Raw genomic sequence first — 57,671 nt, 5'->3', positions numbered from 1 at the left:
TAGAAATACATTTAATCTCTTTTTTTTGAAGTTCGTGCAACGTTGCTTTAAGGTTATCTACTTCTATTGCTAAACTACCTAAAACATTTTCAGGCAATTCTTGTGTCTTGTTAGACATTAATATACAACCCCCTTCCGGTAAGTGATATCTATATCCATTTGCTTCTCTGATTAAGCCTAAATTGGTATAAAATTTTTCAGCGCGCATAAAATCATTAACAATCAATGATGTAAAAGCAACATATCTAAACATAATAATGATCTCGTTGATAGAACTTAGATGGTATGGGTGTCACACCTCGCAAGCTATGGCAGTGTTAACAAAGTAAATTAAAGACCTTAAGACAAGCGATAGCGAAGAAAGAAAAGAAGGTGATATCGAGTTTATCAAAGCGTAAAGCGAGTCTTTTTTGTTCTTTTATGCTGAAGAAGAAACGTTCAATCGCAGAGCGTGTTTTGTATTTTTCTTTATCATTAGGTTGAATGCCGGTGCAAACAGCCCCTTTTCGTCGGGGTATCACAGGGCTCTTTCCACTATCCCGGATTAATTTTCTGACATCAAAAAAGTCAACTCCCTTATCAGCGATGATGTAGCTCACCTTCCTCCCATTTCCCTTTATCCACAGCTCAGTAAAGGCTTTCATATCGGAGCGCTGTCCTTCAGATAGACAGGCACTCCGGAGAAAGCGGCCTGAAAGACCCACGTGAATTTGAGTGCTCACGCCTTTTCGGCCGCGCCCTATCGATTGAGGTCCCTTTTTTTAAGGCTTCCTGAGCCGTGTCGGTGGATGGCGACCGTCGTACTGTCTACCCATGTACAGTCCATTTTGATTTTCTTTTTTTGTTGTAAACGATAAAGCAAGTTCCAGAACAAGCCATTTTCACTCCATCTTTTAAAGCGCATATAAATCGTATGCCAATGACCGTATAAATCAGGTACATCACGCCAAGGGATACCCGTTCTCAATACGTACAAAACAGCTGAAAAAAACTGATAATGACTGATGCTTGCAGGTCTACCTGGACGTTTATCATATTTTATAATATGAGGTTCGATTATTTTTATAAAATCACACTCTTTGAGCGGATAGTGCCTGTTTTTCATTTCTTTATCCCCCTAAAAAACAGAGAATATCTTAACATTAACTTTGTTAACAGTGCCATAAAGGTTACTGACAGATGTAGAACTGAAGTACTGTTAAGCGTTAGCAAGCTCGGCAGACGTCAACCAGATTTGGTCCTTGTGAGAGAGGGTTTTTAGAGCGGTATTGCGAAATATTAAAGTAGTCATATACACTCAATTTCTTTCTCTATTTCATTGAGAAATGCGGGCACGGCCTGTTCAATTTCTTCGTTCAACACGGGGTCAACATGAACTCGGACTTGAAAGTAGGCGAGCTCAGGCGGGAAGCGAGGGTCAAGGAGTTCCAGGTGTGCCCAAGCATTCGGGCATTTGATTTCCAGCAATCCCTCTGGATTGACCAGCCCGTCCGGACTGGCGGCAAAATCAGGGAGGGTCGGATGGGGTATCAGTCCCACTTCTTTCACTTCGTTCCCGGAATACAGGCGGTACAGGTCTCGGGCCTCAGGCTCTAACTCCGTGCCTCTTCTCATGGCCGCCGTGACAAACCCCTCTTCCCGTTGCCCGGTCAGACGTTCGCAAATCAGCTCGGCCTGATATCGTGCCCGCGAGGCGGCAACCCCCGCTCTGGTTTTGGCCATCAAGTCTCCTAACCGGCTGGCCGTGACTTTGCCACATCGCGCCTGGAACCAGTCAGGGGTTCTTTGTTGCATCATCTCTACCTCCGTGGTTAAAAAGGGATGGCGTCGTTAAAAGAAGGCGTATGGAGGGGGAGTAAGGTTCTCTCATCTTTGTCTTTCAGGGACGCCAATCGGTTATCGACATCACGAGCCGTTTGCCCGTCGAGTTTTTCCCTGAGGGTTTGACGGGTCTGGGCGAAAAAGGGCAGGACAATTTCCAGGCGGTAGGTCTCTTTGCCATCTGCCCTGGTTTTCAGGGTTTTCTGCAACATCAGGCCCACTTTTTTGCCGATGAACTCAGACACCGGGCCGCCTGGATGCGTGGGAGGATGGAGTTGCCTCATCCCCATACATCCCATCAGGGCATGAATGAGATGAAGGCCATAAGGATTGGCCGTCCCGTCTTTTTTTTCATGGTACAAATGAAGATATTGCGCTTTACGCCCCTCCTCCGTTTCAATCGACAGTTCTATCGATTTAGCCCCGCTGGGCTGCACACGGAACCGGGCGTCTGTTATCGTCACCACATACGACCCTGAGTCGGTGATAAAACCGCTTTGGCCCGCCGCTAACGCCTGTTGGGGATTGTAAATAAAGGGATTCAAGGTCATGCAAGAGCTCCTGTGGTGTGTTGGGAAGGGGTGAGCTGGTAATAATCACATAAAGCGGCATCGACGAAGGACAAGTCGTTGTCAATCTCTGCGCGGTCAAACAGACCCATGGGGGATTTGACGGTATCACAGCCGTTATTCTGGGTACTCAAAAGGTATCGACCGTCTTTGACACAGGTCCGCAGCACGGTGGTGAACATCCCCTCGAGCGTGATTTTTTCATCCAGTAATTTCCCCACAGTTTTCATCTTGATTTTGCCGGAACCCGTTTCTTCCGTGTGAGATAAAAAATACACGCGCAGGTCAGGGGGCGTGTGATGTATCGTGTGGTGAAGGATGTCCCAGGTATGATGCGCAATCTCGGTGAATTTCTCGTACGATTTTTCCTCTCCCCGCCGCATAAACTCGTTGGCCATGATGTATTGAAAATCATCGACGACGGCGATGCGTTTTCCGTAGGAATAGGCTCTGGCCAACGCCATCTTCACCGGCTGCCAGAGGTCACTGACATAAATACTGCTGTGAGGGTCTTTGACCTCCCAGGGTCTCCAGGCTTTCGCCGGAAAGGGCAGCGGTTTTTGAATAGACTGAATCAATAAACAGGTTTTGGGATTGAGGTGTCGCAGACTGGCTGTTTTCCCAGTCCCGGATTCTCCTAAAATCAAGCTGACCGTGCCCATGAGGGTCTCCTGTGAGAGGATGAGGGTGAGGTGAAGTCAATGCTTTTGCTGTCACAAAAAGCCCGCGCCATCTCCCGATAGCCTGATTCGGTGTTGGGGAAACAGTGCCGTTGTTCCGCCAAATCAATCAACAGAAAGGGGCCTAAAATGCAAAATTTCATGGTGTCCCCTTTTGTTTTAGGATATGCAATAAGTGAAGAAACCAGGCAATCAAGGGGTGATAAGGGGGCTTTTTCTTCTGTCCAGGCCGATGTTGATGTTTTTTCATAGGATGCTCCTGTAAATAAAAGGCGAGAGAAGCCCGCCTGATGAAAGGGGGAAAATGAAACGAAATGTTAAATTTTGCAGATTGAGCCGTAGATGGGTTACACTGGTCTTAATAAAGGAGGTTCCCCTATGGCTCAGGTGGCGTTTGATACATTACAGGCAACAGAAGATCTGGAAACGGTCGGTATGTCGAGAGAACATGCGCGGGCAATATCGCTCATTGTGCGTAGGTCTCATGAAGTGGCTGATGTGGCCACCAAGGCCGATATTGCGGACGTAAAGCGTGATATCGCCGATGTCCGTAAAGATATGGATACCCGATTTGAGAAAGTCGATGCTCAATTTGCTGATATTCGTAAAGATATGGATACCCGGTTTGAGAAAGTCGATGTTCAGTTTGCCGATATCCGTAAAGATATGGATAACAAACTAGAGAAACTGGGTTTAAGTTTAACGATCAAAATGGGCGGAATGATAGGCTTTTTAGTGGTGTCTATCGGCCTGATGTTGAAGTATCTTCGTTAAGTCTTTAACGATGACTTTTCGCCCGAAACAACCACACCCTGTAGAGCATTCGGTTATCTGAGCTGTATTCGCGTGTGGGGCGATGTAAAAGCACTTTAGGTACGCTTAAAACAGGCCCCCTTTTTCGCTCTTCCCTCCACTGTGCTTCCAATCTCTGCCTTTCTTCTCGACGCCGGACGGGTCCGTCTGAGTTTGCATCTTTTTTTTGCATTCATACGCATTCTCCTGTCAATGAGTTTGGGTGATGAGGGGGTCTTCACTAATGTTGCCATATGGTCGTCATCTCATCCCGAAATTCACTGAGTGAGGGTGTACACCTTCTCGGCATACCGTTGAGTTTTTAAAGAGCGTTCGCCTTGCGGGGTCAAGCTTTCTACGAAGCATTCCGGACTTCATAATCGTCGGACAGAGACTCCGTAGATTTTCCCTGTCTGTTTCGCAGTGTTGTTTTTGGTTTAAAAATAATAGCAAATAGGATTTGCTAAAGCGTAATACTAAAAGCTATAAAGTATTTGTAATGATTTTTTATAAAACATGAAGTTTTATAAATGGCCTAATAAAACTATTAATTTTTATGATGTTGATTTTTTAAAATCAAAAATTTCAAATCAAAACTAACGTGATGCAATGGAGAAAATAATGACTCTTTATTTTCAATTTTAGGAGCGCAACATGATTTGTGTTTGGCGTAGGGTCAAAGAAGGTGTTTATAACGAATACACCATTCCTGCACAGAAGATTAAGGACTATCGTCTTAAATCACGAAAAAGAAAAACAGCAACCCCAATAAGTTCACCGATTCAGACAAATCAAACAAAGGAACTTTTTTGTCATCAACAGATAATAATCCAGGCCCGTTACTGGGTAAAAATCGATAAACGGAAATCATATCCGAAATCATAGCGACCACCAGGTCGCTTGCTCTTGGCTTAACCGCCGTATCCACAATTACTATGGAACCAACCGGAGCTTCTTTGCAACCACTATTACGATCAAGAATATAAGCACGCCAGGTAGAAACCGACTTTCCTTCAGGAAGGTTCACGATATTTTCTGTTTCCCCTTCTTTATTCCAAACACGTACTTCGTTAGATGAATCAGAAGGAGAAATAAAAGAGGAAATACTTTCTCCTTCCATTTCCCCTACACCCCGCGCAAGCCAATCAGGATTCACTTTTAACGCATGAGCAATGTCTACAATTTTTTTAGAACCTTTTGAGGTGCCTTTAGTTAATTTAAAAATAGTAGACTGAGAAACTCTTGATGCCTTGGCGAGGGTACCCTGACTGAAGTTTCTGGATTGCATGGCAAAATTCAGACACTGGGCAAGTGTACTTTTCATGAAAGATAATTCATAGCCAAGAGTATTACTCGTCAAATTTGTTTTGCTATTGCATATATCAATACTAATTATTATTGTTAGTCACCGTTCAATACTATTACGATAATCCTGATGAATAAGGCTATTAAAAAAGCAATAAAAATTGTACGCGGTCAAAAAAAACTCGCAGATTTATGTGGAGTCAAACAACCCACAGTATGGCGATGGCTTCATGGTGGAGGAATAACTTTTCGTTATCTGAAGTCGATTGTTGAATCCAGTGGTGGAGAAATCAAGCCCCATGAATTGAATAAAGATTTTGAAAAATATCTATTTATTAACATGATTTTTTCACAATGCAGAGCAAAAAGTAACCCAAAGGACACATTGATGATGATGGAAAAACGGGAATTAATTAACCAAATGCTGAAACACATTCAAGGAGGCAAATCGGTGGCCGCCGCTTATTTAGGGATGAATGAGCCGAAATTTAATAACCGCCTCTATGAACATAAGGGCTCACGGTTTTTTGATATCGATGAAGTTGAGTGCCCTTCAAACGCTCAGTCAAAGCTCAATGCCCATATTTAAACTCTCCCTCCCCCTATCTTAACTCTTTAAGACAGCTATTCGGGTTATCACCTGATGTTTTTATGGCCTTTATTCTGGTGAAATAAAAAATCAACAGTTTTTGATATTTATCTCTAACTCAAGGGAGACAACATTACACAACGGTGAATTTGCTCAATGCGTTGTATTATTCTGACGGGGTATCTCATACCCGTTGTATTTGAAAATAAAACACAAGCTCAATTACTTTGTACTAAGCCAAATTGTTCATTAAAGCGACTCAGCATCTTATTGAACTTAAAAAACTCAGAGCTAGTAGCAGCAGTAACATACTATAAATTTACTAGGGAATTATAATGTTAAAAATTATAAATTTTTTATTTAACAAATCTGATTCATGCAATTTATTAAAAAAAGATCGGGCTAATTGTGATGTCCTTCCATATAAAGTCAGCAATACAACAGATAAAAAAATAATACTGTTAAAAAAACGTGATGCAGATCAGTGCGATGAAAGTTATGTCACAGCTCAGGTTCTTTAAGATCATGGAATTCATGATTATGAAAATTTTGTAGCTGTCAGAGTACAGGATGACATTTATACTGATTTTGAAAAAAAACAAATTCAAGGGCATCAGGAAGTTCAGGCAAAAGTGTCAGACTGTTATCATCGAAAGCCTTTTTTGAAAGGCATTTTTAGAGGAACTGAGAAATCTGCTTGTTTAATTGCAAAAGAGGAAGCTAGATATGCTTTAAATGTAATGATTATGACAAAACAGGCTTTTAATGAAGAGCGCTCAAATCCTTTAAACTTGCAAAAGAGATATGCACACACAAACGCCCATTCTTGGGTAGTATGCCCTCTAAAAACACTAATCGATCAAGGCTGTTAAGTCTATCCTGATACGTCATCACATCTAAGGCCCGGCGATGGTCACCCTTTTATTATCACTCTTCCGAAAACAACTAAAACGAATGTTGAGATTTATCCAATAAACGAAGAATCCAGCTCTAAGCCCAATAAAGTAGTTTTAAATTCTCCTAAAGAGACTAATACTAATAGAATGTTTTCTTCTAAGCGACAAGAAAACGAGGCTCTATCATCTTCTCATTCTACGAACTTGAATTGTGATCTTGAAAAAATTAAAAAGGTAGATTACAGACGATGTGACGTTTTTAAGATTAAGCAAACGAACCATAAGAATACTTCCGAAAAAATTTGGGTACAGGAAACAGGATATATCAATAATTTGCAAAATACAGGTGAACCAGCTCTTCTGATTCATCATTTAAATGCTCTATTCTCTATAGAAGAAAAAGGGATACCTCTTAATGTTAACGATTTTTTTGAGTTTATGAGAAATGAGTACCCCAATTTGATGAAGGAAATTGAAACAGATAAGAAACCACTACACCTTATAGCGTGTTAAATGAAAGACAGTATCGCTCAGGAGATTGCAAATACGTTAAATAGAACGGTAATAATCTATGGTGATCCTGAAAAAAATTAAAAACTTCCTTAAAATCTATTATGGATTCCTATTATACTTTTAGCAACTTGTATAAAAAAGAATCTCAATTTTTTAACGAAACTCAAGTTATTGATAAAAAAGGCGTAGTAAAAATTAAGCGTTCTATTGCCAAAGCTGGAGCAATTTTCCCAAAAGAAAATGAGTTAGAAAAAAAGTTAAAGAGTCCTGAATACCAAAAGCTTGTCCAAGACAGATGGAATAGGACTTATATGTTACAAAAAAAAAGCGAAAGTGCCACGACAGCTTATTCTGCCTCATTCTCACATAACAATACAGAGAGTACTTTTACCTCTTTTCAGAATAGCCCCTCCTAATCAAATTTTTTCAGAGCAAAAATCAGCACTTGGTGCTAATGCTAAAGATATACGTCCTTTTATTTTAGATCAGTTAGTCAAAACCAAAGATATTGGTGATTTTTTGGAAATGACAAAAAAAATGCTCGACACTGTTGCCCCTGAAGAATTCAAACGTATTTTTTCTGAACCAGCTGTTGTCAAACAGTGTCGGTATTTTTGGGACAAATCTAGTTTGGCTATGGGCGATAAAGCGAAAATACTGAAACTTCCATCAGAAATATCTCAGGGTGCCGAGTCTTCTCAAGTTGAAAATATGGTTATTGGTTTGAAAAATAAAATACAGGAAGCAATACAAACTTTGGGAGAAGTTAAAACACGGGATAAAGCATCTCAGAAGATATTAGATGCTCAAAGAAAGGCAGAACAAAAACATGATACAGAAATGAAGAAAAGGCAAATCGAACGAGAGATTGAATCTCAACAAAACCTTCTGGCGTTTTCTCAAGATAATCACATAAGAAGGCTACAATCTCAGGAAACGAAAATTCAGCAAGATTTTCAGACGCAACAAGAAAAAAAATAGAGAGCACGAAATATCATGAAAAACGGGAGCAGGAAGCAAAACAATTGAGTCAAGAATGGTGCACAATGCCATTCAAAATGAGCATCAGTCTCATAAAGATAAGTTAGCCTTAGAGCAGGCTTCTAAAAAGCGCTCAGAAGATGAGCAGAAATCAAATAACAGGGACAAAAGTCACCCAGAGTTAAAAGATTCTAACAGAAATTCGTCAAGTTCACAGGATGAACCTGGCAAAAACAGCCTATTAAATGGCGCTCACGGAAATCACTTAGAAGCTTCATTAGAACAAAACAGCAGTATAAAGCCATTGTCATCTAATGATGAGATTAGGAATTTATTGCGGCAGGCTAAGGTGACTAAGGGAGAAGATGATAATCTTCATCTTGAACTAGATGTTAAAATACCTCATAAAAACAACGATACGAATGATAATGCCACTTTGAGTCTTGATGTGTCTATGGGACAGACAAAGACCGTTTTTTATAAAAATGACGCCCCTCCCACTTTTGGGTCTAGAGTGCCTGAAACTCAAACACAGGACCGTACATCAGCAACGCTTGTGGGTTTGCATACAAGCACTCTTGGTGTTGGAATACATATAGAAAATTCCTCTGGCTCAATTAAGTCAGCCTTACCTCGCGATTCGTTCGATAATTTCGAGCTTCAAAACCATGATTCTGGTCAGACAACGTTTATTAGTACAGGAAGTTTTCCTAATAATAATAAATCAGCCCCTAAATCTATAAAAAATTGATTTAAAACTAGTTTTCACGGCAATTTCTGTTTGAACTGGCCTGGAAATCAGGTTATGTCAATTCGGCTGCCAGGTCATGAACTACATAGAGACTCCACTATAGAAGCCTTTCCAACACTTGAAATATTCGGAAAACCCTAGCTAGCTTGTTATGCTGGCAGGGAGCCAAAAAATGAAGGATAAAAAAAGCAATCAAAAGGAAAGGATACGAGCTCTATTTTAAGCAAAATCACAGGTCATAATAAAAATTAAATTATTGTTAAATTACACTAAAAATATCGTATTTTGTTCAGTTTTAGTGTCTTTTATTATCTATTTTTAACATAAAAACCAATTACAAAAAATTGCACAAATAAACCTTATTTGACGTTTATTTTAATTCAAATGAATAAAATATTCTGAATTCAAAATAATCTAAGGTAAAAAATTATGGCAATAGCTAAAACTAATAATATGTTGGATATTATTAATAATAAAAATTCACTAAAATCTAATAAAATTCAATTAAATTCAAGCCTGCTTAAACCTATGTCTGTATCAAACTCGCCTGAAAATTTGTCAAAAAATGTACTAAATAGTGAATTGAATGTTTCACTAAAGGATGAAGCTCACATAGATGACGGCAAAAAATTGAATATTGATAAAATCACAAAATTATGCCAAGAACAAAAGGTCGGTATTGTGCCAGAGCATCTCATAGAATTGCAAATTTTGGCGCAAAAGAAAAATTGTATTATCTCTATTCGTCCTGTTGATTTGATGGCAACAGATCTGATAAGGGATGGTCATCCGACTAAAGGGTTTAAGATAAAAGGGAAAAGCGCAAACTGGGGGCCACAAACAGCTTTTATTTGTGTCAATCAAGCATTAAGTAAGCTGGCAGATCAGCCACAAAAGACGCTCAATAAATTTAATACGGCGGTACAAGAGTGTTTAGATCAAAAAAATGCTAAGGAAGTAGATTTAAAGATAACAAAAAATCGGATTGAATTACTTGAAAAAGAAGGCATTGTCTACGAAGTAGAAAAAAATGATTCGGGGGCTATTACTAAATTAAAAGCCAAAACATCAGAAAACGTAGAGCATGAATTTACACTAAATCCTTGCGATGAAGGGTCTGAATTATACTTGGTCAATTACAATGGAGCACCGGTTAAAGTACTGAGTTCAGTGGGGAACAATGAAAAACCACTGACAGCTGATTATGATATTTTGATGATTGCCCCTTCAATAGAGGATTTCGGTTCTAAGGATAATTTAGCTGTGCCGGATGTTGCAAGAACAATTGTTGATCACAGAATGGCGATTTACAATAATAAAAAAACAAATAAGACGGAAACTTCTTCACTAGAGAAGTATTTAGATTCGACTAATCCAATAAAAATCAAAAAACGTCATCCGGATAAGATTAAAGAAACTGTCAATAGTACAATCAATAAATTATTTAGTAAGCTTAAGCCTGATTTTAATAGCTTCAATGCAAGAGAAGACAAAGACATTGGTAATGCTACGCCACGTATGAGTGAGATGATCGATGAAATTAATATGTGTCTGGTTGGTGCAAGAGGTGAGAAGGTTGTGCACCATAGCAGCGATACAGGTAACCCTGTAAGTGATCCAACAGCAAATTTCCCTGCTACATTTGCACTACCTAAAAGTATGGGGAGGTTTGATGAAATCTGTGTTATAAAAGACCAAAATGAGTTAAAAGATATGGTGCAGCTGTTAAAAGATGAGGGCTATCATGTGCCATTAAATCCACTTTGGGAAGAAGATGTAACAAACATACCTGCTTCATATTTTACAGCCGCTAAAAAAGTTTTTTTATCTAATTAAAGAAAACATAAAATAAGAATATAGAGCTAAATCACTTAAAAATGATTATAATCAATAAAATTATTGATATAATTTAAATTTAATCAAAATAAAATTATTTAGCCATATCGTCTCGGCGATGGGCTAAGTTCATTATTAAATTCTCTCAAATGCCATTTTTATCCCCTCAATGATAACCTGTTTTCTTTCATTACCTGACGACTCTATCTAAAGTGTCCGGAAATATTAAACCATTAAATTCTTTACAAAAAATAGAAATTTGAATTTTATAGTCATATCATTTTAATAACATTGATGTTTTAACGCCACTCTAAATTCAGGAAAATAATCACATGCCTTCTTTTGATATTGTGTCTGAAATTGATACACAAGAAGTTCGTAATGCGGTTGAAAACGCTACCCGTGATCTGTCCACTCGTTGGGATTTTCGTCATGTCACCGCTCGTTTTGAATTTGATGAAAAACAAAAAAGCATCAAAGTGACCAGTGAATCTGATTTTCAAGTGAAACAGATGCTTGAAATCATCTCTGAAAAACTCGCAAAAAGAGGGATTGAAGGCGGGGCTTTGGATATTTCCGCAGAGATTTTGCACAGTGGAAAAACCTATAGCCTGGATGCCAAATTGAAACAAGGGATTGAGTCTTTAAAAGCCAAAAAATTAGTGAAGCTCATTAAAGACAGTAAATTAAAAGTGCAAGCTCAAATTCAGGGTGAACAGGTAAGGGTGACAGGTAAATCGCGCAACGATCTGCAAGCGGTAATGGCTTTAATTCGCACTGGAGATCTGGGTCAACCTTTTCAATTTAATAATTTTCGAGATTAGGCCTGGTGATAAGTTTCACTTAAAGCCTTTTTCACGTTTAATAAAATTATAGGCAGCTTGAATTTTTTGCGTTTTTTCTTTGGCTATTTCCATCATCTCAGGAGGTAGCCCTTTTGCTATCAATTTATCAGGATGATTTTCACTCATCAGTTTTCGGTAGGCGCGTTTAATAGTAGCACTGTTGTCATTGACGTTCACACCAAGCACTTTACAGGCATCGGATAATGTCGGTGCTTGCCCGTTTTGTGAGCTGCGCCCAGAAGAAGAATAGGTTGCATGCTGATACCAGTTTTTGTGCCCAAATTGGCTGCCACTTTCCATCATATTGAGAAATTGATGAAACTGTCTTTGAGAAATGCCCAGCTCCTCGGAAATAACATACAGCACTTGACGCTCATTAGGGTGGAGAATGCCATCAGAAAAAGCGGCTTGAAATTGAATTTCCAAAAACATTTTAATTAAATCGACCCGCCCTAAGCAGATGCCCCGTAATTGCTGTAATTTTTTTCTTAAAGGAAAATCATTTTCTTTGCCTTCACGAAATGCAGCCTGAGCGGCGGCCCGTGCTTCACCATGTAATTGCATTCTATCCATCAATGTTGTCGCGAGCTGAATATCGGTTTCAGTGACGCGTCCTTTGGATTTTGTGATATGCCCCATGACTTGGAAAGTGGTGCAAAAAAATAGAGATTGTCGATTTTTTTGATCAGAAAAAAAATGTTGATTTCTGGTTCTTAACCTGAGATCTACAATATTTCCAATAAAAAAACCTAATAATACACCCCAGAAACCAAGGCCAGATAAAAATCCCAACAAAGCCCCAAACCATTTTCCCCAATACAGCATATGCTCCTCAATTCATTTTTCGCTTATTCAAAACACACTATTGTATTAGTCAAAAAGATGACTCATAAACTTAAAGAAAGGGGGTGATCCTAATAATAGCGTTTAATGGAAAAAAATAAGCAGTAATATTTTTTAATGTGGCATATAAGGCTTTTAAAGCGCGTTACAGACTATCATGAATTCAAATTAGTACCAAATAGAGCAAGATAGAAACAAAAAAGTAAACGGTGATCCTAAAACAACTTTGAGTTAAAATCAGTGATAGATAAAAGAACTCAATCGCTCCAGAATTTTTGGCGATTTTTTAAATATAATCGTACTGTGAGCGGCACAAAACATAAAATGCGCGTCTGTTTTACAGTGCATATAAATTAGAATAATGACTCTTTAAAAAAACAATATGAGGTATTGATGAATGACACAGATCCCTATGACGCTACGTGGCGCAGAGAAATTACGCGAAGAACTTCAGCATCTAAAGAGTGTCCTTCGCCCTCAGATCATCGCAGCTATCGCAGAGGCTCGTGAGCATGGTGATTTAAAAGAGAATGCGGAATACCATGCAGCTCGTGAGCAACAAGGATTTTGTGAGGGCCGTATTCAGGAAATTGAATCAAAATTATCTCACGCTCAAATTATTGATGTTACTAAAATAGCCAACAAAGGTATCGTTATTTTCGGCGCAACAGTGACCGTATTGAATACTCATTCAGAAGAAAAAAAAATCTATCAAATTGTGGGTGATGATGAAGCGAATTTCAAAAAAGATCTTATTTCTGTTAACTCCCCCATCGCGCGAGGTTTAATTGCTAAAAAAATCAGTGATGTTGCGGTGATTCACACCCCGGGCGGTGAGGTCGAATACGAAATTCTTGATGTTAAATATTGTTAGTATGCATGCATTAACGATTTTAAAACCCTCAAATCCCCTTTTTGATAAATAGCGCCAATAGAGCACAGTCCATGAATATTTTTTATATTACTATTTTGACTCATGGAAGCACTGATAATCGATTTAAATGAAATGAATGTTTAGAGAAAAAATGTCCAGTAAAAAGCGTTCAGCCAGTTCCCGCCGCTGGTTACAAGAACATTTTAATGATAAATATGTGATTGAGGCTCAGAAAAAAAAATTACGATCACGCGCTTGGTTTAAACTTGATGAAATTGACAATACCGATAAAATTTTCAAAAGAGGTATGTTTGTTCTCGATTTAGGCGCTGCACCTGGAGGCTGGTCACAATATGTGGTCAATAAAGTGGGTCTTAAAGGCAAAGTGATTGCCCTTGATTTACTCCCCATGGATTCAATCTTGGGAGTAGAGTTTTTGCAGGGTGATTTTCGAGAGAAATCTATATTAAAACGCCTTTTAAATTGTATTGGAGATAAAAAAATAGATGTTGTTATCTCTGATATGGCCCCCAATATGACAGGAATATCCTCAGTAGATATACCAAAATCGATGCATCTCGCCGAGTTAGCCTTCGACATATCTCGTGATATACTCATACCCGGCGGGAGTTTTTTGGTCAAAGTGTTTCAGGGAGAGGGGTTTGAACAATATTTAAGGGAAATGCGTTCTCTCTTTAAAAAAGTTAAAGTACGTAAACCAGATGCTTCACGAATAAGATCACGTGAAGTTTACATTGTAGCGACAGGTCTAAAATGATCATAACCTGGCGCTTCTTGTTGATAGATTGTAAATATGAGGTTAATTCCTTGAGTGATATGGCAAAAAATTTGGTTCTTTGGTTAGTGATTGCAGTTATTTTAATGTCAATATTCCAAAGTTTTGGTCCCGGTGAATCAAAATCCCCAACAGTTGATTATTCCACTTTTATATCTGATCTGACTCATGATCAGGTTCTTGGTGTCCGTATTAATGGTCGAGAAATTGACGTTAATAAAAAAGATAACACGAAATATATTACCTTTATCCCGATTAATGATCCTAAACTTTTAGATACTTTGCTGACTAAAAACGTCAAGGTCATTGCTCAACCGCCCGAAGAAACCAGTTTACTGACTTCTATTTTTATTTCTTGGTTTCCGATGTTATTGCTGATTGGTGTTTGGATATTTTTCATGCGCCAAATGCAGGGTGGGGGAGGAAAAGGGGCGATGTCTTTTGGTAAAAGTAAAGCCAGAATGCTGAGTGAAGATCAGGTTAAGACCTCTTTTGCAGATGTGGCAGGTTGTGATGAAGCCAAAGAAGAAGTCAGCGAATTGGTTCAATACTTACGTGAGCCTGGGCGTTTCCAAAAATTGGGCGGAAAAATTCCAACCGGTATTTTGTTGGTAGGCCCTCCGGGAACAGGTAAAACTCTGCTGGCAAAAGCCATCGCAGGGGAAGCAAATGTTCCTTTTTTCAGTATTTCAGGATCTGATTTCGTCGAAATGTTTGTAGGTGTTGGGGCGTCTCGTGTTCGTGACATGTTTGAGAAAGCGAAGAAAGCCTCACCCTGTATCATTTTTATTGATGAAATTGATGCTGTGGGTCGTCAGCGTGGTGCCGGCTTAGGTGGTGGGCATGATGAACGTGAACAAACCTTAAATCAAATGTTAGTCGAAATGGATGGCTTCGAAGGTAACGAAGGCGTCATCGTGATTGCTGCAACCAATAGACCCGATGTGCTTGATCCCGCTTTGTTACGTCCAGGTCGTTTTGATAGACAGGTGGTGGTTGGTTTACCAGATGTTCGTGGACGTGAGCAAATTTTAAAAGTTCATATGCGGCGTGTCCCTCTTGATATTGATGTGAATGCCTCTGTTATTGCACGAGGAACGCCTGGTTTTTCTGGCGCGGACTTAGCCAATTTAGTGAATGAAGCGGCCTTATTTGCGGCACGTTTTAAAAAACGTGTGGTTTGTATGAGCGAGTTTGAAAAAGCCAAAGACAAAATTATGATGGGTGCTGAGCGTCGTTCTATGGTCATGACGGAAGAACAAAAAGAAGCGACGGCTTATCATGAGGCAGGACATGCGATCATAGGCCGCTTGGTTCCAGAGCATGATCCGGTTCATAAAGTCACCATTATTCCTCGGGGTAGAGCATTAGGCGTGACATTTTTTCTTCCAGAAGGCGATGCCATCAGTGCAAGTCGTCAGAAACTGGAAAGTCAAATTTCCACCCTTTACGGTGGCCGTCTCGCTGAAGAAATTATCTATGGTACAGAGCAGGTATCCACCGGTGCTTCTAATGACATTAAAGTTGCCACTTCCATTGCACGGAACATGGTCACTCAGTGGGGTTTTTCGGAAAAGTTAGGACCTTTACTATATTCAGAAGAAGATGGAGAAGTCTTCATCGGGCGCTCAGTAGGAAAAAGTAAGCATATTTCCGATAAAACGGCCTGTATTATTGACGAAGAAATCAAATCACTCATTGAACGTAACTATAATCGTGCTCGTGAATTATTGATGGCAAATCTGGATATATTGCATTCTATGAAAGATGCTTTGATGAAATATGAAACCATTGATGCTCCACAAATTGACGATCTTATGAATCGTACGACGGTACGTATACCTGCAGGTTGGGACGATAATATTGACACCTCTTCTGAAAATGACGATTCTTCAAAATCTGAAGAAAAACCAGATCCCCCTCTCTTTTCAGATAAAAAGAATACAGACGGGTCTAATGTGGGCTAAAACAAAGAAATTTTTCCACGAAATATGTCATGATCTTAAACATTCAATTCATCTTATATTTTATATCCCATGTTGTCGTAAAAACTCGTTCTTTAATGGACGAGTATCATTTTCATCCAAAGCCTCTTGCGATGTGGGAGATGACACTTTGCTCTGACCTAACCAAAATAGCTTTGCATTTCGTCGTTATTCCCTTTTGCCGATCAAATGACATATTCATTTAAAGGTTTAAAAATATGGATTTTTCTATTGGAAAACACAGATTGGATCTGTTATGCCCAAAAGTGATGGGGATTTTAAATATTACGCCTGATTCATTTTCGGATGGCGGATCTTATTATAGTTTTGAACAAGCCTCACAACATGCAGAAAAAATGATATCTGCAGGGGCAGATATCATTGATATAGGAGGAGAGTCAACCCGACCTGGGGCAATTCCAGTCACTGAGCAAGAAGAGCTTGATAGAGTGATACCTTTTTTAGAATATTTAGCAAAACGCTTTAACACCCTGCTTTCCGTAGATACATCAAAACCCGCTGTGATGCTTGAAGCTAAAAAAGCGGGGGCTCATATGATCAACGATGTTTTTGCACTCAGAAAGCCAGGTGCTTTAGAAGCCGCAGCAGAAACAGAGTTACCTATTTGTCTCATGCACATGCAAGGTCATCCCGAAAATATGCAACAATCCCCTCGTTATGAGGATGTGCTATCTGAGGTCAATGCTTTTTTTGAAGAGAATATTGAACGCTGTCTTTCGGTGGGCATCCCAAAAAATAAATTGTTGATCGACCCAGGTTTTGGCTTTGGTAAAAGTTTAACTCATAATTATCAATTACTTGCAAATTTAGAAAAATTTCAGCATTTTCATTTACCGATGCTGGTTGGGATGTCAAGAAAATCCATGATTGACGGACGGCCTGGTATTCTTCCAAAAGAAAAAGTGATTGGCAGCATTGCTTGTGCCGTCATTGCAGCGATGAAAGGAGCACATATCATTAGGGTACATGATGTTAAAGAAACAGTTGAAGCCCTACATATTGTGAATCGAACGAAAACTCAAATAATAAAAAACGAGTAAAAAATAATGCATCATCGCAAATATTTTGGTACGGATGGCATTCGGGGAAAGGTAGGAGATATGCCGATCACCCCTGATTTTTTCTTAAAATTAGGTTGGGCAGCAGGCAAAATTTTAGCCCGTCAAGATTCGCGTAAAATTATCATCGGCAAGGACACACGTATTTCTGGTTACATGTTGGAATCTGCTTTAGAAGCAGGGTTAGCCGCCGCGGGGTTTTCTGCTCTATTAACAGGCCCGATGCCCACACCTGCCATTGCTTACTTGACTCGCACTTTTCGAGCGGAGGCAGGCATTGTCATTTCAGCCTCTCATAATCCTTTCTATGATAATGGGATTAAATTTTTTGATATTAATGGCAGCAAGCTCTCTGATAGCCTGGAAGAAGCCATTGAAGCACAACTAGAAAAGCCCCTCACCTGTGTTGAATCTGCTCAATTAGGCAAAGCCCGCCGAATTGTCGACGCGGCAGGCCGTTACATTGAATTTTGTAAAGGCACTTTTCCAAGCGAATTCAATTTAAAAAATTTTAAAATAGTGGTCGATTGTTCAAATGGGGCTACTTATCACATTGCGCCGAGTGTGCTTAAAGAGCTAGGTGCAACGGTGATTTCTATTGCTTGTGAACCAAATGGGTTAAATATTAACAAAGAATGTGGTGCCACCAATATCGGCATGTTACAAAAAAGCGTGCTAGCAGAACAGGCTGATCTAGGAATAGCACTAGATGGAGACGGTGATCGGCTGATCATGGTGGATCACCTGGGTAACAAAGTGGATGGTGATCAAATAGTTTATCTTATTGCTAAAGAAGCCTGTCGTCAGCAGCAATTAAAAGGGGGTGTTGTTGGAACGCTCATGAGTAACATGGGGTTAGAACTTGCTCTTCAAAGATTGAAAATTCCTTTCATCAGAGCCAAGGTCGGTGATCGCTACGTTTTAGAAAAAATGCAAAAACACGGTTATCGTATTGGAGCTGAAAATTCAGGCCATATCATTTTATTGGATAAAACCACCACAGGAGACGGTATGATAGCGGCTTTGCAAGTGTTTAAAGTGATCATTCAAAATCAAATGACCTTGCATGAGCTTTGTAGTGAAATAAAGTTATTGCCACAAGTATTGGTTAATTTTTCTTTTTCTGGCAACAAAAATGTTTTGCAATCTGATGCAATAGCCTCTTTGGTCAAAAAAGTGGAATCTACCTTGGCAGGAAGGGGCCGAATCTTATTACGTACATCAGGCACTGAGCCTGTGATCCGCGTAATGATTGAAGCTGATCAAGAGGAGCATTTCATAAAAACATTAGCTGAAGAAGTGGCTGAGAAAATAAAAAAGAGTTTGTACTAAATTGAACAGGATAAAAGTGTTGTGTGGGGTTAATTGATTGTAGAGTCGAGATTTTTAAGAGCGCGCTTGTTTTCTCTAAAAAACTTAAGGTTTGTTATATTGCGTTAAATGTACCGGTTCTGAGAAAACATGACTGATTCCTTTTGTTAAAGGTGAAATAAGATAGGACATAATCGAGTGTTTTCCTGTCACCACTCTGGCATCAACCGCCATACCAGGTTTTAACCAATCCATGTCTTCATTTTTGACATTAAAACTAATGATGACTTTGTAATAACGCTGCACACTCCCATTTGTGTTCTCCTCGTAAGAATCCGGGCTGATTTTTTCAATGCTGGCTTGATAAAATTTCCCCTTGGCTTTCACCAGAGACAAGATATCCACCAGCGCCTGTTCACCTACATAGAGTTGATCACGATATTTAGGATTCACTTTTATCTCTGCTTGCATGGTATTGACCGAAGGTTTGATCTCGAATAACAGATCTGCCGCCTGGATAACCCCCCCTTGAGTTGAAGCGCTTTTATTAATTTTATAAATCACCCCATTGACCGGAGCTCGAACATTTTCTTCCTCTATTTGTTGCTCAAAAATTTTTAACGGCGTGCTCATCAAATTCAGCTCTTGCTGATCTTTTGACAGTTGACGGGATAATGACAGCCGTAATTCGTTATCCAGGGCTCGAATTTCATTTTTCACTAAATGACTGTCATTTTTTTTTAAAATAATGTTATTTTCCGTCTCGTCCATCTCTGATTTTAACTTAATAAATGCCTGCTTTTTATTCAGATAATTCGTATACGACGTGATCCCTTTTTTTACCAAAGGGTGCAATATATCCACCTCTTCACCCAGAAGTGCAACCTGTTCTTTTTTCCCTTTCAGTTGCATTTTCATCCCCGTAATTTCAGATTCAAGCGAACCCAGCTTGAGCGTTTTCGTATGAATTTGACTTTTCACTAATTCAATATTCGCTGACAACTCTTTATTTTTTATTAAGCTGATGTCTTGCCACGCAGAAAAATCTTCTACCGCATTCTTATTTAAAAGCGACGTCAGCTCCTCAATGTCTTTCACTAAAAATGCTTTCTGGGCTTTTAATCGTTCATATTCCTTTCTTAAATCGAGGTTGATCACTTTAGCAAGGAGAGCGCCCCTTTTAACGCTTTCCCCTTCTGAAACATAGATTTTCTCAATCACGCCGCCTTTTGATAAGGAAATAAATTGAGTGTTATCACGGTTCGTTATCATGCCTTGGCCATGAATCACCGAATTTACTTTGATAATAGAAGCGGCGATGATAATGATCAGGCTCATTATCATCATCATCATCAGGGTGTCAGTTTGTTTCCTGTTCATTTATCTATTTTTCCGCTTGAGGAGTTTGGCTCACCCCTAAGTAATTCGTTAATTGAGACATCAACCCTAATTGTCTTGATTTCGCCTGTCGCTGAGAGTATTCACTCTCAATCATGTTGATAAAAGACTGAAAATATTCCCCTCTGCTAGAAATCAGGTCTAACAAGGTTTTTTGACCCAGATCAAACTCTTTTTCATAAAGAGTCGACAGTTGAAGCGCATTTTCATAAGAACGTTGATTCACGACATAAGTTTCTTTTGCAGCGGCGTATTGAGAAATCATATTATTGATTTCAAATTGCGCTTTGAGTAAAAACTCTTCGATGCGTAATTTAGATTGAGTATAAGCCGAGGAAACTTTTAAATCTTGTGCGCTATTTTTAAATCCATTAAAAAGATTGAGGCTGACATTAAGTTTCACTCGGCCTTCATTTTTATAAGTATTACGATCTGTATTGCCAAGCGGATGGTTATCCACATATTCTGCGCTCAGATCGACGGCGGGAAAGTAAGAAGAATGCGCCCCGTTCATTTCTTCCAGTGCCGCATTTTGTGATTGAAGCAAAATATGATAATCGTGGTTAAACAGCTTTATTTTTTGCATCATTTTGGCTCGATCACTGATGAAAGCATACCGTTCAAGCAAGATATGAGGCTGACCTACCTGTTCAGAAGAGAGGCTCCTTAGGCCCGTCATATTTTTAAGTTTAAACATTTCTGAATCTAGCATCGATTGATACATAATTTCGCGGCTATTGAGTGAATCAATTGAGACCTGTACTTTTCTCAAATCAGACTCGAGAGCCACCCCCGATGAAACCAGTAAAGAAAAATTATCCAGCATCTTTTTATAAAAGGCTTTTTCTTTAACAATCCCCTCTAATATTTCTTTGTATTTATTAATATTTAAGTAAGAGTCGCTGACTTCTTGAGCGACAGAGTTTTGAGATTTGGCATAATCGAAATGCGAGCCCTCTTTTTCGTATTCTGCTCTTCTAATCGTCGCTGATCTCACCCCAAAATCGGTGACTCGATAAGCCACAGACACTTTATTTTCAATATTTTTTTCACTATCCGACGATTGTTTCTTTATTCCGGTGCCGGCAGCACTGTAATCTAAAGTAGGATAAAGCGCGGATTTTGCTGTTTGTAAATCTCCTTTTTTACGTTCTGTTTCATAGTAAGCAATTTTGACGGAAGGTTGATGTTGCATGGCCGCTTTGATCAGCCTTGTTAAAGAATGGGAATGAGGTTGGTTTACCGCCGCAGCAGAAATATAAGATTGGGAGCATAAAATGAAAGCCATTATTTTATTTTTCATTCTCATCCTCATCCCTTTTTCTTAACAAGGTTTTTTTAACGATTTTTTGATACATCGAGGTGATTTTTTCCAACAAGGGAATAAAGCTCTCTTTATAACTTTCAACTTCAGCTTGAATTTCCTGCGTTTTGTCAATCAAAACATCATGCTGATTTGAGATTTCTTTTTTGATGTCTGCAAGAGATTCTCCGTTTTCTTCATTCTGAGTCATTAGAGTTTTTTGATTGACCTCTATTGTTTCAAGTAAAGCACTTTGTTCAGAAAACGAATGATTGTTTAGACCCGAGAGGGCTTCCATCAGCTTTTGGTGGTACTGTAACGTTTCCTTATTTCTGTTTTCTTCATTTTTAATGAAGTACTGACAAAAATCTTCAAAGCTTTTTTTGAACTCTGACACTTCAGGCGACTCGATTCGAACGGTTCTTACCTGATTTGGTGTCGTCTCAGTTTCCAGGTGTTCAAAGGCCAGGCGTTTTAATTCTGCCAATAATTGTGAAAATGCGCTTCGCACAAACACGCTTTGTGCGATGAGTAAAATGGCACACATGACCCCGTAAATAGAAGAGACAAATGCGGTATTCATACCACGAAGAGGTTCAGAAAGAGCAGAGATAATATGGATGATCATATCCAGAGTGTCATCCGTAGAACTATCTGAACTGTGATGAGAGGTTTCAGAAAGCATACTGCCGATACCACTGATGGTGATCGACAATCCAGCAAAAGTTCCTAAAAGACCTATCAACGTAGAAACATTACTACAAAACACGTTGAGCGCGGGTAGCGCTCACTTCGGTAGAGATTTCTTTTAATAACGCCCGCGAAGACGTTTTGTTTTTTTCAGAAAATAGTTTTTTGTTAAAATTTGCCAGCAAACTACTGTGACTCATACTGTTTTTATATCTAATAATATTTTTACTATACAAGGATTGCCATATAGAAAATAAAGCCGAAATACTCCCTAAAACATAAATAAAAATAATGACAGAATTATAAGCTGCTGAAACCATAAAATTGTCAATCACATAATTTTTGATACCAGGGATTAACAAGCAAAAGATCGGTAAGACAGCTAATATCAAACATAAAATTAAAGAACGATAAAAAAATAACTTTTTCATTAAAAAACCCTTCTTAATTCTTAGGGACGATAACCACTTTATTTTCTAAGTTGTCTGAAGTGGTATTGACGTTAAGGCTCAATATTACGCTTGGATCAACAGATTTGATTTCTCGCATTAAAATCAGCCCCCTGTCATAAGCCAATCGTAATGAATCTGAAAATGAAATTTTGGATTTTGGAATAAAAATCTCGATCTCAAAAATTTTGTGTTTTGTACTTTTAATCCAATCCATCATTTTTGTAATATCTTCTTTAAGATAAGTGTTGACCTCACCTTCATATTCAATCGTTAATGTATTTCCAGTTATAGTCACCCGTGTTTTATCTTTATTATGGGCAATATCATTATTTCTGTTTTTAACCTGTTTTGGCACTCCTTTAACTATATTTTCATTTTCGATTTGAATTTGAGAGAGCTCATTCTGTGTATTCTTTTTATTGACGAGCACTTTATCTTGGGCAGTATTTACATGACCGTTCTCAATACCGGGCTGAATTTTTTGAATTGAATCTTTGACTTGAGTTTTATTTAGTGCGTTGAGTGAATTTTCTTGTTTCGATTCTATTAAATCGGCCTGTTTTTGATAAATCACTTTTCCCTCCCCACCTATCGCACTTTCATAAACGACCAACATGTTATTGAGTAAAAATATCAACATGATAAAAATAAAAATACATAACATGCTCGAAAAGGTATCCACAAAACTTGGCCAAGGATTACTTTCTTCTTCCATTTGAACTCCATTAAAAATATGGATGATGTTGATCAAATTTTAGCAAAAATAACAAAAACAGATTCAGATGAGATAAAAAAATAATATATCAAAAATTGATATATGCACTAATATAAATTAAATTATTTAATAAAAATAACACAGAATTAATCTCTGTTTTCAAGGAAAAACTGATGGCGACTCAAAAAATATTTGCACAACATAATTCCAGGATTGATTTGTCTTCACTAGGGAATAAAAATCAGGTTCAAGTGGCGATATCAGGGCCCGATCTGAAATTAACCTCACCGCAAGGCAGTGTGACCATTGTGAATGGGGCGATTTATTCCAGCTTAAAAGACAGCCAACTGTCTTTTCAGTTTCAGGATGGTGCTTTAAAGGGGAAAGACTTACTCAGTCAGGTCAACCTTGAGAATATCGACTTTAAAAGCGCCGATTCTTTTTTAGTCGATCAGGTTCAAAATAAAGCGCTTCAAGAAGAACAGGAAGCGCTGAAACAAAAAATGAGACAGGCCGAAAAAGACAAAGAAGAGGCAGAAAAAGCAAGAGAAAAAGCCGAGAAAGAGAAAGCAGAAGAAAAAAAAGCAAGAGAAAAAGCTGAGAAAGAGAAAGCAGAAGCCGAGAAAGCCGCGTTAGAAGCGCAGGAAGCACAAAAATCCTCTCAACAAATTGAAGAAGCGCTCAATGAATTTTTAACGCAAGCGAACACCAAAGCGGCCTTGGCACAAATCACCCCAGATGAAAGAGACATCTCTCTGGATTCTGCCTCTTCTTTACATAAAGAATCGAGTGCAACGGTAGAAGTTGCCCAGGTCAACAAAAACGCAAACCGAAGCAGTGGTTTAAACAACCCGGCCCCGAACCCTAAAATCGATTTAAAAATCAGTTTGGCGCTTGACGACAAGAGTAATAGCAGCGGGCAAAAAGATAATTTAACCAACGTGAATGCACCTAAATTAGTGGGCACCACCATGCCGGGCACTGAGGTGACGATTCAAAAAGGCAGCACAACATTAGGGAGCACCAAATCGGATGGTCAAGGTAATTTTACCTTTACTCCCACTGATTTAACAGATGGCCCCCATGAATTTATGGCACTGGGAGAATATAAAGGGAATAAAGCCCAGGCAAAATTATCTCTCGTGATTAAATCGAGCACTCAACCCCCTACTTTTGAGATGAATTCAGAAGACATTGCACTCACGCAAGAGGAGCGCTCTGACATTTTTTTGATTAAAAATGTGACGCCGACCATTCACGGGAAGGCGGAAGCCAACACGCAAGTCAGCATCTACAATAAAAAAATAACCGATGATAAAGAAACACGACTAGACACAGTTCAAGTCAATTCAGTCGGAGAATGGAGCTATACCTTTAAAGACCCTCAACTTGCGCAAGGGGATAACACTATTAGCGTCGTTGCAGAAGATAAGGCCAAAAACATCGCTGCTGCCAAAAAAACCATTAATCTGGATTCTATTCCTCCAACAATAGAGAAAATTGAAATTACACAGGATTTTCTTATTAGTGACCGTGTTGCCAATACGAAAACACCGACATTCAAAATCACCACAGAGCCTGACGCCAAGATTCAACTTTATTTACCAGGCAACACACAGCCGTTATATATAAGACAGTCAGAAGAAGAAGTGGCAGATGGCAAGCAAGCCTATTATTTGACAATACCTGAATCCACCTTTACGGATGATGGAGACTATAAAATCGAGGTAGTTGCCACCGATAAAAGGGGCAATAGTACAGAAAGACAAGAATTTAACTTTGAGGTGGATACGGTTGAGGTGGGGGCCGTAGAAATTACCTTAGAGGATAAAACAGGGGATAAAGCATCAAACTTTACTGACAAGGAATCACCCAAATTGCTTTTCAAGCCGACCGGAAAAAACATCACGAAAATAGAGATTGAGCTCAAAAGCAGTAGTGATGGGAGCATTCAAAAAGGCACACTGGAAAAAGAATCCTTATCTAGAAGTTGGACCCCGAAACAAAAATTAAAAATAGAGGGGGAATATACGGTTACCGCAAAGGCTTATAAAGGGGACAACCCAGGGAGTCCAAGCAGTGAAACAATCCATTTTTACAACACTCAACCTACTATCCAAACGATTGAACTCGGTAGGAGTGACCAAGGTCGTGACCCTAAGTATACGAAAAACTCCAAACCGACATTGTTGGTGAAAATTGATCCAAAAGATGCATCCAGGGCATGGAAAGTAGAGTACGAGATAAAAAATAGCAAGGGCTCCGTTGAAAACAGCGAGGTCACACAGCTGAGTAATGCGACCTATACAGTGACGCCTCAGACTGATTGGAGTCATGGTGAATACACAGTCATCGCGAAACTGTTGGATAAAGCGGGCAATTCTTCGACGAAAAACGAGGTATTTTATTTTAATGATACCAAACCTGACCCCTCTATCACATTTGCCGAGGGTACTGATTTATATCAAATAGACAATAAAAAAATCATAGACAACGACAGTAAAAAATTCGTGATAAAAAATGCAAAAGGAAACATAGAATTACACGAAAAAGATTTGATTACAGTCAAATTGACAAAAAAAATGGGAGCAAAAACTACCTCTGAATCCTTTAATAATACAGACTCAAACAAGGATTTTTCTTATCACAATCAACAAAAAGAATGGAAATTTTTTCCTGAAGAAAAAAAATGGGAGGAAGCCGATTATCAACTCCAAGTAACCGTAACCAATCAATATGGAAGCGTAGGGACCTCTAATGAATTTTGATTGTAAAAACTCAGGGTTTTTTATGTTGCATTCGATGACAGCGCTCCGAGAAATGAGTGAGCGCTTTCGTTTCAGATTTTTTTAGGGATAAAATTTTATTTTGATGAAATTGTTGTTGATTATCAATTATAGTGAATAAATTAATTTTTAATATAAAACTGCTGTAGGGTTTTGCCCCTGAAGATTTCGATAAAATATCTCGTTAAGTCTTACAAGGGTTAATTTGACAATGACAGTCATGATAAAGGTGGGGTGGGGTTGAAAATGGCAAAAAAGGCGGTTACAAAAATGCCAAAACACGGACAAATACGAACAAGTGGCTCTACCGATTTATGACAACAGTCAATTGCTTCACAGTGTAGAAATACCTGGCTTCAATGGTATTTAAAATAAACGGGAATCATTTTGTTCAATCATCAAATGGGTCATTTCTCTTTCAAATTAAAGCATCTCGAGATTTATTGACGGACATGGCGTTGCTATAAGCCATTTCGACACTTTCTCTGCTATTGGCAGATACGCCTAAATCTCTCACACGGCCTTCGTGCATACCATAAATCCAACCGTGTAACATGACTTTTTGACCCCGTCTCCATGCAGATTGCACAATAGTAGAATGCCCAAGGTTGTAAACCTGCTCCACCACGTTGAGCTCACAGAGCAGATTATTCCGATCTTTGAGTGGTAATTCCCCTAATATCAAACGATGCTTATACCAGAGATCACGAATATGTAATAACCAGTTATCTATTAAGCCTAATTCTTTATCTTCTATTGCTGCCTGGACGCCTCCACAACCGTAATGACCACAAATAATGATATGCGCCACTTTTAATACTTCTACAGCGTATTGCACTACAGACAGACAATTGAGATCAGTATGAATAATCAGGTTAGCCACATTACGATGTACAAAAAGTTCGCCTGGTTCCAAACTGGTTAACTGTTCGGCGGGGACACGGCTATCTGAGCAACCAATCCAAAGAAAATTCGGCTTTTGCACCTGAGATAAACGTTGAAAAAAATCAGGATCTTTTTGACTCATCGAATCTGACCAAATTTTATTATTTTCAATCAGTTTTTTTATGTCTTTCATTTAATTGTCTGATCACCTTTTATAAATAAGGTGCTCCTTAATATGACGAGCCAAAACAGGTGATATTTCTGGCTACTGAGCGCCTTGGATCCGCTCAATATAAGCACCCAGTTTTCTTAGCTTATTTTCGATACACTCATAACCCCGATCGATATGATAAATTCGCTCCACTGTCGTTATTCCTTGAGCAATACAACCGGCTAGCACCAAACTGGCCGAAGCACGTAAATCGGTCGCCATGACTCCTGCTCCAGAAAGGCGCTCCACACCATGGCAAATGACGGTGTTGCTTTCAATTTTTACCTGGGCGCCCATACGGATTAATTCAGGGACATGCATAAAACGATTTTCAAAAATGGTTTCAGTAATAACACCTGTGCCTGTTGCAACGATATTGAGCAAAGTGAATTGGGCCTGCATGTCGGTTGGGAAACCGGGGTAAGGTGTTGTACGCACATTCACCGCCTTTGGACGCTTCCCTTTCATATCCAGGCTGATCCAGTCCTTGCCGACTTCGATTTGTGCGCCAGCTTCGTGCAATTTAGCCAATACGGCCTCTAAGGTAGCGGGCTGAGTGTGACGACAGACAACTTTACCTCTTGAAACTGCGCCTGCGACAAGAAAGGTCCCTGTTTCAATCCGATCAGGCATAATACTGTAAGCACCTCCTCTTAATCGCTTGACTCCTTCCACGACGATCTTGTCAGTTCCAGCACCTTGAATGTTGGCCCCTAAAATATTGAGGAAATTGGCTGTATCAACAATCTCAGGTTCTCGGGCAACGTTTTCAATAATGCTGGTGCCTTCAGCCAATGTAGCGGCACTCATGACGGTGAGGGTGGCCCCAACACTGACCTTATCCATGACAATATGAGCCCCTTTTAAACGACCTTCAACAGACGCCTTAATATACCCTTCTTCTATTTGTATTTTTGCACCGAGCTGTTTTAATCCAAAAATATGTAAATCCACTGGTCTTGCACCTATAGCGCATCCCCCAGGTAAAGAGACCTGCCCTCGACCGAACCTAGCAACCAAAGGCCCCAATGCCCAAATAGAGGCGCGCATGGTTTTGACCAATTCATAGGGCGCACAAAAATGATTAACCGCTTTCGCATCAATCATAATGGAATCAGGGGGTTGATATTTTGCTTTGACCCCCAGCTGTTTCAGTAAATTTAGCGTGGTGTCGATATCTTTGAGTTCTGGGATATTTTTTAACTCAATGGGTTCTTCTGACAATAGGGTAGAAAACAATATAGGCAGGGCGGCATTTTTTGATCCCGAAATCATCACCTCTCCCGAGAGAGAGCAAGGCCCCTGAATGCGAAATTTTTTCATTATGCTGATTCTCTTTACATTTAAAATTTTTCGATCAAACAGAGGTTTTTTTAAACTCTTTCCATTCTTGCACTGTATAAGTTTTGATGCTGACCGCATGAATACTTTTATTGGTGATGTATTTCATTAGGGGGGCATAAATAGTCTGCTGTCTTTTGAGACTGCTCATTCCTGAAAATAAATCACCCACAGCAATGACCTCAAAATGGTTACCCTGTTCGGTGATAAAAAGCGCTTCAAGAGACAAAGCATCGAGCAAGCTGTCTTTGATTTTTTTTTGCATAGTGATGATCAGTTATTTTAAAGTAATCGGCTGCTGAGCAAGCAGGGTTAAATGTTTTGTTAACCCATCTATTCCTGTTTCACGCAAGATATTAGCCCATTCATTTTGTTTCGTAGTAATAATACTGACCCCTTCGACCTGCATATCAAATGCCTGCCAATGATCGGTTTGGGTGTTTTTTCTCCATTGAAAATCTAATCTGACAGGAGGGCGGCCATCAGGATCAATGATTGTCACTCTAATAGGGATCATGGTGGCCGATCCCACCTCCTGAGGAGGTGCAATACGATACGTTTGGCCATAATACATGGTTAAAGCCTGGCCGTAAGCTTGTTCCAAATATTGACTAAAAGCGGAATAATAGTTTTTAAGTTGTTCAGGTTTTACGCCTTTGTAATAGGTGCCTAATACCAAAGCCCCTGCATATTTAATTTGTATAAAAGGGAATAACTCCTCTTGAACGATGGTCCGTAAATAATTGGGGTCGGCTTTAATCCTGGATTGCTCGTTTTTGAGTCGCGTGAAGGGTTTTTTCGCTGCATCTGCCATCAGTGTATACGGATTTGTTTTATCTAATGCCTGAACTAATGAAGGCACCAGCATCAATAAAACGATAAAAAAATATTTTTTTAACATGGGGGATTCTCTATTTCAATGATGTGACATATTGGAGGTTTTATGTATGCTGCTTTTTTCACCACTTTTATATAAAAATTGACCTATGAGATCTTCAAGCACCAAAGCGGAGGAGGTGTTTTTAATGGTATCTCCTGATTTTAATATAGTCGTTCCCATTTCTGCATCTTCAAAACCCAGGTTCAATGCCAGAAATTGTTCCCCTAATAAGCCCGCAGTACGAATGGCTAATGAACTGGTGTCTGGAATGTGATGATACTGTGAGTCAATATCGATGGTGACGCGAGGCGTATAATTTGGCCCCTTCAACGAAATGTCAGAGACTTTGCCTATGACCACGCCACCAATTTTAACAGGAGAATGCATTTTCAGGCCGCCAATATTGTCAAAATTAGCATATATTTCATAGGTAGATTGTGGTGTTATTAAGTGAATATTCGCGATCTTCAAGCAAAGAAACAGGATCGCGCTGATTCCTGATAACATCAATAAACCAACCCAGACTTCATATTTTTTTGTATGCATTATCATGAGTTCCCAAACATCAATACAGTGAGCAAGAAATCAACAGCCAGTACAGCCAATGATGAATTTACGACGGTCCTGGTCGTTGCCAGGCTGATCCCTTCAGAGGTGGGTGTGGCATCGTAGCCATTGAATACCGAGATCCAGGTGATGATCACTGCAAATGACACACTTTTAAAAAAACAATTGATGACATCAGAAGGCATCACGGAATCGTGCATTGCTGACCAGAAAAACCCAGCATCGATACCCTTCCAGTCAATCGCTACCATGCTACTCCCAAAGATACCGACGCTGATAAAGAGAGCGGCCAGTAATGGTAAACTGATGACACCGGCCCAAAAGCGCGGAGCGATAACCCGTCTTAAGGGATCAATCGCCATCATTTCTAAACTGGAAAGTTGCTCCGTGGCCTTCATTAAGCCAATCTCAGCCGTCAGCGCGGATCCTGCCCGCCCTGCGAACAATAAAGCCGAAACTACTGGGCCCAGTTCACGGAACAACGATAAAGCGACCAACATACCTAAGCTGCCTTCTGCACCGTAGGTCGTTAACGTTAAATATCCTTGCAAACCCAGCACCATCCCGATGAATAAACCCGAAATGACAATAATCAAAATAGATTGTACGCCAACACGATATAGCTGTTTGATTAAAATAGGGAGATTTTTACGAGGTTCCGGCTTGCCGAAAACAATATTCAACAACATGCATCCTGCTCGTCCAAGGGTAGAGCAGGCGTCAATCCCTTTACGCCCTAAAGATGATACACTTTCTATGATTGACATGAAGATTCCATCAAGTTTAAGGGTATTTTAAGGTATACAAGTCTCTGAAATACCGTACAAAAATTCTCGAATACGGGGATTGGGATTGTTTTTCAGTTGTTCTGGTGAACCCTCTGCAATAACGTGCTGATCTGCCAAGATATAAGCGTAATCGGCAATACTCAAAACTTCTGTCACATTATGTGACACCAGGATACAGGTCATGTCTAATGTATGATTGAGTTCTCTGATTAATTTCACCAATATGCCTAAATTCATGGGATCTTGTCCAACAAAGGGTTCATCGAACATGATGAGCTGGGGATCCAGCGCAATAGCACGCGCTAATGCCGCTCGTCTGGCCATGCCACCAGACAGCTCTGAAGGCATCAAACAAGCGGCCTCCTTGAGACCCACGGCTTCTAACTTCATCATCACTGTGCTCCGCAGCAATTCTTCGGATAAAGCTCTGTGCTCACGTAGAGGAAATGCCACATTTTCGAATACATTCAGATCAGTAAATAACGCGCCAGATTGAAACAACATACTCATTTTTTTACGAACACGATAGAGATCTTGGCGAGATAAGTGAGGAATATTTTCTCCATCGAATAAAATATCTCCTTTATCAGGCAAAAGCTGCCCACCTATCAAACGTAGTAAAGTGGTTTTACCTGTGCCAGAAGGGCCCATAATGGCAGTTATTTTTCCACGGGGAAAAGTGATACTGATATCAGAAAAGATCACCTTATCGCCGCGTGTGAAATGTACACCCTTCATTTCGATTAAATTAGATTTATCACTCATTTTGGTTGATCTTGCTCCTTTGTCAGGCAAAAGCTGCCCACCTATCAAACGTAGTAAAGTTGTTTTACCTGTGCCAGAAGGGCGCGCATAATGGAGGTCACTTTTTCACGAGGGAAAGTGATACTGATATCAGAAAATATTATCTTTATCGCCGAGTGTGAAATGTATAATAGCCTTCAGTTTGGATTCAATGAGATTTATAACTTATTTTGGTTGATCTTGTTGCTTTTGTTTTTTTATGTTCAGCTCTTCAATTATTAAAATTCTTTAAAAATCCTCGAGAAACTCAGAGCGTGAGGTGCTGATGCGGTTAATCGATGTTACATGGTAGGTTTCGCAAGCAGTTTAGTATAAAATTTTTCGCCTTACTATCAGATGCATCCATGAGTACTTTATAAGTATGATATTACTCAATCAGGTAAATTATCAACAAATTGCCAAAGCAGTATTAAAAATTGAATGTGCCGGTTTGGCTCAATTAGAGCAGTACATCAATGAAGATTTTGAAAAGGCTTGCGCCCACATTTTTTCTTGTCAGGGCAAGTTAGTGATCATGGGAATGGGTAAATCTGGGCATATAGGTTGTAAAATAGCCGCTACCTTTGCCAGCACCGGAACACCGGCTTTTTTTGTTCATCCGAGTGAAGCAAACCATGGCGATCTTGGCATGATAAGTCAGGGTGACATTGTGTTAGCGATTTCAAATTCCGGTGAAGCGAATGAAATTTTGTCCTTGATCCCTTTGTTAAAGCGCCAACATATTTTTTTGATTTGTATGACAGCAGATCCCAACAGCACGATGGGAGAAGCGGCAGATATTCACCTGTGTATTAAAGTTCCTCAAGAAGCTTGCCCGTTGGGATTAGCGCCCACCACCAGCACGACGGCTACTTTGGTGATGGGGGATGCGCTTGCGGTGGCCCTTTTGCAAGCTCGAGGATTTACTGAAAAAGACTTCGCACGCTCTCATCCTGGGGGAAGGTTAGGCCGTAAGTTGCTGCTTCGGGTCAGTGATATGATGCACACTGGAAGCGACATTCCTTTCGTTTATTCAAATGCTTCTTTGCGTGATACTTTGTTGGAAATGACCCAAAAAAAGCTGGGTTTAACCGCGATTTGTGATCACAATATGAAAATTGAAGGGATTTTTACTGATGGGGATTTACGCCGAGTGTTTGATAAACAAATAGATTTGAACAAGGCGCACATTAATCACCTGATGACTTCCAATCCGGTACAGGTTAAACCTGGTTTATTGGCTGTGGAGGCCCTTAACTTAATGCAATTACATCATATTACCGCTTTGTTGGTGTCTAAAAAAAGCCGTTTGGTGGGGGTGGTGCATATGCATGACATGCTGAGATCCGGAGTAATCTAATGAACGAGATAATGGATGAATCATATGCTAGAAACGCATTACGGAATCGTTAAAAAAGAAGTGGTTCAGCGAGCGACACAGATTCGGCTGTTAATTTGTGATGTCGATGGCGTGCTTTCCGACGGTCGAATTTATATGGGGAACCAGGGCGAGGAACTCAAATCCTTTCATATACATGATGGCCACGGCATTCGGTGTTTAAAAAATGCCGGGATTGAAGTCGCACTGATCACAGGTCGTTCCTCTCAAATTGTCAAAGATAGGGCGCTTACCTTGGGCATTGATCACCTTTATCAAGGCGCCATAGAAAAACTGATACCCTATCGGGAGCTCCTATCTCTCCTGTCTCTCAACGATCAACAAGTGGCCTATATTGGAGATGATTTAATCGACTGGCCCGTGATGCAAAAAGTGGGGCTATCTGTGGCCGTTTCAAATGCCTATCCCTGGCTTTTAAAAAAAGCACATTACGTCACCTATACCTTGGGTGGCCATGGTGCAGTCCGTGAACTCTGTGATTTAATTTTGTTGGCTCAAAAAAAGCTCACGAGCGCTAAAGAGGCATTTATATGAATGACAAAATGAAATGAGCCAAAAAATAAAAGGAGCGGCTTTTCTTTTTTTATCCGTGATTGTTATCATTTTTTTAAGTTGGAATCTGCTGGATTATTTTGATCCAGATTTAAAAGACAGTACAATCACTCTTGGCCCGAATGATCCTATCTATCAAGCTCAAGAGATACGCACTGATATTTATAACCTCGAAGGTTTTCTCAGCTATACCATCACCGCTCAAAATGCCGCGCGTTATGTTCATAAAAAACAAGCAGGCGACTCTAATGGGCCTGAAAATATCACTTGGTTTACAAAGCCTGTTATGGTTTTATTTGATGATATTTTGCAGCCTGATTGGTCTCTGAAAGCGGATAAAGCAAAATTGACTGATGATAATAAAATGCTTTATTTATATGTTGATGTTGAATTAAACCATTTAATACAGAGCTCATATTTAAAAAAAATCACCACAGAAAGTGCCAAAATTAACCTGGTTACACAGGATATTTCTTCGAATGACTCAGTCAACCTTTACGGTGTTGATTTTTTTTCTAGCGGTATGAAAATGCGAGGAAATTTACGAAGCAAAAAAGCGAATTTGGTTGAAAAGGTAAAAACAAACTATGAAATACAAAAAGAAAATCCATAAGCTATTTTTGATAGGTATATTGCTCACTTTAAAATTCCCTGCTTTTGGGTTAACCGATGATACCGATCAGCCTGTCATTATTACATCTGATAAGCAATCTTTAGACATTCTCAATCATACGAATACTTATATAGACAACGTGATGATTAAACAGGGCTCTATCAAGATCACTGCAAGTAAAGTAGTGGTGATTCGCCCTAACGGAGATCCTCAAAAAACCGTGGTGGATGGTTTTGGTGACCCCATCACCTTCTATCAAATGCAAGATAACGGAAAACCCCTCAAAGGTCACAGTGAAAAATTACGCTATACCTTCTCGGATAAATTGTTGGTATTAACGGGTAACGCTTATTTAGATCAGTTAGACAGTCACATTAAAGCAGATCGTATTACTTATCTTATCCCACAAAAAAAAATGCACGCCTTCAGTTCTAAGGGAAAACCGGTTTACTCTGTAATTTTACCCTCTCAATTAACAAATCAAGCGCCTAAGAATTCGGCTCAAAAGGACTCACCATAATGTCCAGATTAATCGCAAAAAATTTAGCGAAGGCATATCAAGGTCGTAAGGTCGTTGAAGATATTAGTTTGCAGGTGAATTCAGGTGAAATCGTGGGTTTATTAGGCCCTAATGGAGCAGGCAAAACCACGACTTTTTATATGGTGGTCGGCATCATTCCTCTAGATGGAGGAAGTATCATCATCGATGACCAAGACATCAGTTTATTGTCTTTACATGAACGTGCACGCCGGGGTATCGGCTATTTACCACAAGAAAAGTCTATTTTTCGTGGTCTTAGCGTTTACGATAATTTGATGTCTATTCTAGAAATAAACAAAAGCCTTTCTTTTGAACGCCGTAAAATACGGGCGGCGGATCTGATGGAAGAGTTTCAGGTCAGTCATTTGAAATCGAATTTAGGCCGCTCGCTTTCAGGAGGAGAATCTCGAAGAGTCGAAATTGCACGCGCACTGGCAGCAGATCCCAAATTTATTTTACTTGATGAGCCTTTTTCTGGGGTTGATCCTATCTCTGTCATTGAAATAAAAAAAATCATCAAACATTTACGAGATAGAGGGTTAGGCGTACTAATTACGGATCACAACGTCAGGGAAACGCTCAATGTTTGTGAACGGGCTTATATTATGAATCAGGGCAATTTAATTGCACATGGTGCACCAAATGATATTTTAGACAATCAACAGGTCAAACAGGTTTATTTAGGGGAGGAGTTTCGCCTTTAATAAACATGAAGAAAGCCATCAAATGACAGCTAAAATTAGCGGTAATCTGACAAAAGTAAAGACAAAACAGTGAAAATAAAATGTCCAATGATGATTCAATACAACTGAGTCCAATATTAAGCATGGATTGCACAAAAATTGCCAATTGCACCAGTAAAAAAAGGGTTTTAGAAATTATCAGTGAGTTAGCAGCTCAACAGCTTCATATTTCCTCACAGATCATTTTTGATGCGCTCTTAACACGAGAACGTTTGGGTAGCACATGTATTGGCAATGGGATTGCGATACCTCACGGTAAATTAGAAAAAGACACCCACGTAGTGGGGGTGTTGATTCGCCTGGTTCAACCGATTGCGCTTGACGCGGTTGATCATCAACCTGTCGATCTGGTATTTGCTTTGTTGGCCCCTTTGGACCAGGATAAAATGCATTTAAAGATTTTATCTTTAGTGGCAGACAAATTAGCGGATAAAGCCATTTGTCGTCGTTTACGTGCTGCAGAAAACGATCGAGAGCTTTATGAAATCATCACTGAGTCAACGATAGTTTGATCATTAACACTTGAACGACATATTGTACAACTGTTATATCCTGTCGAATCAGTGAGGATATCGACATAGCCTTTTACATTAACAAGAGAGCCACCCTATGGTTCTGATGATTGTCAGTGGCCGTTCTGGTTCTGGAAAATCTGTAGCCTTACGGGCTCTTGAAGATATGGGGTTTTATTGTGTTGATAATTTACCCATTATTTTATTACCGAATCTGGCCAGTAGCCTGATGCCCAGAAACACCCCTGCGGCCATCAGCATAGATGTCCGAAACATGCCAGGATCTTCTGAAATATTTGAAAAGGTGCTCACAAAATTAAACAAAAAATTTTCAACGCGATTAATTTTTCTAGATGCTAACCACAATACATTGATCCAGCGTTACAGTGAGACACGACGCCTACACCCGCTTTCTGGTAATCACCTGTCATTAGAAAAAGCCATCGACGAAGAAAATATCTTGTTAGAACCGTTACGCTCTCGCGCTGATTTGATCATCAACACCTCCGAAATGTCAGTGCATCAGCTGTCTGAAATGCTCCGTGTTCGGTCATTGGGAACAAAAGAGCGAAAATTAAGTATGGTATTTGAATCTTTTGGATTTAAATATGGCCTTCCTATTTATGCAGACTACGTTTTTGATGTTCGTTTTTTACCCAATCCTCATTGGGATCCCAAATTACGATCCATGACAGGTTTGGATAAACCTGTTGTGGATTTTTTAAAACGGCACTCTGAAGTGCATCATTTTATTTATCAAACCCTTCATTATTTAAATCAGTGGCTTCCCATGCTGGAAAATAATGATAGGAGCTATCTCACCATTGCGATTGGCTGCACAGGAGGCAAACACCGTTCGGTCTATATTGCTGAGCAATTAGCCGATTATTTTCGTTCCCGTGGGAAAAACGTTCAATTACGCCACCGTACATTGGAAAAAAGAAAAGAATGACGACAAAACCAATCGTTACAATTGAGATGTGTGACTTAAACGTTTCGTTTTCATCAGGAGGCTTCATTGACCCACTCTTTATATCGTAAAAATATTATTTCAATTTCTGATCTGAGTCAGCTGGAGTTAAGGCACATTATGGATACGGCGGCGTATTTTAAAAACACACCGCCCGTGAATCTTTTAAAACATACCGTTATCGCCAGTTGTTTTTTTGAAGCCTCTACCCGCACTCGATTATCTTTTGAAGCAGCCATTCATCGTCTTGGGGCTTCTGTGGTGGGTTTTTCAGACGACCAGTTTACATCCGTCAGTAAGGGTGAAAGCCTGTCTGACACCTTACGCGTGATCAGCAGCTATGTAGATGCGATTATCATCCGGCACCCCAAAGAAGGGGCTCCTCAATATGCTGCCGGTTTTTGCCCAGTCCCCATCATCAATGCGGGGGATGGTACGAATGAACACCCCACACAAACCTTGCTGGATTTATTCAGTATTCAAGAAACACAGGGGCGCTTAAGCCATCTCAAAATCGGTCTCGCCGGAGATTTAAAATATGGTCGAACGGTTCATTCGCTCACAAAAGCACTATCAACATTTCCAAATAATGAATTTTTTTTAATTTCGCCTCCAGAGTTGTCAATGCCTTGTCCCCTTGTGAAGGAACTTAATCACAGCGTGCATCACACAATTGAAGAAGTGCTGCCTCAGCTTGACATTCTTTACATGACCCGTATTCAACAAGAACGCCTGAAACCAGAGCATCGTCATCTTAAAACCGCTTTCATTTTAGAGGGTAAGCATCTTCTTCCTGGTCAGGTAAAAACGAATTTAAAAATTTTACATCCTTTACCACGAGTCGATGAAATAGCACCAGAGGTAGACACAACACCTTATGCCTATTATTTTCAGCAGGCGGCGAATGGGATGTTTATTCGAGAGGCTTTACTGGCATTATTACTCAATCCTCATGCACCATATCCGTAAGACCTTAAGCATAAAAACCGGGGGGATCTCAAGCAGTGATAAGCAGAATGAAAGGCATTATTTTGGAAAAACAGCCGCCCTGGATATTGTTAGATATTCAAGGAATGGGATATGACATCCAACTTCCTATGACCTGTTTTTATCAGCTTCCAGAATTGGGGCAAGAAGCGATTATTTTTACGCATTTTGTGGTGCGAGAGGATGCGCAATTATTATATGGGTTTCATCATCCTAAAGAGCGGGCGATGTTCAGTGAACTGATTAAAGTGAATGGTGTTGGGCCAAAACTTGGGTTGGCGATTTTATCTGGCATGTCTTCAGAAGAGTTTATCTGTGCGCTGGAAAAAGAAGATATTTCAAATTTAATCAAATTACCTGGAGTTGGAAAAAAAACGGCAGAGCGATTGCTGGTGGAAATGAAAGATCGTATCAAAAATTTAAATAAAAATTTATTTAAAAGCACAGCCGATCATATGTTGTCATCAGTTTCTACTGATCTTTCAGCAAAATCGGCCGAAGCAGAAGCCATATCGGCGTTGATCTCACTAGGTTATAAACCGCAGGAAGCGGCTCAATTGATCAAAAATATCGCTCAGCCAGATTTAGATTCCCAAGCTTTAATAAAGCATGCTTTACGCTCCACCTTATAATATTTTCTTGCTTAAAGGCAAAAAAGGCGCCCCATGATTGAAATAGACAGGTTGGTTTCAACCGATGTTTTAAATGAAAATGAAGCTTTGGTAGATCGCGCTATTCGCCCAAAACGGCTCGATGAATACGTAGGGCAATCCCATGTTCGTGATCAAATGCAAATATTCATTCAGGCAGCAAAACAACGTGGGGATGCATTAGATCACTTACTCATCTTTGGCCCTCCAGGGTTGGGTAAAACGACACTGGCCAATATTGTGGCCCATGAAATGGGAGTGAATTTGCGCACCACCTCTGGGCCTGTTTTAGAAAAAGCGGGAGATTTGGCGGCATTATTAACGCATCTTGAACCCAGAGATGCGCTCTTTATCGATGAAATTCATCGTTTATCTCCTGTAGTGGAAGAAATTTTGTACCCGGCGATGGAAGATTACCAACTTGACATCATGATAGGAGAAGGCCCCGGCGCGCGTTCTATTAAACTGGATTTACCCCCCTTCACATTGATTGGCGCCACCACACGCGCGGGATCTTTGACCTCTCCCTTGAGAGATCGATTTGGCATTGTACAACGCCTGGAATTTTATTCTGTCCCAGATTTAGAACATATCGTCTCTCGGAGTGCACGCTGTTTGCAATTACCCCTCACTAAAAATGGCGCTCATCAATTGGCACTACGTTCAAGAGGCACTCCTCGAATTATTAATCGCCTTTTAAGACGGGTGCGGGATTTTGCTGAAGTGAAAGGCGAAGGCAAAATTAACACTGAGATTGCGATCAAAGCCTTAGAGATGTTGAATGTTGACAAAGAAGGATTAGATTATATGGACAGTAAATTACTGTTGGCGATTATTGAAAAATTTCAGGGAGGACCGGTCGGATTAGATAATTTGGCTGCGGCCATTGGTGAAGAACGCGAGACCATTGAAGATGTCCTAGAGCCTTATTTAATCCAGCAAGGGTTTATTCAGCGCACACCTCGCGGCAGAATAGCGACACAGCACGCTTATCAGCATTTCATATGTGGTGGTTAAAAAGAATTCACAAAAATATTAGAAGGAGGACTGTAGTCAGTATTTAGATAAAAATCAGATAATTGATATGGTAAATGATATTTTTGAAAAATCTGATAAAAATAATGATGAAAAAATTAGCCGTGAAAATTTGATAAAAATCAGTCGTAAATCGTTTTCTGAATATTGTAGTGATTGATTAGGTAAGCAGGCCGCAAGTGCCCACTCCCTCAAGAACCGTACGTGCGAGTTACCCCGCATACGGCTCACGCAACTTACTCACTTCAACATTTTTCCTTTTTTTGCTATGTAATTGTCTGTGGCAATTAGCATGTAACAATCTTAGATTAGCCAGCTTGTTGTCACCCCCTTCAGCTTTAGGCTGAATATGATGAACATGCAATTGTTCACCATTGTCCAACTCTTGATCACAGAGAGGACAATAACCTTTCTGTCGCTTATAGAGGTTAACTTTGACACCGTAAATAAAAGGCTGTTTACGTGCCTGCCTATTACGCCAATAGTCACGCAATTCCGGATTGTCGGGGGAAGCATTTTTTGGAACTAGCCAATGACGCTGTATTTTTGTCCATGCATGCTTCCAAAGAAATCCACCGGTTGATTTATCCATAAATACTGAATAGTCTTCTCTACCTGGTATCTTGCCTAAGTAGTGTTTTCTTCGCCACCACCAGTGTTTATTGGGATGACGTCGATACAAATATCTACGTTGGCGGATCCACATCCATTGGTCTAATGCACTGAATGTTCTTTTTGAAGCACCAATACGATAGTAATTACACCATCCTATTATCTTGGCATTCAGTTGTCTTATTCCTTCTTGTGTCGGCATACCGATAATACCTTTCCAGGTCATTCTCATTTGCTGTTTGTACCTTTTCATCGACTCCTTTGAGGGCTTCGTTAACAATATATATCCCCGTTTTCTGTGGCGATTGTCATAATGTCGTATATTAAATCCCAGGAAGTCGAATCCTTCCTTCAAGTGTTTGATACTGGTTTTTTCTTCAGAAAGAGCTAACCCTCTCTGAGCTAACCAAATTTGCAACTTTATTTTGGCAGTTTCGCACTCTTCACGGGATTTACCGAATACGACAAAATCATCCGCATAACGAACTACTGCATAAGGTTGCCCTTGTTTTGGCGTGCCGTTTTTCCAGTATTGAATACCCAGTAAGGTCTCCATTCCGTGGAGTGCAATATTGGCCAGTAGTGGACTGATAATCCCGCCTTGCGGAGTACCTGCAACATTGGGTATATAGTTGCCATGTTCCAGCACACCGGCTTGTAACCATTGTTTAATCATGTTTCTTTCGGGGAATCCCCCGATTTTTTTTATGAGAAAATTATGGTCAATGTTGTCAAATGCGCCTTTAATATCTGCATCTAGTACCCAGTGCCGTGTCCCTCGTGCTCTGGCAATACAGAAAATTTTTTGTATTGCGTCATGGGCACTTCGCCCCGGTCTAAATCCGTAGCTGACTGGTTCAAATTTTGCTTCCCAATAAGGTTCCAGCGCCGATTTAACTATCGCTTGTCTACAGCGGTCGAGAATGGTTGGGATCCCAAGAGGGCGTTTTTTTCCATTCTTTTTTGCTATGTAAACTCGTTTTACTGGATAAACCTTTTCTGAAGTTGTTTGGCTTAATAACTTATAAAGATGTTCTCGTCCTTTATGGTCATTAATTACCTGATTATCTACTCCAGCCGTGTGTTTTCCCCGATTGACCTGAGTGACTTTCCTGATAGCCAGAAGATGGTTAGCTCTTGATTTCATCATGAGTTTTTGCAGATTTCTGACTTTCTTTAAGTCACCTGTTGCTGAAGCCCTATATATTCTTTGCCTTAGATTATTAATCATGGCTGTCACAACACGCCAGTTAATAGCATGCCATTCCAGTTGTTGTTCATAGTTTTGATTTATTACGTTTGCCATAGGCATCTAACTCTTCTAAATCAATTCATAACCTTGGTAAAGGATTATATGGGTAAGTCACCCGTTCCACGTCAGCCTCTTTTCAGAGTAAAGTAATTACCTCTATCAATCCTGTTATGATTTCCAGTTGCCTTTCGGCTGATTGCCTTCGCTTTTTGGAACGTCTTATGCCCACTGTCTCTTAGTATTTACATCAACACTAAAAGATTAATGGGGTTACCGTGTTTCACACCATGAAGATACATTGAGTGGGCTGCCTCCTCTATGCCGGGGAACGGGATCCGTCGTAAAGAACGAACACTCTTCTTTACCCGTTTCTAACTGTCGTTAAACTTCCCCATAACACGTCACATCTGATTTCGTGTTTTACTTGCTTACGACATTTTAATAACGGAGATTCACTTTATTCAACCCATTTCAGTTTTGCCTTGCCCCTATTTCTTATTCAGCTTAATACTTTAGTTAGGCTTTCATTCTCGCTTAGCACAAGAGAATTACTCCTCTTGCACCGAGTAAGTGGCAATAAGGTTTCGGATCAACCTTACCCTTTTTCAAGGGACTTCTGTGGTGCAACTTTCACGTCGCACATATTCATACAATATAAAAATGCCCCCCCTCAGGACTTTTCTATTTTTTAAGGATGAAAAATCACCATGACCCAAGAACAATCCCCCTCTTTTTTGATTTCTGAACTTCGATCCGATGCTCATACTCACCGTATTAAACGAACGCCTACGGGTTTTGTACCTGTTGATCAATGGGAGGTTCAATCTGTCATAACAAGGTCTGATGGCGGTTCGACTCGGTATGTGGGGCAAGTGATTATTCAGCTGGAAAACAATCCGACTGTGCTCAATGCGGCCTTGAGACTGGCGGGAAAACACCCAGGCTCAGTCTTGGTTCAACTCGATCAACAAAATCATTATCGCGTGTTATCGGGCTCTCCCAAAACGCTTCAAGGAAAATTGCGCTGGCAAGTCGTAGGACACGGCAGTGAAGTTTATGCAGATGGAAAATTGGATGCTATTCGGGCCATTTCTGGCATTAAACCGGATGATTTAGCTACACTTTTAATCAAGTTTAACCAACATTTTAGTAAAAAATATACTATCGACAGTACGCCAAACCGAATCAGTTTAGTCGGATGTCGGCTGATCGATCACAACGGCAAAAATTTTGCCACTCAATTTGCTCATGCGATGAAAAGTAGGGGCATTCAGGCAGACATATCGGCCAGAAAAGGATTAGTGTCTGTTCCTCATGACGGTTTTGGTAAAAAATTTACCCGTGAAACGCAATTAGTTAATAGGGCTCAGACGGCAGGGGATACCTTACTGCTAGGCTGGGACAAAACTGGCGCACTGATATATAAAAAGCACAGCAGTGCTTTTCGGTTGCTATCTCCCGTATTAGATGCCTGGGCTCCCCGGCATTTTACCGATCCTAAAATACAAAATAAGCAGTTTAAGTATCTCATTTATCCTTCTTCAATCAGAGATTTAATGGATCGAAAAGGCGTTTTTTCAAAAAATATTAAAGAAAAACTCAGCCAATCTGATTTCATTTCAGCCAGTATTCTTTCAAATCAGACCCTTGGAGATCATAAGTTAGGCGTGATATTGGAGGTCCCCGAACAAAATATTTTGGCCGCGGCCCCTCATGAAAGCATTTTTAAGCCAAATTTAGAAAGTATGTTTCAATCATCAGGCGCACGAATTCGTTTCATCAAAAAAAAGGGGCTACAAAAAACCAATCAGATGATTAATGCCATTGAAGACCGATTATCGCACACAAAGAACAGGTCCCTCTCTGCATTGGTCCGTCATGGTTTATTATCGAATCAATTATTTTCCTATCCACAACGAGTCAGTACGCCTGACGATATTATTCATCAAACCCTCACGCGAAATACCGTGCTTGTCACGGGACGACCGGATGTCAATATTTATCCCCATTATCCTGTGACAAAAAACATTAAAATCACCGGCCTGTTTTTTATAGATTCTGATGACCCTAAAAATAAAGAGGGGTCCAGGAGTTTCACATTATTACGTGAAGCTGCTCGAGAGATGACTCAAGAATTAGACATTGAATTAAAGATCATCAAAATACGTCGGGAAGCGGATTCAGATAAAAGTGCTCAAAGTAATATCACCCCAAAAATCAATCAAAATAGACCGATAGATCTCGTAGAGATGACCCCTGATCAAAAAAATATCAGTTTTTCTGGTTCTTTTTTAACTGAAAAATTACAGCGAATTTGGATCTTGATCAATGGTATTGCCTCTAACAATCACATCTCATTTGGTCCTCATGATCTCAAACTATTAACGGAGTTTTTTCACATTCCCTCAAGAAGACTCGACTGGAAAAGATTAAACCAGACAGTGTCGCACCCCCTGTTTTATTCTCAGTTTATCGGTCAAATTCAATGTTTAATGGAATTGAGTGACACTCATGGTCAATTCAGAGGCTTAACAGGCCAAACTGCCTTAAAACGCCTCTCTGAGTGGCAAAATTTTGTCTTCGACAATATGATGCATTGGAACAGCCTGATAAAAATCTACACTCCCAGGATAGCGAGTCATCCTGCAATTTATCCGGTTATGCAAGGGATTTATATGGGTGACGGCAGTGATGTGGCACAACAAAAAGCGCAAAAAGTGAGTTTAGCTTATTTAAGCATGCTCAGACTGGGCGATAAAGATTTACGCGTAAAATTACTGAAGGCATTTCAAACTCATGCTGAAATCCACGCCCAAAAAATATTTTTTGATAGCACTGATCAAGATATCAATACTTTTGGGCGTCTGATCCATGAGCTGGAAGAAAGGGGGGCCTTTATTAAAAAAGGGTTGCAGAAACCCGCTGAATTTTTTAACACACTGGCTAATGAAACGGCAGGGTATTATCAGCTTCACATGGGAGAACATATTTTAACGATAGCCAAACGTCAGGGCACAGATCAAAAAACCCACTGGTATCTCTATGATGCGAATTTTGGCGAAATCGTTTTCACTGATGATCATGCTCAAAACACAAGTCACATTCTTAAATCGATGTTAAATGACTATTTTGCGTGTTTAAGGAGCTTCTCTGCAAGAAATGGTGCTTTTTTACTGGATGTTTATCAGTTAAATTTTGCTCAGATTTTGACATCTCCTTCTGTTAAAAAATTGAAGCAATTTATCAGCAAAGAGGATAGAGAGTCCATGTTTTTATCGCCCCTTAAGCCGGTTAAAACGCAGACAAACAAGAACAGCCTTGAGTTTTCAAAGCTATTTCGTACAGTCGGTATGTTGGGTCAGGTCAATAAAGGGATCTCCTGGATCCGATCTTTAACACTTTTGTCTCATTACTGGAGTCGTCGTTCTTCCGAACAACTCAATCACTCTCAAAAACACGTATTGGAGCTGGAAGCTCAACTGGCCATAGCGAGCATTGTGTACGATGTGGGGAGTGTATGTTTAGAATTAAGTTCGAAAAAACTGGGGCATCACCTGATTGAAAAATTCTCTTCTCAGTCTTTTCGAGTGCTTGCATCTAGAATGCAGCGTTTTCAGTATGCAGCTGGAATGAATCTGGTTCGATATGGAGGCGCCTGCTTAAATATGCTGGGTGCCGCTTTCGATATTTATCAAGCCCACAAAGCAGGCACTGAGCTGAAAACGGTCACTGATCCGGATGTTCGACAAGATTTACAGGTCAGTCTCGCCGTTTCTTCTTTAAGTGCTTCGATCACTATCGCCAGCGGTCTGGCATTACTCGCCTTAGCTGGAAAAATGGCGTTAGTGAGTGGCGCGGTCGGTATCGCCTTAGGCGTTTTGACGGCTGTCGTCGGGGGAATGTATCTCTCAGTTCGTCAAATTCAACAAATCGAGCGCTACACCAACTTGACGGGGTTACAAAAATTACGGACGGGTTGGTTGAGTTTTTGGGGCGCAGACATTGACGTCGAGGTCACTAATCAGGTTACGAAAGGACAGGCAAAAGAACAAGCTAAAAAAAATGTTCATGACCAATTCAAAAAAAATTTTCAAGCATTACTGGATTCAGATAAGCAAATAGAGGCGGTGTATTACAGCATGGGAGAAATCATGTTAAGTGAACATCCCTATCAAAAGTTAACGGGGAAAAAATGGACTATGTTGAGCAGCCCATCCATACCCCTGAATCAATATTTATTCATCGACAGCATTAAAGATAAAATACTGCCCTCACAGGCTCAAACCATATTATCAGACTATCAAACCCAAAAATTGGGGCATCGAGCTGTCTATGCTGATCTGCGTTTAGAAGACAGTGAGTACAAATTTTACGATATCGAAGGACTTTTACCGACTGATGATCAGATATCCCTTGACACTGATGCACATTCAGAGAGCATTTTATCTTTAAAAAGACCGGTCGAACCTTCCAGTTCGTCATCGCTCTCTGCTTCTGTTGTAAAATCCGATACCTCTGATTTTAAAAATCTCGCTAAAATTTATTTTTTTTTAGGAGCCGGAAACGATGGGGTGACAGGCCACCCAGAAAAAAGTAATGTCTTTGACATCGGTGATGGGGTCAAAAATTTTAAGGGGGGACATCAATCAGATACGTTTATTTTTAATGGCACTAAGGCCCTTTCTCAACCCAGCGTATTCGATGGAGTAAAAGGGACTGATGCTCTGATAGCGAACAAAAAGCCATCCCAAGGCGGATATAGCTAAACGACATAAGAATAGTTACATAATATGTTCTGAAAACAAGGTATTGATGTCGCATTGAAGTTCTCTTCTTTTTCTTTTAGCTTGAGCCCATGTGTGCTCAATAGGGTTGAACTCGGGCGAATAAGGAGGCAAATATTCAATAGAATGACCGGCGTTGAGAATGGCGTGTTGAATATCTTTTCGCTTGTGGAAAGAAGCGTTATCCATCATCATCACGCACGGATGAGGAAGAGCGGGTAGGAGCAGCTGAGTGACCCAGGCATAAAAAACATCGCTGTTAATGGAGCAGTTAAAGAGGCCCACCGCGATGAGAGTGACCCCTAATAAGGCACCAATGACGTTAGTGCGGCCCTTAGCCTGCCAATCGTGAGTCCCAAAACAGCGTTGACCTCGTGTAGCGTATCCGTAGAGGCGGGGCATATCGTGAGCAAAGCCGCTCTCATCGAGATAAACCAGAGATTTACCCTGCTTTTGATACCCCGCGATTTTTTCCTGGAACCCCTGTCGTGCCTCTTCGTTTGCCTTGGGATGACGCAGAGTTTTTTTTATAGGTCAGACCCCATCTTTTCAATGCTTGCCAGATGGCTTTGGGGCACACCCCGAAACGGGCCGCCCGTTCCCGTTGATAGCTATCTGGATACTCTGCCACATCTTTGATAAACGCCTCTTTATCCATCTTGCCTCGACGCGGACCCGAGGGTTTCGGTTCTATTCGCTTGAGCCAACGCCTGAGAGTATCTGTACCTACGTGAAAACGCTTCGCCGTTGCTCTGATGCTCAGTCCTTCTTTCTCTCGAATACTCAGGACTTTTTGACGAAAATCCACTGAATAACTCATAGTGACCTCATGCTAATTAGTTCTTTATATTGTAACTAAAATTAAATCGCTTAGCTATACTATGTCAATCTGCAGGAAAACGCTTTTTATTTTACCCATGAACATCAAAAAATCGCCGTATTGAAAAATATCGATCATATAGAGACCTGCGCAGAAACGGACGATGTGATTTTGGGTAACGCTCAATCCAATATCCTGAATGGGAAGGGGGGGAAAGATAAATTGATGGGGTTCGATGGGAATGATATTTTAGTGGCGCAGGCCGGCAAATTAGATGGAGGAAAAGGCACAGATTCTTATCGTGTTTTACAAAATACCGACGGCGAGGCGGCGTTATTAATCATTGAAGAAGATGACGATCCAGACACATTGAGTCATGTTTTTTTGGATTATTCCGTGACCCAAATCATCAGTATAAAGAGAATCAAGCAGCATCTGTTCATTGAACTAAACAATGACAATCAAAGTATCACCACTTTAACGTTATTTCATCTTTATTCCGCGTTTGAGCCAAAAAAACGAAGGTTAACCAGCCAATATATTTTTTATACCAAGGATGGCGTGATCTTCTCGGGCTTACCTGCTGAAATCGCATTTGATCCCAATAAAGATGAACCTGAGACTCTCATTTTAATGGCAACATATGCACCAAACTTTGATCAAAAATTGTCTCTGCCTAAAACCGACAGCCTAAAAAAACCCTTCATCATTCAAAAAATGTCCGGGCAGAAACAAACAGGGATGATCGATATCAGTGGCGAAAAAAAAATATTGCCGGATTTTTTGAGATTGGTCGCTCAAGAAACGGGTTTTGATGATGATTTACAGGGAAATGAGCTCAGCAACATCTTACACAGCAAAACAGGCGAAGATATCCTGGAAGGCAAAGGAGGCAGAGATGTGTACATCATCGAAGACAGACCGACCCACGGAAGAAGTGCGCATTCATAATTATGATGCGCCTAAAACGGGGTCGCCGGAGCAAGATATTATACTGTTGCCTTTTTTACTGAAGGATATTCGGATCACACAAGATGACGACGATGTGATTTTAAGTCATTTCTATGCCCCTGCAGAACATGTCAATCTACGTCTGATGAATTTTATGATAGAGGAAAGCTATAGACATCTTTCCATCATAGATAAGGGAGGGCGTGTGCACACAGTGAGCGTCAATGCTAAACATGAACCCGACTTCGTTCAAGATCACTTGTTCCCTCATATGAGCACGAAAAATGGGGATCATATCTTAAGCCAATTGAGGCAAATCACGCCTGAATTTTCAGAGGCAGAGCAAGTATTCCATGTGGATAGAGAGCACATTTTACAGACAGTGATACCGGTAATGTCATTTTAACGCCTCATCCCTTGTTTCCATAACCAGCAGGTCAGAGTATCTGTCCCTATTTCAAACCGCTTGTCAGTCTTTATGAGAATCAGTTTTTCGTGCTCTCGAATACGGCGAATTTTTTTCAATAAAATCAAGTGAATAACTCATAGTAAACTCATTCGGATTCTTAACTCAATTGAAATCGTTTGGCCATCATCAATTTATCAGAGGCTCTATGAATTAAGTGCATATATATATAAAACACAGGTATAATGTGCCTATTAAAATAAAAAAGGTCTATTTTCATGAATAAAATCAAAATCATCAAAGGCACTTTGGTGGCTCCAAATGCCAAAATCGCCATCGCTATCGCGCGTTTTAATCGTTTTATTAATGATAGCCTGCTCAGCGGAGCACTCGATGCTTTGCAACGTATCGGGCAGATTCCCGAAGAAAATATCACCGTCGTTTGGGTTCCTGGCGCTTATGAGTTGCCTCTCATCGTAAAAACATTAATACAAACAAAAAATTACCAGGCCGTCGTGGCATTAGGCACCGTGATCCGTGGTAGTACCACTCATTTTAATTATGTGGCGGGTGAATGCAGCGCCGGTTTATCTCAGATTGCAATCAGTACCGATACCCCTGTGGCTTTCGGTGTGCTGACAACAGAGAATATTGAGCAAGCCATTGAACGTGCCGGCACGAAAGCCGGTAATAAAGGCGCAGATGCCGCTATAGCCGCCCTCGAAATGATCAATCTCATTCAAACCATCAATCTTAATCATTCAACAAACATTTAAAGGAGAACGTTGTGAACCCTTCTGCTCGTCGCCGTGCACGCGAATGTGTCGTACAAGCCCTCTATGCCTGGCAAGTATCTCAAAATGATATAGCAGAAGTTGAGTTATCCTTCTTGGCCGATCAAGAAACGCAAGGAGCAGATATCGCTTATTTTCGTCATGTATTATTGGGTGTTGCCTCTGATGTGGAAGCTCTGGATACCTTGATGACCCCTTATCTTTCTCGTCAATTTCAGGAATTAGGTCAAATAGAAAAAGCCATTTTGCGCTTGGCGATGTTTGAATTGAATAAGCGTGATGATGTGCCCTATAAAGTCACCATTAATGAGGCGATTGAATTGGGGAAAACCTTTGGTGCTGACGACAGTCATAAATTTATTAATGGTGTCCTGGATAAAGCGGCGCCCATTATTCGAAAAAGAATGCAAATTAGATCACAAAATGGGCCTTATCAATCAGTTTGTTGAGGTTGTATTTAAAGAGAGATGATCTTTTTGAAATTTTTGGAGTACAGATGCCTCGCAGTGAATTTGACCTGATTTCTCGCTATTTTAATCGAAAAAGTTTTATTCGTGAGGATGTCGAGCTCGGCATAGGAGATGATTGCGCTTTACTTTCTACTGAAAAAAAAAGGCGAATCGCGGTCAGTACGGACACATTGGTTTCCGGGGTGCATTTTTTACCAGATATTGATCCCGCTGATTTGGCTTATAAAGCCTTTATGATCAATTTAAGTGATTTGGCGGCCATGGGGGCTGAGCCTGCCTGGTTGTCTTTGGCGTTAACTTTGCCGCGTATCGACGAACCCTGGTTACAAACATTTAGCGATATGCTTTTTGAACAACTTGAAGCGTATCGCATGCAGTTAATTGGCGGAGATACCACCCGTGGGCCTTTAAGCCTTACTTTAACCATTCAGGGCCTATTGATTGAAAAGGGAGGATTAACCCGCAGCGGAGCAAAAAAAGGCGATGGAATTTATGTCACAGGCACTTTAGGTGACAGCGCCGCCGGTTTAGCCATCTTAAAAAATACCGTGACTATCAGCGATGAGGCTGACAAGCGTTTTTTGATTAAGCGCCATTTACGCCCACAAGCGAGGATATTTCAAGGAAAGGCGTTGAACGGTTTAGCCCATTCAGCAATTGACATCTCAGATGGATTTATCTCTGATTTACAACATATTTTAAATGCCAGTCAATGCGGGGCTCATATTGAATTATCTCAATTGCCTTATTCGCCTGCTTTAAAAACATATTCAAATCATGAACAAGCCCTGCGTTGGGCTTTGAGTGGTGGCGAGGATTACGAGCTTTGTTTTACTCTCTCACCTCAATACTCACACATTTTAGAAAACCTGTTTCAGCGATGCAGAGGCCCTGAAGTGTTTTATACAAAGGTGGGTGAAGTTGTGTCGGACTTTTCTGGAAAAATCACATTTTTTCGTGATGGAGAGCCGGTTTCAATGAAGATCTCCAATATCACAGGTTACGATCATTTTGATACTTACCGCAGAGAATAGCCGTGTTTAAAGAAAAAAATTTGCGTATGAGCAATCCTGTCCATTTACTCGCAACCGGCTTTGGAAGCGGTCTTTCTTCTTTTGCCCCAGGAACCATGGGATCGCTCGCGGCCATCCCATTTTGGTTTGTATTGATAGCTCTGCCCAACCCTTTTTATATCATCTGTCTCATCCTCAGCTTTGGCTTTGGGATTTATCTGTGTGGCCGAACCGCCAAAGAGATGGGCGTTGATGACCCTAGTTGTATCGTTTGGGATGAATTCGTGGGTTTATGGATCACACTCAGCCTCTTACCGAAAGAGGCGCACACTCCGTTATGGATCACGGTGGGTTTTCTTCTCTTCCGGCTTTTTGATATTTGGAAACCCTTTCCTATTCGTGTGATTGATCGTCATATACGAGGCGGCCTTGGCATTATGCTTGATGACGTCATTGCCGGTTTTTTTGCCGCTATGATGCTTTTTTTATTCCACCGATTTTTGTAAAAGTGAGGCTAAGGCATCATAAACCTTGATAAAGCCAAATTGGCCATAGGTTCTGTACGATCCGTCTGGATAGTTGAGGCTCCCAAACTGATCATTGCGAAACCATCAGCGAGTTTGGGCGGGTATGCGTGAGAATTTTTACTCCCATTCGATGGTGGCAGGGGGTTTTCCACTGATGTCATATACCACCCGAGAAATGCCTTTAACCTCATTAATAATTCGGTTTGAGACACGCCCCAACAAATCATAAGGAAGTTCAGCCCAATGTGCTGTCATAAAATCTACGGTTTCTATCGCTCGTAACGCAATCACCCATTCATATTTACGACCATCCCCCATGACGCCAACAGAGCGTATCGGTAAAAAAACCGCAAAAGCCTGGCTGACTTTTTGATATAGCTCCGCTTTTTGAAGCTCTTGAATAAAAATCGCATCCGCCTGACGTAATAAATCACAGTATTCCTGTTTCACTTCGCCTAAAACACGAACACCCAAACCAGGCCCCGGGAAAGGATGTCGGTGTAACATTGCATTAGGAAGACCCAGTTCTAAGCCCAATTGACGTACTTCGTCTTTAAATAGTTCTTTCAGTGGTTCGATCAAACCGAGTTTCATTTCTTTGGGTAAACCCGCTACGTTATGATGAGATTTGATCAAGTGTGATTTCGCAGTACCAGAAGCCGCAGATTCAACCAAATCGGTATAAATCGTGCCCTGAGCCAACCATTTCACCCCCTTTTGTTTTGCGGCTTGTTCATCAAAAATGTCTACAAAAACACGGCCAATGACTTTACGTTTTTTTTCAGGATCCTGGATACCCTTTAATGCATTCATAAAACGATTGGCCGCCGACACATGAATGATATTGAGGCCAAATTGATCTTGAAAGATATTTAATACCTGCTGTGATTCATTTAAACGTAATAAACCATTATCCACAAAAACACAGGTTAAACTTTTTCCAATCGCACGATGCAAAAGTATTGCCGTGACAGCAGAATCCACCCCGCCAGATAAACCAAGAATCACTTGATCGTCACCGATTTGATCTTTTAACTCTGAAAGCGTTTGATCGATAATATTCCGAGGCGTCCATAGGGGTTCGCATTGGCAAATTTGTAGCACAAAACGTTTTAATAGAGATTGCCCTTGAAGGGTATGGGTCACTTCTGGGTGAAACTGAACACCATAAAAATGTTTTTCGGGATGCGCCATGATCGCAATAGGGCAAGTTTCTGTGCTGGCTATACAGGTGAAATGTTCTGGAAGCTTTGTGACTTTATCCGCATGGCTCATCCAGACTTTTAAACAGGGTTCGTTGTTGGCGTTCACAAAATCTTCAAGACCATCTATTAAGGCATTCTTGTTTTTCAGAGCCAGCGGGGCATAACCAAATTCGCCTTGATGTGTATTCGAAACGGTTCCGCCTAATTGAATCGCCATAGTTTGCATACCATAACAGATCCCTAAAACAGGCACCCCTAAAGTAAAGATGATGTCTGGTGCTCTAGGAGTGTCATTTTCAGTGGCGCTTTCTGGTCCTCCAGAGAGGATAATGCCTTGAGGATGAAATGCTTGAATTCTCTCAGCTGCTACATCCCAAGGCCATAATTCAGAATAAACACCCATTTCACGGATGCGCCGGGCCAGTAGTTGAGTGTATTGCGAGCCAAAATCTAAAATTAAAATACGATGACGATCAATATTTTTTATCATGGGGGATTTGTTCCAAAAAAATAAGTGAGAGTTGGCATGAATAAAACCTGTTAAAAGTCGTCGCAAATACAGGCAATTTAAGCATTCAGAGGTGTAAGAAAATGTCTAAAACAGATACAGTCAGTTAGTTTTAGACAGGCCTGTTATTCTTTGGTAATGGTCACATCATGAACATGACTTTCTCGCATGCCTGCACTGGTAATACGTACAAATTCAGGTTTAGTGCGAAGTTCATCAATGCTGGCACAACCGGTTAATCCCATGCAGGAGCGTAACCCCCCCATTTCACGATACACAACGTCTTTCAACAAACCTTTATAGGGAACCCGTCCTTCGACACCTTCAGGTACTAATTTATCAGCGGCATTATCTAATTGAAAATAGCGATCAGATGAGCCTTTAGACATGGCTCCGAGTGATCCCATCCCACGGTAAGATTTAAAGGAACGGCCTTGATAGAGTTCAATCTCCCCTGGTGATTCTTCAGTACCCGCAAACATCGAGCCCACCATGACACAAGAAGCCCCCGCGGCAATCGCTTTAGCGATATCGCCGGAAAATCGAATTCCCCCATCTGCAATGACAGGAATGCCAGTGCCTTCGAGGGCTGTCACCGCATCTGAAATAGCGGTAATCTGCGGCACTCCCACTCCTGTTACAATACGAGTGGTGCAAATGGATCCTGGACCAATCCCGACTTTAACTGCATTGACACCTGCGTCAACTAAAGCAAGCGCGCCCTCTGCTGTCGCCACATTCCCCCCAACAATCTGAAGTTCAGGATATTTTTTGCGTGTGTCACGAATGCGCTGTAACACGCCTTCAGAATGACCATGAGAAGAATCGATCAGTAACACATCAATACCTGCCTTCACTAAAGCATCAATCCGTTTTTTGTTATCAGGCGCCGCTCCAACAGCGGCACCAACACGAAGACGACCCAGTGAATCTTTGCAAGCATTGGGTTTACTTTGGGCTTTTTTAAAGTCTTTAACCGTGATCATGCCACGGAGATGAAAGGTATCGTCCACGACCAAGACTTTTTCTACCCGTTTTTCATGCATTTTTTGAAGAACAATTTCACGAGCTTCGCCTTCCTTGACGGTCACCAGGCGTTCTTTAGGCGTCATCACTGCAGTGACGGGCTGATCGAGATCAATCACAAAACGCACATCACGGCCGGTCACAATACCGAGTAATTCATAATGGTCATTGACCACTGGATAACCCGCAAAACCATTACGAAGAGTCAGTGCTTTCACTTCACGCAAAGTGGTCGTTGGTCTAATGGTATGAGGCTCATTCACTACGCCGCTTTCATACTTTTTGACCTTCTGTACTTCGTTGGCCTGTTTTTCGATCGACATGTTTTTATGAATGAATGCCATTCCTCCTTCCTGGGCTAATGCAATGGCCAAGGCGTGTTCAGTCACTGTATCCATCGCAGATGATAATAAAGGGATACTGAGATCAATAGTGGAAGTCAACCTTGTGCTTAAATCTGCAGTATGAGGCAAAACAGTGGAGTGTGCCGGCACAAGAAGGACATCATCATATGTTAGGGCTTCTTTTTTAAGACGTTGCATGAGAGGTGTACCGAGATAAAAAAATGACCAAAAATTGTGCGGGGAATTATACAGAGCCTGGGTATTTCTCTCCAGTACTTTATGATGGGCTATTTGCTCAAAAGACCGTGCCATGCGGTTTGCTGTTGCTCAATATATTACCCAAGAGTATGATTTTTTAATCAACCTCTTTAAATAGAGGATGTGGATAATACACTGATTCTTGTAAAGTGGTCATAAAAAGTGTTTGAAAATAATTAAGGATAAAGTAACTCATGCTAACACTGATTTTTTTTGCTAAAACCCTCATTGATGTTTATGTCATGATACTGTTATTACGTATTTGGATGCGCTGGGTAAAATGTGATTTTTATAATCCATTTTCACAATTTATCGTTAAAATGACACACCCAATTGTCAACCCGATACAAAGTATTCTCCCTTCTGCAAAAAAAATTGACACTGCCGCGTTATTGATCGCTTTTTTTTTAATGGCACTCAAATATCCCCTTTTGCTCTTTATTCAAGGGGGTGGCATCGTGTTAAATCAGTATAATTTGCTGTTTGGTTTTGTTTCTTTGCTCAAAGCCATCGGACATCTTGTTTTTTGGATCATCATTATCAGAGCCATCACAAGTTGGATAAGTCAGGGCAGCAGCCCTATGGATGATTTGCTTTATGAATTGACTGAGCCTTTGATGTCACCGATTCGGCGTTTCCTTCCTGCCATGGGGAGCATTGATTTTTCAGGGATGCTGCTGATTTTGATTTTGTATTTGATGAATTATTTGGGAATGGATCTGCTAGGCGAGCTTTGGCTGATATTATAAATACTTTTATTCAGGATATAATTTGATGCAAAAAATCGTTTTGGCCACCACGAATCAAGGAAAGGTGCTTGAGTTTAAAGATTTGTTCAAGGGATCTGGATTAAAGATTATTCCTCAAATGGAATATGATCTTGCCTCTATAGAAGAAACAGGACTGACTTTTATCGAAAATGCGCTTTTAAAAGCGCGTTATGCCGCACAGATGACAGGATTGCCTGCCATTGCAGACGATTCAGGATTAACGGTCGATGCCTTAAATGGCGCGCCCGGCATTTATTCTGCACGTTATGCCGGATTAAACGCCAGCGATAGCGAGAATATCAAAAAATTACTGCACGAAATGAAAGAGGTCCCCAATGCGGAACGTGGCGCACAGTTTCATTGTGTGTTTGTCTATTTAAAACACCCGGCTGACGCCAGCCCAGGGATATTTCATGGCAAATGGTCAGGCATGATCGCTTCTTCTTGTCAAGAGTCCAAAAAAGCCGAAGGATTTGGTTATGATCCTGTTTTTTATCTTCCCGAATTAAAAAGAACAGCGGCTGAATTGAGTATTGAAGAAAAATCGGCGATGTCTCATCGCGGCGAGGCATTACGACAATTCCTGGATGTGATGAGAAATGTCTAAACTCCCTCCTTTAAGCCTCTATATTCATATCCCCTGGTGTATCAAAAAATGTCCTTATTGCGATTTTAATTCGCATGCCTTGAAAGGCGAGCTGCCTCATGAAGAATATGTGGCGCATTTATTGGCCGATCTAGAAGCAGATATTCCTCTGACAAGCGGCAGGGCTATTGAGACTATTTTTATTGGAGGGGGAACACCCAGTCTGCTCAGCGCGCAGGCAATGCAACAACTGCTTCATGGTGTTAAGGCGCGTATCGATATTAGAAAAGACGCGGAAATCACAATGGAAGCCAATCCTGGCGCCATTGAAGCGAAACGTTTCGTTGACTATCAGCAAGCGGGTATCAACCGTATTTCCATCGGCATACAGAGTTTTGACAATCAAAAACTCTTGGCGCTGGGCAGAATACACGATGCTGAGCAAGGTAAAAAAGCCGCTCATTTGGCACAAACGCTTTCTTTGAGCAGCTTTAATTTAGATCTGATGCACAGCCTGCCCGATCAAACCTTAGAAGACGCACTGAAAGACTTAGAGCAAGCGATGATATTATCTCCGCCTCATCTTTCCTGGTATCAACTCACGATTGAGCCGCACACGGCGTTCAGCTCGCGTCCGCCGCCTTTACCAGATGAAGACAGCAGTTGGGACATTGTTCAAAAAGGTCATCAATGTCTTCAAAAAGCGGGATATGAACAATATGAAATATCGGCGTATGCAAAAAAAGAACATCAATGCCAGCATAATTTAAATTATTGGCGATTTGGCGATTATCTGGGGATTGGGTGTGGTGCGCATGGTAAATTGACTTTTGATGATGGGCGGATGATACGAACGGTGAAGACAAAGCATCCTCGTGGTTTTATGCAGGGTCAATATCAATATCAACAATATGATGTCGACTTGGCAGAGCGTCCTTTTGAATTTTTTATGAATCGTTTTCGTCTGTTAGAACCTACCCCCAGAGCGGATTTTTTAAATTTAACAGGGGTGAAAGAAAGCCATATTCGTTCAGCCTTGGATCAAGCATTAAATTTGGGCTATTTAAAAGAGGATACTCAATATTGGCAGGTGACTGAGAAAGGGAAGTGGTTTCTTAATTCTTTGATTGAACTTTTTTTATAATTTCTTTTTAGTGTCTGCGCTCTTTTAGGGGAATGATTAACCCAGAATGATATTGTTTACATCAATTTTGTAAGGCGTTAAAGATGTCTCAAAACCTGACTTTCTATATTTATGATTATGAAACTTTCGGTCAACACCCCGGATTAGATCGCCCCGCCCAATTTGCCGGTATTCGTACCGATCTAGAGTTTCATCCGGTTGAAGATCCTTTGGTACTGTATTGCTCACCGGCTCAAGATTATCTCCCTGATCCTGAAGCCGTCATGATAACAGGGATCACACCGCAAAAAGCTTTATCAGAAGGCGTTAATGAAGCACGGTTTGCACATCAGATTCATCGTGTTTTGAGTCAACCCAATACTTGTATTCTTGGTTATAACAACATTCGTTTTGATGACGAATTCAGCAGACATATTTTTTATCGTAATTTTTATGATCCCTATGCGTACAGTTGGAAAAACGGTAATTCGCGTTGGGATTTGCTTGATCTGACGCGCGCTTGTTACGCTTTGCGTCCAGAGGGCATCATTTGGCCTAAAAATGAACAAGGCTTGCCTTCCTTTAAATTGGAGCATTTAACGAAGGCAAACTCGATAAAACATACTCAAGCTCATGATGCACTTTCTGATGTTTATGCGACCATGGCATTAGCAAAATTATTAAAATCAGCTCAACCTCGTTTATTTCATTATTTTTATGCACATCGCAGCAAACATAAAATCAACACATTGATTCATATTGGGGATATGGCCCCTTTGGTCCATGTTTCAGGCATGTTTAGCCCAGAAAAAGGCCATACGAGTTGGATATTGCCTATTGCCTGGCATCCAGACAATCAAAATGCGGTGATTGTCTGTGATTTAGCGGGGGATATCACGCCTTTATTATCATTAAAGGCGGATATGCTTCGGGAACGATTGTATACACCCAGAGA

Annotated in this window: 62 protein-coding genes and 1 pseudogene (2 of these 63 only partly in view); 37 read left to right on the top strand and 26 right to left on the bottom strand. The window is 40.5% G+C overall.

From position 1 onward, the window contains the following. The 6 genes from HDEF_RS11025 to HDEF_RS08910 form a co-directional block, all read right to left on the bottom strand. Positions 1-208 carry the 5' end (the start) of a VOC family protein gene (locus HDEF_RS11025; protein ID WP_048901590.1) on the bottom strand. Its footprint begins 482 nt before the window's first position, so 208 of the gene's 690 nt are visible here — the first part of the coding sequence; its start codon is at positions 206-208; its stop codon lies beyond the left edge, outside the window. 109 nt (positions 209-317) lie between these two features. After that, the gene (locus HDEF_RS08930; RefSeq protein WP_234809479.1) at positions 318-704 is read right to left on the bottom strand and encodes a transposase; all 387 of its coding nucleotides are present in this window, start codon (positions 702-704) and stop codon (positions 318-320) included. Positions 705-739: 35 nt separating this feature from the next. Further along, positions 740-1,105: a transposase gene (locus HDEF_RS08925; RefSeq protein ID WP_012737981.1), complete on the bottom strand. Its 366-nt coding sequence runs from the start codon at positions 1,103-1,105 to the stop codon at positions 740-742. A gap of 182 nt (positions 1,106-1,287) precedes the next feature. Then, positions 1,288-1,722: a YqaJ viral recombinase family protein gene (locus HDEF_RS08920; RefSeq protein ID WP_234809498.1), complete on the bottom strand. Its 435-nt coding sequence runs from the start codon at positions 1,720-1,722 to the stop codon at positions 1,288-1,290. 89 nt (positions 1,723-1,811) lie between these two features. Next, positions 1,812-2,372 carry a hypothetical protein gene (locus HDEF_RS08915; protein WP_015874324.1) on the bottom strand — a complete coding sequence of 187 codons (561 nt, stop codon included), beginning with the start codon at positions 2,370-2,372 and terminating at the stop codon, positions 1,812-1,814. Next, entirely contained in the window at positions 2,369-3,052 is a 684-nt protein-coding gene (locus HDEF_RS08910) for a hypothetical protein (RefSeq protein WP_015874323.1), read from the bottom strand. The genes HDEF_RS08915 and HDEF_RS08910 overlap by 4 nt, the downstream gene beginning before the upstream one ends. Before the next feature lie 396 nt (positions 3,053-3,448). Between HDEF_RS08910 and HDEF_RS08900 the strand changes: the two genes are divergently transcribed. Then, entirely contained in the window at positions 3,449-3,844 is a 396-nt protein-coding gene (locus tag HDEF_RS08900) for a hypothetical protein (RefSeq protein WP_015874321.1), read from the top strand. A 4-nt stretch (positions 3,845-3,848) separates the two neighbouring features. On the opposite strand, the gene HDEF_RS08895 is transcribed toward HDEF_RS08900, so the two are convergent. Beyond that, a complete protein-coding gene (locus HDEF_RS08895; RefSeq protein ID WP_044612384.1) occupies positions 3,849-4,055 on the bottom strand; it encodes a hypothetical protein in 207 nt (68 codons plus the stop codon). A 543-nt stretch (positions 4,056-4,598) separates the two neighbouring features. Beyond that, positions 4,599-5,186, bottom strand: a complete 588-nt coding sequence (locus HDEF_RS08890; RefSeq protein WP_015874319.1) for a helix-turn-helix domain-containing protein — start codon at positions 5,184-5,186, stop codon at positions 4,599-4,601. Positions 5,187-5,294: 108 nt separating this feature from the next. On the opposite strand from HDEF_RS08890, the pseudogene HDEF_RS08885 reads away from it, so the two are divergent. The 9 genes and pseudogenes from HDEF_RS08885 to HDEF_RS08860 form a co-directional block, all read left to right on the top strand. After that, positions 5,295-5,498 (top strand): annotated as a pseudogene (locus HDEF_RS08885) (helix-turn-helix domain-containing protein); the annotation flags it as partial. A gap of 593 nt (positions 5,499-6,091) precedes the next feature. Continuing rightward, entirely contained in the window at positions 6,092-6,277 is a 186-nt protein-coding gene (locus HDEF_RS13390) for a hypothetical protein (RefSeq protein ID WP_048901574.1), read from the top strand. Positions 6,278-6,418: 141 nt separating this feature from the next. After that, complete coding sequence (locus tag HDEF_RS13385) at positions 6,419-6,628, top strand: hypothetical protein (RefSeq protein WP_234809394.1); 210 nt, start codon at positions 6,419-6,421, stop codon at positions 6,626-6,628. A gap of 171 nt (positions 6,629-6,799) precedes the next feature. Next, positions 6,800-7,165 carry a hypothetical protein gene (locus HDEF_RS12625; protein ID WP_015874317.1) on the top strand — a complete coding sequence of 122 codons (366 nt, stop codon included), beginning with the start codon at positions 6,800-6,802 and terminating at the stop codon, positions 7,163-7,165. A gap of 128 nt (positions 7,166-7,293) precedes the next feature. Next, positions 7,294-7,581 carry a hypothetical protein gene (locus HDEF_RS13930; protein ID WP_234809393.1) on the top strand — a complete coding sequence of 96 codons (288 nt, stop codon included), beginning with the start codon at positions 7,294-7,296 and terminating at the stop codon, positions 7,579-7,581. A gap of 109 nt (positions 7,582-7,690) precedes the next feature. Then, on the top strand, positions 7,691-8,146 hold the full coding sequence (locus tag HDEF_RS08875) for a hypothetical protein (protein WP_234809392.1): 456 nt from the start codon (positions 7,691-7,693) through the stop codon (positions 8,144-8,146). 58 nt (positions 8,147-8,204) lie between these two features. Then, the gene (locus HDEF_RS08870) at positions 8,205-8,897 is read left to right on the top strand and encodes a hypothetical protein (RefSeq protein ID WP_148207018.1); all 693 of its coding nucleotides are present in this window, start codon (positions 8,205-8,207) and stop codon (positions 8,895-8,897) included. A gap of 429 nt (positions 8,898-9,326) precedes the next feature. Beyond that, a complete protein-coding gene (locus tag HDEF_RS08865) occupies positions 9,327-10,733 on the top strand; it encodes a CyaA/EF/ExoY family adenylyl cyclase toxin (protein ID WP_015874314.1) in 1,407 nt (468 codons plus the stop codon). A 332-nt stretch (positions 10,734-11,065) separates the two neighbouring features. Then, a complete protein-coding gene (locus HDEF_RS08860; RefSeq protein ID WP_015874313.1) occupies positions 11,066-11,557 on the top strand; it encodes a YajQ family cyclic di-GMP-binding protein in 492 nt (163 codons plus the stop codon). Between the two features lie 15 nt (positions 11,558-11,572). Here the strand turns inward: HDEF_RS08860 and djlA are convergent, their stop codons facing one another. Beyond that, entirely contained in the window at positions 11,573-12,403 is an 831-nt protein-coding gene (gene djlA, locus HDEF_RS08855; protein ID WP_015874312.1) for a co-chaperone DjlA, read from the bottom strand. Positions 12,404-12,818: 415 nt separating this feature from the next. On the opposite strand from djlA, the gene greA reads away from it, so the two are divergent. From greA to glmM, 5 genes are all read left to right on the top strand, one after another. Then, positions 12,819-13,295 carry a transcription elongation factor GreA gene (gene greA / locus HDEF_RS08850; protein ID WP_015874311.1) on the top strand — a complete coding sequence of 159 codons (477 nt, stop codon included), beginning with the start codon at positions 12,819-12,821 and terminating at the stop codon, positions 13,293-13,295. 151 nt (positions 13,296-13,446) lie between these two features. Next, complete coding sequence (gene rlmE, locus HDEF_RS08845) at positions 13,447-14,073, top strand: 23S rRNA (uridine(2552)-2'-O)-methyltransferase RlmE (RefSeq protein ID WP_015874310.1); 627 nt, start codon at positions 13,447-13,449, stop codon at positions 14,071-14,073. A gap of 50 nt (positions 14,074-14,123) precedes the next feature. Continuing rightward, positions 14,124-16,058 carry an ATP-dependent zinc metalloprotease FtsH gene (gene ftsH, locus HDEF_RS08840; RefSeq protein ID WP_100103563.1) on the top strand — a complete coding sequence of 645 codons (1,935 nt, stop codon included), beginning with the start codon at positions 14,124-14,126 and terminating at the stop codon, positions 16,056-16,058. Between the two features lie 236 nt (positions 16,059-16,294). Beyond that, complete coding sequence (gene folP / locus HDEF_RS08835) at positions 16,295-17,137, top strand: dihydropteroate synthase (protein ID WP_015874308.1); 843 nt, start codon at positions 16,295-16,297, stop codon at positions 17,135-17,137. A gap of 6 nt (positions 17,138-17,143) precedes the next feature. Next, positions 17,144-18,487, top strand: a complete 1,344-nt coding sequence (glmM, locus tag HDEF_RS08830) for a phosphoglucosamine mutase (RefSeq protein ID WP_015874307.1) — start codon at positions 17,144-17,146, stop codon at positions 18,485-18,487. 84 nt (positions 18,488-18,571) lie between these two features. Here glmM and HDEF_RS08825 read toward each other — a convergent pair whose 3' ends face one another. Genes HDEF_RS08825 through HDEF_RS11005 form a run of 5 tightly spaced genes read right to left on the bottom strand, consistent with a single transcriptional unit; the run spans position 18,572 to position 23,024 of the window. Further along, a complete protein-coding gene (locus HDEF_RS08825; RefSeq protein WP_015874306.1) occupies positions 18,572-19,846 on the bottom strand; it encodes an HlyD family type I secretion periplasmic adaptor subunit in 1,275 nt (424 codons plus the stop codon). A gap of 4 nt (positions 19,847-19,850) precedes the next feature. Beyond that, positions 19,851-21,173, bottom strand: coding sequence for a TolC family protein (locus HDEF_RS08820; protein WP_100103927.1), 1,323 nt, complete (start codon positions 21,171-21,173; stop codon positions 19,851-19,853). Beyond that, a complete protein-coding gene (locus HDEF_RS08815) occupies positions 21,157-21,882 on the bottom strand; it encodes a hypothetical protein (protein ID WP_148207017.1) in 726 nt (241 codons plus the stop codon). The genes HDEF_RS08820 and HDEF_RS08815 overlap by 17 nt, the downstream gene beginning before the upstream one ends. Positions 21,883-21,925: 43 nt before the next feature. Continuing rightward, complete coding sequence (locus HDEF_RS08810) at positions 21,926-22,288, bottom strand: 6TM ABC transporter family protein (RefSeq protein WP_044612382.1); 363 nt, start codon at positions 22,286-22,288, stop codon at positions 21,926-21,928. 13 nt (positions 22,289-22,301) lie between these two features. Further along, positions 22,302-23,024: a hypothetical protein gene (locus HDEF_RS11005; RefSeq protein WP_015874304.1), complete on the bottom strand. Its 723-nt coding sequence runs from the start codon at positions 23,022-23,024 to the stop codon at positions 22,302-22,304. 173 nt (positions 23,025-23,197) lie between these two features. On the opposite strand from HDEF_RS11005, the gene HDEF_RS08800 reads away from it, so the two are divergent. Then, on the top strand, positions 23,198-25,792 hold the full coding sequence (locus HDEF_RS08800) for an Ig-like domain-containing protein (RefSeq protein ID WP_015874303.1): 2,595 nt from the start codon (positions 23,198-23,200) through the stop codon (positions 25,790-25,792). 436 nt (positions 25,793-26,228) lie between these two features. Here the strand turns inward: HDEF_RS08800 and can are convergent, their stop codons facing one another. The 7 genes from can to mlaF form a co-directional block, all read right to left on the bottom strand. Then, positions 26,229-26,888 carry a carbonate dehydratase gene (gene can / locus HDEF_RS08795; RefSeq protein WP_015874302.1) on the bottom strand — a complete coding sequence of 220 codons (660 nt, stop codon included), beginning with the start codon at positions 26,886-26,888 and terminating at the stop codon, positions 26,229-26,231. 72 nt (positions 26,889-26,960) lie between these two features. Further along, positions 26,961-28,229, bottom strand: a complete 1,269-nt coding sequence (gene murA / locus HDEF_RS08790; protein WP_015874301.1) for a UDP-N-acetylglucosamine 1-carboxyvinyltransferase — start codon at positions 28,227-28,229, stop codon at positions 26,961-26,963. Positions 28,230-28,263: 34 nt separating this feature from the next. Beyond that, positions 28,264-28,512, bottom strand: coding sequence for a BolA family protein (locus tag HDEF_RS08785; RefSeq protein ID WP_015874300.1), 249 nt, complete (start codon positions 28,510-28,512; stop codon positions 28,264-28,266). Positions 28,513-28,524: 12 nt separating this feature from the next. After that, positions 28,525-29,148 carry a phospholipid-binding protein MlaC gene (mlaC, locus tag HDEF_RS08780; RefSeq protein ID WP_015874299.1) on the bottom strand — a complete coding sequence of 208 codons (624 nt, stop codon included), beginning with the start codon at positions 29,146-29,148 and terminating at the stop codon, positions 28,525-28,527. 15 nt (positions 29,149-29,163) lie between these two features. Next, a complete protein-coding gene (gene mlaD / locus HDEF_RS08775) occupies positions 29,164-29,673 on the bottom strand; it encodes an outer membrane lipid asymmetry maintenance protein MlaD (RefSeq protein WP_015874298.1) in 510 nt (169 codons plus the stop codon). Positions 29,674-29,675: 2 nt separating this feature from the next. Beyond that, positions 29,676-30,461, bottom strand: a complete 786-nt coding sequence (gene mlaE, locus HDEF_RS08770; protein WP_015874297.1) for a lipid asymmetry maintenance ABC transporter permease subunit MlaE — start codon at positions 30,459-30,461, stop codon at positions 29,676-29,678. 27 nt (positions 30,462-30,488) lie between these two features. Continuing rightward, complete coding sequence (mlaF, locus tag HDEF_RS08765; RefSeq protein ID WP_015874296.1) at positions 30,489-31,247, bottom strand: phospholipid ABC transporter ATP-binding protein MlaF; 759 nt, start codon at positions 31,245-31,247, stop codon at positions 30,489-30,491. 400 nt (positions 31,248-31,647) lie between these two features. On the opposite strand from mlaF, the gene kdsD reads away from it, so the two are divergent. The 10 genes from kdsD (at position 31,648) to ruvB (ending at position 39,249) form a co-directional block, all read left to right on the top strand. After that, positions 31,648-32,625 carry an arabinose-5-phosphate isomerase KdsD gene (kdsD, locus tag HDEF_RS08760; protein ID WP_015874295.1) on the top strand — a complete coding sequence of 326 codons (978 nt, stop codon included), beginning with the start codon at positions 31,648-31,650 and terminating at the stop codon, positions 32,623-32,625. A gap of 15 nt (positions 32,626-32,640) precedes the next feature. Beyond that, on the top strand, positions 32,641-33,198 hold the full coding sequence (gene kdsC, locus HDEF_RS08755) for a 3-deoxy-manno-octulosonate-8-phosphatase KdsC (RefSeq protein ID WP_015874294.1): 558 nt from the start codon (positions 32,641-32,643) through the stop codon (positions 33,196-33,198). A gap of 13 nt (positions 33,199-33,211) precedes the next feature. Then, positions 33,212-33,829 carry an LPS export ABC transporter periplasmic protein LptC gene (gene lptC / locus HDEF_RS08750; RefSeq protein WP_015874293.1) on the top strand — a complete coding sequence of 206 codons (618 nt, stop codon included), beginning with the start codon at positions 33,212-33,214 and terminating at the stop codon, positions 33,827-33,829. Further along, positions 33,804-34,349 carry a lipopolysaccharide ABC transporter substrate-binding protein LptA gene (gene lptA, locus HDEF_RS08745; RefSeq protein ID WP_015874292.1) on the top strand — a complete coding sequence of 182 codons (546 nt, stop codon included), beginning with the start codon at positions 33,804-33,806 and terminating at the stop codon, positions 34,347-34,349. Before lptC ends, lptA begins: the two co-directional genes overlap by 26 nt. Then, positions 34,349-35,074 carry an LPS export ABC transporter ATP-binding protein gene (lptB, locus tag HDEF_RS08740; protein WP_015874291.1) on the top strand — a complete coding sequence of 242 codons (726 nt, stop codon included), beginning with the start codon at positions 34,349-34,351 and terminating at the stop codon, positions 35,072-35,074. The genes lptA and lptB overlap by 1 nt, the downstream gene beginning before the upstream one ends. Before the next feature lie 80 nt (positions 35,075-35,154). Further along, on the top strand, positions 35,155-35,625 hold the full coding sequence (gene ptsN, locus HDEF_RS08735; protein ID WP_015874290.1) for a PTS IIA-like nitrogen regulatory protein PtsN: 471 nt from the start codon (positions 35,155-35,157) through the stop codon (positions 35,623-35,625). Positions 35,626-35,722: 97 nt separating this feature from the next. Then, positions 35,723-36,577 carry an RNase adapter RapZ gene (gene rapZ, locus HDEF_RS08730; RefSeq protein ID WP_015874289.1) on the top strand — a complete coding sequence of 285 codons (855 nt, stop codon included), beginning with the start codon at positions 35,723-35,725 and terminating at the stop codon, positions 36,575-36,577. Between the two features lie 66 nt (positions 36,578-36,643). Then, positions 36,644-37,564: an aspartate carbamoyltransferase gene (gene pyrB, locus HDEF_RS08725; RefSeq protein WP_015874288.1), complete on the top strand. Its 921-nt coding sequence runs from the start codon at positions 36,644-36,646 to the stop codon at positions 37,562-37,564. Between the two features lie 35 nt (positions 37,565-37,599). Continuing rightward, positions 37,600-38,214, top strand: a complete 615-nt coding sequence (ruvA, locus tag HDEF_RS08720) for a Holliday junction branch migration protein RuvA (protein WP_015874287.1) — start codon at positions 37,600-37,602, stop codon at positions 38,212-38,214. 33 nt (positions 38,215-38,247) lie between these two features. Further along, the gene (ruvB, locus tag HDEF_RS08715) at positions 38,248-39,249 is read left to right on the top strand and encodes a Holliday junction branch migration DNA helicase RuvB (protein WP_015874286.1); all 1,002 of its coding nucleotides are present in this window, start codon (positions 38,248-38,250) and stop codon (positions 39,247-39,249) included. 229 nt (positions 39,250-39,478) lie between these two features. Here the strand turns inward: ruvB and ltrA are convergent, their stop codons facing one another. Then, entirely contained in the window at positions 39,479-41,191 is a 1,713-nt protein-coding gene (ltrA, locus tag HDEF_RS08710) for a group II intron reverse transcriptase/maturase (protein ID WP_015873676.1), read from the bottom strand. Between the two features lie 647 nt (positions 41,192-41,838). Here ltrA and HDEF_RS08705 point away from each other — a divergent pair. Next, positions 41,839-45,897: a C80 family cysteine peptidase gene (locus HDEF_RS08705; RefSeq protein ID WP_015874284.1), complete on the top strand. Its 4,059-nt coding sequence runs from the start codon at positions 41,839-41,841 to the stop codon at positions 45,895-45,897. A 15-nt stretch (positions 45,898-45,912) separates the two neighbouring features. Here HDEF_RS08705 and HDEF_RS08700 read toward each other — a convergent pair whose 3' ends face one another. Both HDEF_RS08700 and HDEF_RS08695 read right to left on the bottom strand, forming a co-directional pair. Continuing rightward, the gene (locus HDEF_RS08700; protein WP_302476659.1) at positions 45,913-46,434 is read right to left on the bottom strand and encodes an IS630 family transposase; all 522 of its coding nucleotides are present in this window, start codon (positions 46,432-46,434) and stop codon (positions 45,913-45,915) included. Next, positions 46,358-46,735, bottom strand: coding sequence for an IS630 transposase-related protein (locus tag HDEF_RS08695; RefSeq protein ID WP_012737971.1), 378 nt, complete (start codon positions 46,733-46,735; stop codon positions 46,358-46,360). The genes HDEF_RS08700 and HDEF_RS08695 overlap by 77 nt, the downstream gene beginning before the upstream one ends. Before the next feature lie 120 nt (positions 46,736-46,855). Between HDEF_RS08695 and HDEF_RS13375 the strand changes: the two genes are divergently transcribed. The 6 genes from HDEF_RS13375 to HDEF_RS08665 all read left to right on the top strand — a co-directional run bounded on the left by HDEF_RS13375 (position 46,856) and on the right by HDEF_RS08665 (position 50,875). Then, on the top strand, positions 46,856-47,686 hold the full coding sequence (locus HDEF_RS13375) for a hypothetical protein (RefSeq protein ID WP_015874283.1): 831 nt from the start codon (positions 46,856-46,858) through the stop codon (positions 47,684-47,686). Further along, on the top strand, positions 47,634-48,092 hold the full coding sequence (locus tag HDEF_RS13370; protein WP_234809390.1) for a hypothetical protein: 459 nt from the start codon (positions 47,634-47,636) through the stop codon (positions 48,090-48,092). Before HDEF_RS13375 ends, HDEF_RS13370 begins: the two co-directional genes overlap by 53 nt. Positions 48,093-48,379: 287 nt before the next feature. Then, on the top strand, positions 48,380-48,868 hold the full coding sequence (gene ribH / locus HDEF_RS08680) for a 6,7-dimethyl-8-ribityllumazine synthase (protein ID WP_044612574.1): 489 nt from the start codon (positions 48,380-48,382) through the stop codon (positions 48,866-48,868). 11 nt (positions 48,869-48,879) lie between these two features. Beyond that, entirely contained in the window at positions 48,880-49,335 is a 456-nt protein-coding gene (gene nusB / locus HDEF_RS08675) for a transcription antitermination factor NusB (protein WP_015874279.1), read from the top strand. Between the two features lie 47 nt (positions 49,336-49,382). Then, entirely contained in the window at positions 49,383-50,390 is a 1,008-nt protein-coding gene (thiL, locus tag HDEF_RS08670) for a thiamine-phosphate kinase (protein ID WP_015874278.1), read from the top strand. A gap of 26 nt (positions 50,391-50,416) precedes the next feature. Further along, a complete protein-coding gene (locus HDEF_RS08665; RefSeq protein WP_171770482.1) occupies positions 50,417-50,875 on the top strand; it encodes a phosphatidylglycerophosphatase A family protein in 459 nt (152 codons plus the stop codon). 138 nt (positions 50,876-51,013) lie between these two features. Here the strand turns inward: HDEF_RS08665 and guaA are convergent, their stop codons facing one another. Continuing rightward, positions 51,014-52,591, bottom strand: coding sequence for a glutamine-hydrolyzing GMP synthase (gene guaA / locus HDEF_RS08660; RefSeq protein ID WP_015874276.1), 1,578 nt, complete (start codon positions 52,589-52,591; stop codon positions 51,014-51,016). Positions 52,592-52,734: 143 nt separating this feature from the next. After that, a complete protein-coding gene (gene guaB, locus HDEF_RS08655) occupies positions 52,735-54,177 on the bottom strand; it encodes an IMP dehydrogenase (RefSeq protein WP_015874275.1) in 1,443 nt (480 codons plus the stop codon). Positions 54,178-54,431: 254 nt separating this feature from the next. Here guaB and HDEF_RS08650 point away from each other — a divergent pair, with 254 nt between their 5' ends. The 4 genes from HDEF_RS08650 to sbcB all read left to right on the top strand — a co-directional run. Next, positions 54,432-54,986 carry a YggT family protein gene (locus tag HDEF_RS08650; protein WP_015874274.1) on the top strand — a complete coding sequence of 185 codons (555 nt, stop codon included), beginning with the start codon at positions 54,432-54,434 and terminating at the stop codon, positions 54,984-54,986. A gap of 25 nt (positions 54,987-55,011) precedes the next feature. Further along, on the top strand, positions 55,012-55,614 hold the full coding sequence (gene rdgB, locus HDEF_RS08645; RefSeq protein WP_015874272.1) for an RdgB/HAM1 family non-canonical purine NTP pyrophosphatase: 603 nt from the start codon (positions 55,012-55,014) through the stop codon (positions 55,612-55,614). Further along, a complete protein-coding gene (hemW, locus tag HDEF_RS08640) occupies positions 55,607-56,737 on the top strand; it encodes a radical SAM family heme chaperone HemW (protein ID WP_015874271.1) in 1,131 nt (376 codons plus the stop codon). The genes rdgB and hemW overlap by 8 nt, the downstream gene beginning before the upstream one ends. 83 nt (positions 56,738-56,820) lie before the next feature. Then, positions 56,821-57,671, top strand: the 5' portion of a protein-coding gene (gene sbcB / locus HDEF_RS11215) for an exodeoxyribonuclease I (protein ID WP_015874270.1). 622 nt of this gene lie beyond the right edge of the window; 851 of the gene's 1,473 nt are visible here — the first part of the coding sequence; its start codon is at positions 56,821-56,823; its stop codon lies beyond the right edge, outside the window.

It is taken from the genome of Candidatus Hamiltonella defensa 5AT (Acyrthosiphon pisum) (assembly GCF_000021705.1).
Lineage (GTDB): Bacteria > Pseudomonadota > Gammaproteobacteria > Enterobacterales > Enterobacteriaceae > Hamiltonella > Hamiltonella defendens.
This window is presented reverse-complemented; position numbering and strand designations above follow the sequence as displayed.

Excerpts from the sequence above, each read along its gene's own strand:
- HDEF_RS08925 (WP_012737981.1), bottom strand. The coding sequence starts at position 1,105 with ATGAAAAACAGGCACTATCCGCTCAAAGAGTGTGATTTTATAAAAATA.
- HDEF_RS08920 (WP_234809498.1), bottom strand. The coding sequence starts at position 1,722 with ATGGCCAAAACCAGAGCGGGGGTTGCCGCCTCGCGGGCACGATATCAG.
- HDEF_RS08915 (WP_015874324.1), bottom strand. The coding sequence starts at position 2,372 with ATGACCTTGAATCCCTTTATTTACAATCCCCAACAGGCGTTAGCGGCG.
- HDEF_RS08910 (WP_015874323.1), bottom strand. The coding sequence starts at position 3,052 with ATGGGCACGGTCAGCTTGATTTTAGGAGAATCCGGGACTGGGAAAACA.
- HDEF_RS08900 (WP_015874321.1), top strand. The coding sequence starts at position 3,449 with ATGGCTCAGGTGGCGTTTGATACATTACAGGCAACAGAAGATCTGGAA.
- HDEF_RS08895 (WP_044612384.1), bottom strand. The coding sequence starts at position 4,055 with ATGCAAAAAAAAGATGCAAACTCAGACGGACCCGTCCGGCGTCGAGAA.
- HDEF_RS08890 (WP_015874319.1), bottom strand. The coding sequence starts at position 5,186 with ATGAAAAGTACACTTGCCCAGTGTCTGAATTTTGCCATGCAATCCAGA.
- HDEF_RS13390 (WP_048901574.1), top strand. The coding sequence starts at position 6,092 with ATGTTAAAAATTATAAATTTTTTATTTAACAAATCTGATTCATGCAAT.
- HDEF_RS12625 (WP_015874317.1), top strand. The coding sequence starts at position 6,800 with ATGTTTTCTTCTAAGCGACAAGAAAACGAGGCTCTATCATCTTCTCAT.
- HDEF_RS08875 (WP_234809392.1), top strand. The coding sequence starts at position 7,691 with ATGACAAAAAAAATGCTCGACACTGTTGCCCCTGAAGAATTCAAACGT.
- HDEF_RS08865 (WP_015874314.1), top strand. The coding sequence starts at position 9,327 with ATGGCAATAGCTAAAACTAATAATATGTTGGATATTATTAATAATAAA.
- HDEF_RS08860 (WP_015874313.1), top strand. The coding sequence starts at position 11,066 with ATGCCTTCTTTTGATATTGTGTCTGAAATTGATACACAAGAAGTTCGT.
- djlA (WP_015874312.1), bottom strand. The coding sequence starts at position 12,403 with ATGCTGTATTGGGGAAAATGGTTTGGGGCTTTGTTGGGATTTTTATCT.
- greA (WP_015874311.1), top strand. The coding sequence starts at position 12,819 with ATGACACAGATCCCTATGACGCTACGTGGCGCAGAGAAATTACGCGAA.
- rlmE (WP_015874310.1), top strand. The coding sequence starts at position 13,447 with ATGTCCAGTAAAAAGCGTTCAGCCAGTTCCCGCCGCTGGTTACAAGAA.
- folP (WP_015874308.1), top strand. The coding sequence starts at position 16,295 with ATGGATTTTTCTATTGGAAAACACAGATTGGATCTGTTATGCCCAAAA.
- glmM (WP_015874307.1), top strand. The coding sequence starts at position 17,144 with ATGCATCATCGCAAATATTTTGGTACGGATGGCATTCGGGGAAAGGTA.
- HDEF_RS08825 (WP_015874306.1), bottom strand. The coding sequence starts at position 19,846 with ATGAACAGGAAACAAACTGACACCCTGATGATGATGATGATAATGAGC.
- HDEF_RS08820 (WP_100103927.1), bottom strand. The coding sequence starts at position 21,173 with ATGAGAATGAAAAATAAAATAATGGCTTTCATTTTATGCTCCCAATCT.
- HDEF_RS08810 (WP_044612382.1), bottom strand. The coding sequence starts at position 22,288 with ATGAAAAAGTTATTTTTTTATCGTTCTTTAATTTTATGTTTGATATTA.
- HDEF_RS11005 (WP_015874304.1), bottom strand. The coding sequence starts at position 23,024 with ATGGAAGAAGAAAGTAATCCTTGGCCAAGTTTTGTGGATACCTTTTCG.
- HDEF_RS08800 (WP_015874303.1), top strand. The coding sequence starts at position 23,198 with ATGGCGACTCAAAAAATATTTGCACAACATAATTCCAGGATTGATTTG.
- can (WP_015874302.1), bottom strand. The coding sequence starts at position 26,888 with ATGAAAGACATAAAAAAACTGATTGAAAATAATAAAATTTGGTCAGAT.
- murA (WP_015874301.1), bottom strand. The coding sequence starts at position 28,229 with ATGAAAAAATTTCGCATTCAGGGGCCTTGCTCTCTCTCGGGAGAGGTG.
- HDEF_RS08785 (WP_015874300.1), bottom strand. The coding sequence starts at position 28,512 with ATGCAAAAAAAAATCAAAGACAGCTTGCTCGATGCTTTGTCTCTTGAA.
- mlaC (WP_015874299.1), bottom strand. The coding sequence starts at position 29,148 with ATGTTAAAAAAATATTTTTTTATCGTTTTATTGATGCTGGTGCCTTCA.
- mlaD (WP_015874298.1), bottom strand. The coding sequence starts at position 29,673 with ATGCATACAAAAAAATATGAAGTCTGGGTTGGTTTATTGATGTTATCA.
- mlaE (WP_015874297.1), bottom strand. The coding sequence starts at position 30,461 with ATGTCAATCATAGAAAGTGTATCATCTTTAGGGCGTAAAGGGATTGAC.
- mlaF (WP_015874296.1), bottom strand. The coding sequence starts at position 31,247 with ATGAGTGATAAATCTAATTTAATCGAAATGAAGGGTGTACATTTCACA.
- kdsD (WP_015874295.1), top strand. The coding sequence starts at position 31,648 with ATGATATTACTCAATCAGGTAAATTATCAACAAATTGCCAAAGCAGTA.
- kdsC (WP_015874294.1), top strand. The coding sequence starts at position 32,641 with ATGAATCATATGCTAGAAACGCATTACGGAATCGTTAAAAAAGAAGTG.
- lptC (WP_015874293.1), top strand. The coding sequence starts at position 33,212 with ATGAGCCAAAAAATAAAAGGAGCGGCTTTTCTTTTTTTATCCGTGATT.
- lptA (WP_015874292.1), top strand. The coding sequence starts at position 33,804 with ATGAAATACAAAAAGAAAATCCATAAGCTATTTTTGATAGGTATATTG.
- lptB (WP_015874291.1), top strand. The coding sequence starts at position 34,349 with ATGTCCAGATTAATCGCAAAAAATTTAGCGAAGGCATATCAAGGTCGT.
- ptsN (WP_015874290.1), top strand. The coding sequence starts at position 35,155 with ATGTCCAATGATGATTCAATACAACTGAGTCCAATATTAAGCATGGAT.
- rapZ (WP_015874289.1), top strand. The coding sequence starts at position 35,723 with ATGGTTCTGATGATTGTCAGTGGCCGTTCTGGTTCTGGAAAATCTGTA.
- ruvB (WP_015874286.1), top strand. The coding sequence starts at position 38,248 with ATGATTGAAATAGACAGGTTGGTTTCAACCGATGTTTTAAATGAAAAT.
- ltrA (WP_015873676.1), bottom strand. The coding sequence starts at position 41,191 with ATGCCTATGGCAAACGTAATAAATCAAAACTATGAACAACAACTGGAA.
- HDEF_RS08705 (WP_015874284.1), top strand. The coding sequence starts at position 41,839 with ATGACCCAAGAACAATCCCCCTCTTTTTTGATTTCTGAACTTCGATCC.
- HDEF_RS08695 (WP_012737971.1), bottom strand. The coding sequence starts at position 46,735 with ATGAGTTATTCAGTGGATTTTCGTCAAAAAGTCCTGAGTATTCGAGAG.
- HDEF_RS13370 (WP_234809390.1), top strand. The coding sequence starts at position 47,634 with ATGTGTACATCATCGAAGACAGACCGACCCACGGAAGAAGTGCGCATT.
- thiL (WP_015874278.1), top strand. The coding sequence starts at position 49,383 with ATGCCTCGCAGTGAATTTGACCTGATTTCTCGCTATTTTAATCGAAAA.
- HDEF_RS08665 (WP_171770482.1), top strand. The coding sequence starts at position 50,417 with ATGAGCAATCCTGTCCATTTACTCGCAACCGGCTTTGGAAGCGGTCTT.
- guaA (WP_015874276.1), bottom strand. The coding sequence starts at position 52,591 with ATGATAAAAAATATTGATCGTCATCGTATTTTAATTTTAGATTTTGGC.
- guaB (WP_015874275.1), bottom strand. The coding sequence starts at position 54,177 with ATGCAACGTCTTAAAAAAGAAGCCCTAACATATGATGATGTCCTTCTT.
- HDEF_RS08650 (WP_015874274.1), top strand. The coding sequence starts at position 54,432 with ATGCTAACACTGATTTTTTTTGCTAAAACCCTCATTGATGTTTATGTC.
- rdgB (WP_015874272.1), top strand. The coding sequence starts at position 55,012 with ATGCAAAAAATCGTTTTGGCCACCACGAATCAAGGAAAGGTGCTTGAG.
- hemW (WP_015874271.1), top strand. The coding sequence starts at position 55,607 with ATGTCTAAACTCCCTCCTTTAAGCCTCTATATTCATATCCCCTGGTGT.